Source organism: Calothrix sp. UHCC 0171, assembly GCF_034931845.1.
GTDB lineage: Bacteria > Cyanobacteriota > Cyanobacteriia > Cyanobacteriales > Nostocaceae > Brunnivagina.
Window position 1 is genome coordinate 16,748 of the sequence record NZ_JAYGHN010000008.1, and the last position, 57,671, is coordinate 74,418.

Here is a 57,671-nt window from a genome sequence, read left to right on the forward strand (position 1 = left end):
AGGGAGATTTGACAAATAATTTAGTAAAAAGCCGTGAAATTATATTTCACGGCTTTCAGTGTGATGTGAGGAGCTTAACTATATATCATCATAGAGGCAATTCCGAGGACAGCAGACCTTGTAACAATTTTGGTAACAAGTTTTTTTTTGCTGTAACCAAGGAAGAAAGGCGAAAAATAAAAACCGTGGCTTTTAGGAGGGGCCCACGGTTTTCGGGGTAATGTGAGAAGCATAACTGTAGATGATTCTAAACGCATTCAGTGGAGAGCGATCGCCCGTAACAATTTTGGTAACGAGCAGGTGAAAAAGTCATATAGATGTATGTCACCAAAAGTTGAATGTATCAAATTTGGACTATTGTGCAGCAATTTATACTAAAGCTCCGCCACAGCTAGAACCGCTACCAGCCGTACAACCGTAACAATAGGGGGCTGTCTGTATTTTTTCAATGATATCTAAACTACCTAACGCTAGTAAATTTGTTACTGTCAAAATTTCGCCACTAGAGGTTTTTGCGGGTAAGTTCATCATCTGGTTGAAGTCGCAGTCATACACATTACCCAAATAATCAATAGAAAGTTCATTACGACACATTAAACTATCCATAGTCACAGGATTGAAATGGGATTCAAGAAATTGTAGATAGGGAAGATAAAGTTTTGTCCGTTCTAAGTGAAATTTAGTTCTACCTACTGGTAGGTTGGTAATTGTGAATAAATTATTGAAAACAATATCAAAGTTAGTTTTCAAGAGCTTTTTATAATCGCTTTCTAATTTTGACTGGTTAGGAGTTAAGGAAAAGTTCTCATTTACGGGTAGTTGAGGATTATATACCAAATCTAAAATTAAATTTGGGTTGCTACCGTAGCCCAGTTTATTTAGCCATTGTAAGGCTTGAATTGATTTGTTGAATACACCTTTGCCACGCATTTGATCAACGTTATCTGCCAAATAGCAGGGCAAGGAAGCCACAATTTGAACTTGATGCTTGGTAAAATATTCGGGTAAATCAGTAAATCCAGCTTCAAAGTAAATAGTCAAATTTGATCTGACTATTACTTGTTTATGATTTTTGATTGCCGCTTCTACTAGTGGTTTAAAGCCATAGTTCATTTCCGGCGCGCCACCAGTTAAATCAAGTATTTTGATTTGGGGAAACTTATTAATTAATTCAATTATTTGTTCACATATTTCTGGAGATAATTCTTCAGTTCGTTGGGGACTAGCTTCGACATGGCAATGAGAACATGCAAGATTACAACGTTTACCTAAGTTCACCTGCAAAACTGTGATTTGCTGTTTGGTTAATTGAGAATTTGCTTTTTGAGCAAAGGGTGTGACTACTATTTGTTGCTGCATTATTCAAACGAATATTTTGATTAATAAACACATTAAAAAATACTATGATTCAGTCTGAAATAGACAATATACAATACGACTAAATCATTGCCACAGAAGATAAAATCTGAACCTAGAAGTAGTTGTAAGTAAGTAGGCGTATTTATCATTGGGATTAGGCAGGAGGCAGAGGGCAGAAGGGAAGAGGGTTTTAGCCTTGTTTATCTTTCTTAACATAGTTGTGTTTTTTCCCACCGACCTACTTAATTAACATAACCTAACTGAATAATGACTAACAACAACCTCCACCATCATAATGCCAAGTAGAATCAGTAATAATCATTTTTTCTGACATATTTTTAGCGAATTTTGCGGCTGTTTTATCGCAAACAGATAAGGGAATCCCTGGTTGGAGAATATGTCCATCACCATCATCAAAGTAATTATCTGCACCTGCATAAATTGCTGTTTTTCCAGTGAAAATACAAGCTCCATCACTGGGTATAGGGACTTTAAATGAGACGGAATCCAGACTTTCTAAAAGTAAATGTTCGGATAAATTATAAGTTTGAGCATTCAGCAATCTATAAGGACGACGGGCACGAATTTCTACTTGACCAAATCCAACATTTATGATTTTTTGAATATATTGCTCGTAGGTAAGTGCGCCAGATAAACACATCGCCCGTAAACGTTCATCTTGTTGTAAATGTGCAGGTATCGGACGAGTAGAAATTGGATCACTCATTTGCAAACGTCCACCTGGTTTTAAAACTCGATATGCTTCTGTTAATGCACGGGTTAAATCTGCGGGTTCAAAAATATTGAACAGGCAATTTTGAGCGACTATGTCAACTGAAGCATCAGCAACAGGTAAATTAAAAGCATCACCTGCACGAATTTCCACAAAACTTGTGTCGAACCAAGGATTTTCTGGGACAGCAATTTCCAGATTATTTTTAGCAGCTTCGCGCATTTCTGCAACTGGATCGATCGCAATAATAGCACTAGGACGACGGGAAAAGTAGGCAAATTGTAAGGCTTCTAAACCTCCTCCGACTCCGATGTATAATACGGTTGGTTGGTTACTCAGTTCTGTTGGATGGACTGTTGTACCGCAACCATAATTCATTTCCTGCATTTTCTGAGGAATTTTTAATCCTGGTAACTGAAGGGGTGTACTTTGAACACAACACAGTCCAATTTGAGGAGTTTGGGCGACTTCGCTATAAAAGTTGGCGGCGGTTTCGAGATAAGTCATGGATATTTTCGGTTTTAGGTTTGATAAACTAGGCTGCATTTCTAGATTTATATATTTTTACCAGAAAATATATAAAAAAACTGGTAATAAGTGTGAACACCTATCCCAGTATAGATTCTGCAATATAAAAATAACTAACTATTCAAGGATACTGATTTAATTTAAATCCCATTTACTTTTGGTTTTATGAGTTTTTGCTGAGAAATTCCGATGAACTGGTTAAGAAAATCAAAGGTAGATGCAACAAAATATTTTGTTTATTCGCGGAGAACGTAACCAACTCCTCGCACTGTTTGAATCAGACGCTTTTCATGGTTGGCTTCTAACTTTAAACGCAAATAGCGAATATAAACTTCGATAATATTGGAATCCCCCATAAAATCATATCCCCATACGGATTCCAAAATGCGATCGCGTGTGATTACTTGTCGCGAATGTACTAGTAAATATTCCAACAAGTCAAATTCTTTGGCTGTCAACTCAATCTTCTTCTCGCCGCGTTTCACAATTCTGGTGCGCTTGTGCAAACTCAAGTCTTCAAATTGTAGCAAATCTGGATCAGCTAATTCAGTACGGCGTAAATGCGCTCTCACTCGCCCTAATAATTCTTCCACACTAAAGGGTTTGACAACGTAGTCATCGACTCCCGCATCTAATCCGGCAACGCGATCGCTTACTGCGTCTTTTGCTGTTAATAATATTACAGGTACTTGGTCACCAGTTGTTCGCAATTTTCGGCAAATTTCCAAACCCGATAAACTCGGTAACATCCAATCTACAATCAGTAAATCTGGTTGTGACTCTTTGGCGGCAGCCAAGCCAGCTAATCCATCATGTACTATCGTCACTTTATACCCTTCATAGCCAAGTTCTAGCTCCACAAAACGAGCAAGTTTGACTTCATCTTCTACTAATAGTATGTGCGGTGACATCAATTTTAAATTAGTTAATTATTTCAACAATAATACGCAAAATTCACAATGACAAAGAAAGTTTTCTCTAGTCTTGTTCTCACTTGTATATGTATCTGATTGACTTTATACAGGCGATTTTTACAGAATCCGATTACCAAAGCTTAAAATAATCTAAAATTTACATTTATATTTAGTACCGTAGTAACGCACCAAAACCTTAATGTTCGACTCTGTGAGAAGGCTGCGCCTAGGTAATGACGTAAAATCTTAGTTAATACGTAAGTCCTGTATTGTCTCTCAATCAATTCTGTGTTTGATTTAGCACGATAGTGAATCAATTGCAACTGACTATTTTGTCAAAATTAAATCAGTTTTTGATGTTCATAAATCTTCGAGAATAATTGTCAAAGCTTAATATCTGAGAATTCTCAATTTAGTCTACTGTGGTGGAAGATACTAGGCTCAGTTTCAAGTTACCAAATTACCAAATAAATGAAAAATTAATATCGCTAGCGAAATTCTGATTAGCAATAAGCTGTAACATCTTCACCGCAAACATCTGCCAGATAGCAGAGAGCTTTGAATCGCAAACCAACCACTTGTTCGTAGAAAGGATTTAACTTGCACATTGGTGGAATGTGAAATAATTTCTTACCAAATACAACGATATCGCGTTCAAATGGACATTGGGAAGGAATTAACTGGCATAAGGAATGAGCTAATTTAGAATTTTTAATTTCAATCGATTCTAACCAGTTGCGAATAGGAGAAAGAATGTCTTTTTGTTGTTGGAATTGAGTAAAGCTTGTCATGGCATTCACCTCATGGTTTTAAATAGTAATTAAAGTTTGTGGGATTAGGGTTTGAACCCTTTCAATATATATATACGTCTGGCTTCTCTGAGTTATGCATTTTTCTTGTTCCTATATTTGCAATCACCCTTCATTTGGAGATTTTGTTCTCGGAATACCCATAACTACAAATACTGACAACAGCGTTCCGGAATAATTTTTACCAGTGCGGGAAAAGCTTATACCATTTCACTAAAATCGTGAAACATATCCAAATTCTGAAACCCTTGTAAAATCAGGATTTCTTAATTGCGAATTGCGAATTGTGAATTGGTATTAGAGGCTATGTACAAAGTAAACCTTAAGACCAAAAAAAACCGGTTTTTTGGATTTAAGTATCGAGCATCATCTGACTTTTTGATGAGAAACTGGGTTTCTCCCTGCACTGTGTGACACCCTAGGATGCGGAATATCGGTTCTAATGCTGTGATTTTTTCTTTGATTTGGGGAATTATAAGAAAACTAGAAAACCTGAAGAAATTGGAATAAATCCTGTGCGATCGCTAGTATCATCCCTCTACCTCTTTTCTTGGCTAATTCCCTTTTGGTTGGGTGCTTGCTCTGCTTCTCCTCCCAAATCTACCCAGAAATCTCCCCCGTCTTCCCAGGAAACTGTGCTGCGGATCAGTGTACAACCAACTCAAGATCGATTTGAGCAAGAACGAATGATTGCACCGTTGGATGCTCATTTGGAACAGGTGTTGGGACAACAGGTGGATTTTATTATTGCCAAGAACTATCAAGAGAGTGTGGATATGGTGGTGGATGGACGAGCAAATGGTGTTTATGGGGGGGTTGTCTCCTATTTTGAAGCGTTGGAACGGGGAGCGAAAGTAAAACCCTTGGTAGCTCCCATCGATGCGGATACTGTGCGTCCTTGGTATCGTTCCTGCTTGGTGGTAGCTGCAAATAGTTCGATTAAAACCTTGCAAGACTTAAAAGGTAAACGGGTAGCTTTTGTTGACCGTTCTTCCACATCCGGCTATCTTGTCCCCCTAGCTGCGCTGAAACAGGAAGGAATTGACCCAGATCGTCATTTTTCCCAGGTGGTGTTTGGGGGAACCCACGGGGAAATTGAGGAACTATTAGCAACAAATCAGGTGGATGCGATCGCCACGAATTTGGCTACCTACAATCAACGACAGCAACAGGGTGAGGGAGAAAAACCGCTCATTATTTGGGAATCGGACCCCATACCCCATGCTCCCATACTGGTTTCTAGCGACCTACCACCGGAATTGATTAAGAAACTCAAAAAAGCTTTTTTGACCACACCTGCGGGAATTCAGGACTTGATGGGTGCAAAAAGTGCTGGATATACCTTGGTGGAAGATGAGGATTATGAGTCGATTGGGGAATTACGTCGTCAACTGAATTTGGCAAGGGGGAGCAACCGATGAAAATATCAACGAAGTTTATCGGACTTTCGGTGGGATTGGTGGGAGCGATCGCTGTGATTTCTGGTGGTAGCACTTTGTGGCGTAATCAAATCCAATACAGCAGTCATCAAAAGTATACCCAGGCTTTGCGGCGGATGCAAGCAACTACCCTGGTACAAAATCGTCTCTATGCGGAAATTCTTGAACTCAAAGACCATGTGTTGTTCCGGGATGTTAATGAGAAAGAGGAGGATGAGTTCGATGTGGGGATTGAAGAAGCGTTGGATTTATTAGAATCCTTGGTATCCACATCGGAGATTAAACATATCCGCGATCGCCAGGAACTTTGGGAGGAATTAGAAGAAAATGTGATTGAGGGGATTAACCGGGGATTAATCAAAACAGAAGCGGATATCAAAGCTGATTTTCGAGCCATCAACGGATTTAAGCGAGATATTGACTTTTTTTTGGCAGATTTAACCGAGGAAGCTCAACAACAAGCGGAGGAAGCGGAGAAAGAATTACAACAAGCCAATGCGATCGCGACTAGTGTTTCCTATGCCACCATTGTTCTGTTGATGTTGATGGTATTAGGATTATTTTGGCTGGTTTTGCGTCCGACAATCCAATCCCTCAAACAACTCCAAGCTGGGGCAAATGAGATTGGTACGGGGAATTTGTCCTACCGAATGGCAATCCATACCCAGGATGAAATTGAGGAGCTATCCCAGGCATTTAACCGGATGGCGGCAAGTTTGGGGATTACTCAGGCTAGTTTACAACAAAAGTTAGGGGAATTAGAAGTTGCTCGCGCTGCTGCGGAAACTGCTAACCAGGCTAAAAGTCAATTTCTTGCCAACATGAACCACGAATTGCGGACTCCCCTGAATGGTATCCTCGGTTACGTGCAAATCCTTCAACGGGAACCTACCACCACTGAGAAACAGATTAAGGGTTTCCGGGTAATTCACCAGTGTGCTTCCCATCTCCTCACCTTGATTAACGATATTTTGGATTTATCCAAGTTGGAAGCCCAAAAAATGGAACTCTATCCCCAGGATTTCCACTTTGCCAATTTCCTCGCTTCCACTGCCGATATTTGTCGGATTAAGGCAGAACAAAAGGGTGTGGACTTCAAGTTTCAACCGGGAGCTAATTTACCGACAGCAGTTCATGCTGATGATAAACGATTACGGCAAGTGTTGTTAAATTTACTCAGCAATGCCGTTAAATTTACTGATGTTGGCAAAGTCTCCTTCCGGATTGAAGTTGTAGATGATGCATCCTCAGATTCCGAACGGATGCGTCGTATTCGTTTCCAAGTTAAGGATAGCGGAATTGGTATTGCCCAGGAAAAATTAGCTGGGATTTTCCTACCCTTTGAGCAAGCTGGGAAACGGGAACGGAATATGGAAGGGACAGGATTAGGACTAGCTATCAGTCAGCAAATTATTGAAAAAATGGGCGGTAGTATCCAAGTTGACAGTGTTTTCGGTCAAGGTAGTTGCTTTTGGTTTGAACTCGACCTACCCCTTGCTTCCGAATGGATGACCACAGAAGCGATCGCTGATCAAATTGTAGTTGGTTATGGAGGGGAACGACGGAAAATTCTGGTGGTGGATGACCGAGAAGAAAATCGCTCAGTTGCGGTGAATATGTTGGAACCCTTGGGTTTTGAACTCGCTGAAGCTGAAAACGGACAGCAAGCTCTGGATATTGCTCTAGAAATGCGCCCCGACCTAATTATTACCGATGTTCACATGGCGGTCATGGATGGTCTGGAAATGACCCGTCAGTTGCGACAAATGACTGATTTTGCTCAGATTCCTATTATAGCTTCCCCCGCAACCCTATCTCAAGTAGATATGCAGGATAGTGTGGATGCTGGATGTAGCAGTTTTTTCCCCAAGCCTCTGGATTTAAACGGATTACTGGCGGAAATCAAGCGGTTGTTAAACTTGGAGTGGATTTTGGCACAAAACCCCAATATGCAGGTTGCTGAGGATGATGCTTCCAGTCAAACAGCAGAATTAGTATTTCCACCCCCAGTAGAACTAGCAGCCCTTTATACAGCCGCCCAAGGTGGCTTTATGAGCGAGGTACAACAGGAAGCAAACCGTCTCAAACAATTAGCACCTAAATATATTCCCCTTGCGAATAAAATCCTGGAACTTAGTCAGGAATTTGATGATGAAGGGATTTTGCGGCTGTTAGAACCTTGGGTGTAATGAGTCCAATACACATGCCAGAAGTCTTTTCACCCCACAAGATAATTTATCTATAATTTTCATCCAATTCACGTTTTTATTGTTGTATTTTATACAATAAAATAATAATAACTAAAAATACTTATAGACACTGAATAACTAAAACCCCTTTAAAAAACACCAGGAGTAAAAAAATGTCCATTGATCTGCCCGCTCAGGAAAATACAATTTTGGTCGTAGATGATACACCCACCAACTTACAGGTATTATTCGACCTACTGAGCGAGCATGGTTATCGGGTGGCGATCGCCAAAAATGGGGAAACAGCCCTGCAACGCCTGCAAACGTCGCAACCCAGCCTAATTTTACTGGATGTGATGATGCCGGGAATAGATGGGTTTGAAACCTGTCAACGCATCAAAGCCAATCCTAGTACCTGGGATATTCCGGTGTTTTTTATGACAGCCCTCTCCGACTCCGTAGACAAGGTGAAGGGATTTAGTTTGGGTGCTGTCGATTACATTACCAAACCGATTCAAAACGAGGAAGTGCTGGCAAGAATTCAGGTACATCTGCAACTGCGAAACACTACCCGCATCATGGAACAACGCACCCAGGAATTACAACAGACACTGAAAAACCTGCAACAAGCCCAGTTGCAATTAGTACAGGGTGAAAAAATGTCCGCCCTAGGTCAGTTAGTCGCCGGAATTGCCCATGAAATCAATAATCCCGTCAATTTTATCCATGCGAATCTTTCCCATGTGAGGGAATATGTTCAAGATTTACTAGAGTTTATTTGTCTCTATCAACACCACTATCCTCAACCTGTTCCGGAAATCCAGAAACGAGCGGCAGAACTAGACGTAGAGTTTTTACAGCAAAACCTACGGAAAATACTGAATTCAATGGAAATAGGGAGCGATCGCATTCGAGATTTGGTGCTGTCTCTACGTAATTTCTCCCGTCTTGATGAAGCAGAATGTAAACAGGTGGATATCCACGAAGGCATCGAGAATACCTTACTAATCTTACAACATCGCCTGAAAGCCAAACTCAAATTCCCGGCAATTCAAATCATTAGAGACTATGCTCAACTACCAAAAATTGAATGCTATCCCAGCCAAATCAACCAAGTATTCATGAATATTTTCAGCAATGCCATTGATGCTTTAGAGGAAGCAAGAATTGATTCTCCCACCATCACCATCCGCACATCAATGATAGCTGGGTGGGTGACAGTTTCCATTGCCGATAATGGAGTCGGTATTCCTGAAGAGATTCGCAGCAAACTGTTTAATCCGTTTTTTACCACTAAACCCGTTGGTAAAGGAACTGGTTTGGGGTTATCCATCAGTTACCAAATTATTACAGAAAAACATGGTGGCAAAATTGACTGTTACTCTACCCTCGGACAGGAAACTGAGTTTCTGGTACAGATTCCGATTTTGCAAAGGACTTCTTAGTGGAAGAATACAGTTATCAGGAGATAGGAGCCGTGTAAAAATAAGTTGAACAATTTAATATTTGTAGTGCGGGCATCTTGCCCGCGCGAGCAAGATGCTCGCACTACTTATTTTTACTTGATGCCTTAGGAGGAGAATAGTGTGTTGATTTAGATTAGAATTTTCCTATTTTCATCCTCAGCACTTTCAATAAATACTGCGTCAGCGTATAAGCATCCACACCTAACTCCGTTCGTTCCTGCGCTGCCAAAATCCCCGCTTGGGCGTGCCACCAAGCTGCTGTGGCGACGATTTGTTCTATCCCGACATCTTTATTTATCCCCTGTGCAATCAAGCCACCAAGTAACCCAGTCAATACATCCCCACTACCACCACGGGCAAGAGCCGGAGTGCTTTCAGGCACAATCCAGACATTACCATCGGCATTGGCGATCGCAGTTCGTGCGCCTTTTAATAAAATGACTACCCCACTTTGTTTTGCGGCTTCACGTAAGCTTTCTATCCTGTGATTAGCTACGTCGGGAATCTGGGGAAATAGGCGTTTAAATTCTCCTGTATGTGGTGTAATCACTGTTTTGAATTGTCTTTTTTGCAACACTCGTGTCGCTCCCCCCTGAGCAACTTCCATCGCCGCCAGAATATTCAACCCATCAGCATCAATAATTAAGGGATCATGACTTTCCAAGACTTGCTCAATTACGGTAGCTGCATCAGTCGTTAAACCAGGTCCACAGGCGATCGCGCTAAATGCATCCAAACGGGTATTTCCTGGCAATTCTAATCGAGAAATTGCTCCCGTTTCTGTCTCCGGACAACCAATAATCAAGGCTTCTGGTAACTGTGCCACCAGCAAAGATTTGAGAGATTCCGGTACGGCAACAGAAAGCATTCCCACACCACTTGCCCTAGCACCCAAAGCAGTTAAAATTGCCCCTCCTGCATATCTTCGTGAACCGCAGATTAAGAGTAAATGTCCTTCTTTATACTTATGTGTCACTGCTGGGCGGGGCAAAGGTAAACTAGAAAGAGCAGTCTGCCTAGTGATACGATGAATTTTGTTGATGCTGTTACTTGTGTTATCTAAAACATTTTCTACATCTGCCCAAGGAATATCAAAGTTGATTAATTCAGCTTTGCCAATATATTCTAAAGCTCGATCTTGCAATAAACCGAGTTTCCACAAACCCAAACACAGGGTATGTGTCGCCCGAATGGCTGTCCCCAGCACTTCACCTGTATCTGTATGCAAACCTGACGGTATATCAATGCTAATAACAGGCTTTGCCCATGCATTAACGGTATCAATATCAACCGCGATAGTATCCGTTAACTTGCGTTCTAAACCAAAACCAAATAAACCATCAATTAAGAAATCACAATTTTGCAAAGCATCAATAGATTGGTGACAGACAATACCTAAACTTTGGGCATATTGCCAATGCTGCGAAGTCAATTCTTTTAACTTTGTAAATGGGCAATATAACCTGACTTGATACCCGCGCAAATGTAACTCACGAGCAACCACCAAAGCATCACCACCATTATGACCTGGACCGACGAGAATGCCGATATCAGAGGAGAAGAGAGGGCGAGGGAAGATACCTCCATCCCCTTGTTCCCCAATTTTGACTATCCATTGGGTAATCAAGCCGGCGACTTTTTCCATCAGCGCGGCGACAGGCATCCCGGCGGCAAAGATACGTCCTTCGATATCACGCATCTGTGGCGCTGTAACTACAACTTGGGAAATCAGTTCTTGCTTGTCCATATAATTTGAGAATAATTTTAGAAACGTTACGTTACATTTAGATTGACTTTAGTCACCTCAGTTACGCCGATTTATGCTAATTATTTGCTAGTTTAGAAGAATGTTAATAAATGCCGAACTACTGTTGCAATATCAGCGCTGCAAACGCCGACCGTTTTTAGATACCCATAGCGATCGCACATTGCGGGATAAACCGACTGATTTGTTAATTAAACTTCAACAAGATAAAATTATCCATCAAAAAAGTATTCTCAAGAGCAAAAGCCACATTCGACCAAACTATCATGCGGGTAATTGGCGTGCGGGTGCAAATGCAACTTGGGAATTGATGCAGCAAGGTGTTGATTGTATTTATCAGGGTGTTCTTGTCGCGAATTTCTCGGATATTGAATGGTATAGTTTACCGATTCCTCCGGATTTGGCATCTTTAAATTCTACTGACTCGGAAATTAATTCTCTAGAAAAGTTACAAGTTTCAATTAATGAAAATCTTGTCAATTCAGCGACTAAGATTTTTCAAAATTATCATAATTCTGACAATCTGAATTCTCAAACACAAAGTAATTTCTCATCTTCTCTAGAAAAAACCGTAGAAATAATATCAAATAATCCATTTATTTCTAATTTAAATAATAATCAAACTACTACTCAAGCAAATACTCCAATTGGGCAAGAATATACATTAATTAGTTGCCCTGATTTATTAATTAAACAACCTGGAAAATCAAAATTTGGAGATTGGACTTATATTCCTGCATCAATTGAACTTGGCAAGCGCCCTAAACAAGAATATCAAGTTGCTGTTGCATATCATGCTCAAGTATTGGGAATAGTCCAAGAAGTTCAACCGACAACAGCTTGGTTAATTTTGCGAGGAAAAGATTCGGGTTATCCTGTTGATTTGCGACGATGGATGTTCCAAATGCAGCAGATTCTTCGAGAATATGTGCAAACATTAACAAATGAAAATGCACCTGAAGTATTTATTTCTCGGCAAAAATGTAGTTTGTGTCATTGGTATAGCACTTGTCATGAAGTCGCTAAAAAACAACAACATTTATCACTGTTACCAGGAGTGACACCAGTTCGTTATACTCAACTTCAAACTTTAGATATTACCTCACCAGAATCTCTTGCCAATACAAATCCAATTGATTTAGAGAATTTGCCAGGATTTGATGCCTTAGTTGCACCAAAAATTGTCATGCAGGCTAAATCTATTGTTGAAAATCGTCCGTTTCTCCTGCCAAACTTGATCCAAAAGCCAGAAATTGATGAAACTGATTTGGATGTGGGTTATGTCAGTTTATCCTCGTTGCGCCCAAATCAAATTGCCGCGAGAGATATTCATCTTCCCTCCCAAATTGAATTGTATTTTGATATCGAAGCACAACCAGATTTAAACCTGAATTATTTATTGGGGGTTTTAGTAGTTGATAAACAAGCAAAAACAGAACAATTTTATTCTTTTTTAGCTGAAAACATTGATGAAGAGGAATTTGTTTGGCAGCAGTTTTTGCATTTAGTCAATCAGTATCCCGACGCACCAATTTACCATTTCTGCATTTACGAATTTGATACAGTCAAACGTTTAGCAAAGTTATATCGAACCCCTTATTCTGTGGTTTTGCCAGTGCTAAGTCGTTTTGTGGATGTGTATGAAGAACTAATTACCAGCGTCACCTTACCCATCGAAAGCTACGCACTCAAAGCAATTGCTAAGTGGTTGGGGTTTGAATGGCGTGATAGTGAAGCCAGTGGAGCTAAGTGTATTTACTGGTACGACCAATGGTTACAAACAGGCGATCGCACTTTACTAGAAATCATTCAGCGCTATAATGAAGACGATTGTCGTGCTACCCGCAGTGTCAAAGAGTGGTTAGTTGAGTTTATTAAGAATAATAAATAAACGAGGGTGAGGAGTGCGAGGAATTGCAGCCCTAGTTGCCTTCATGTACTAGCCAATCGCAGCTTTCAGAAATCTGTTCACCAAGTTATTAAAGGTTTTTTTCATCATGTGTCTGCGATTCCACTTTTGAAAGGCGATTTCGTAATCTTCACCCTTTTGACTAAAAGTATTCCAAGCATCTAGTCCAATTAAAAGTATAAAAAACGACAGAGGGTAGAGTGACCAAGAAATAGTCAAACTGCCAATTAAATTAACTAATATCAGAAATCCATTGAAAATTGCATAATTGCCCAGACGCTTTTGAAAGCGTTTTTGACGGAATGCATCGAAAGTCAAACGCTGCTGAGTCTCGCTTTGTCTGCTTAACCAATCACCTTCAGCAAGTTTCAGTGACTCTGGTGCAATTTCCAACTCGTTCGCGATTTCCAATAATTGTTCATAGGAAAATTCCTTATCATCATTATCCACCTGACGGGCGATCGCCAGATGAAGAATCTGTTGCACATCTTCTTGGCTATAAAAGCGAGTTGGCTTGTGGGAATCAGTCATAATTTCACATCCTGGGTGCGGGGAAGGGTTACAAAAATATCTCTCACCAATATTTTTAAGCAAATCATCTAGTGGTTGTTCAAAGTAACTTTGCAGGGACAAAAATCTTCGCGTCCCCGTGTCTCAGTATCTCCGAGTTAATCTCAACCCGTCAATTCTGGGTTGGCGAACCACTATCAGTGCTGCTTCCATTATCCTTAGGCTAGCAAATCTAACACCAGAATGAATTAATGGATTTCCCCACAACTTAACTCCAAATTCCCGTACCTAGCAATCTGGTGAGGCATACAAAATTAATAAAAGATTAATAAAAGATTAAAAATTGTCAGTCCTTCTTCCCCCTCCCCAAATACCTCGCAGAAGTAATCCATAGCCGAAAAAGGAAATTAGCACTCACGAGAACAATAATCCGCACAATTCGTTGCCGCTTCTGTGAGTACAGTGGAAGGGTTAACTGCACATCTGAGGTGATGATTGTGGGAAAAATACTGACACTGAGAACAGGGTAAATTAATATCTGTCGCTTGAGTGGTAGAAGTTTTACGATTTTGTAACGATACCCTCATTTTAGACACAATTGCCAGAAAACCAACCCAAAACAAGATAAATGCGATTAGATTCCCCGCTAACGCAATAGTCGTATTTTGCAGTTTAATTTGATGAGAATTAGCATCCTTGGTTTGGATAGTTTGAGTATTTTGAGCATTCTGATAAGAACTATTAATACTCACTTCAGGTACCGGAGACTGTTGTATATTATTTTTCATCTGCATTGTGAATTTTCACTTAACTATTGCGATCGCAACTTGCTCATTACTAGATTATTAACTATTTGAGAAAGATTTCGTATTTTTGAATGCATAGATTGGGAAAACTTTATTAATTTTGAATATTCAACGTTGGTATCAATTAAATAACTACGATAGAGCAAATATAAATAAGTTGACATGTATCATTAGTCATAGTTTTTCATATTTTTTGTACATCCAAATAAATAAAATAGAAGTCCGCATAAGTTAATATTTCTCAATATTACATTTTTTTACTTTTTGAAGTATCTTTTAAACCATCGCTGATAAATCAGCCTGTAAAAATAATTCTTATCTACTAAGTAGTCTCATCAATTTTTTTTGCTTATTATTGCTGTATGTAAAGAAAATTTTCTGATTATTTTATTGACTGTCATATTTTTTCACTGTTGAAATATATTTAGCATTCCTTTCTATTTTATATATCTACTTACGGGTAGAAATCAATTCTATCTAAAGATAGCAACAAATATATAACCAGAGAATGTCTATTTAAAAGCAAATATTTAGTTTGATTGAATTAGGAAAGTAATTTCTAATATTGCCATAGAAGATTAGGCACAATTCCTGATCTCAAATTTGAGACTGTTTATATTTGTAACCAAGGAATGAATTATGAAATCTAAATTTTTGCAAAATATAGTAATCTTATTCAGTTTAGCAACTGGTATTTTTAGCTTGACAAGTTTCAGCGCCACCGCCGAAACAATCAGTAACAAAGCCGCAGATTTACAAATTCCCACAAACTCTTCACTAAAAAATACTACGACTTCTTCACCTCAACCTACAGTTGTTGCTCAACAAACAACCCCAGCAATTTCACCAGGTACGGCAACTCGTGGAGGTCCAAGTTATATAGGTGTTGGTGGTAATATTGGACTGGGTGGTGATACTGCACTTAGTGAAGGTGGATTTTCAGTCATTAGCAAAATTGGTTTAACTCGTAATTTCTCCTTACGCCCCTCTGCTGTCATTGGTGACAACACCGTTTTTCTGGTTCCAGTGACAGTCGATTTTCCAGTGGAGTCAGTCACCGACACAGGAACTCAACGAATTAGTGTTGCACCTTATCTTGGTGCTGGTGTCGCAATTGCCACAGGTGATGACACAGATGTTGGCTTTCTGCTAACTGGTGGTGTTGACGTACCTGTATCGCCTCAATTTACCGCCAATGCGGCTATTAATGTTGGTTTCATCGATGATACAGAAGTTGGTTTGTCATTAGGAATTGGTTACAACTTCTAAATTTTATATCCCGGCTTCCTTAAGGAAGTTAGGGATAGTGGTTTCACGTTGTATACTAACTTAACATATAGTTACAGTACCTCCATAAAAATAAACCACAAGCAAATGTATCTAACTTGGCTCGATAGTAACTCTTGGCTAATTGAAATGGGAGAAACGCGGATTCTGCTTGATCCTTGGTTAGTTGATTCGTTAGTATTTGGTAATGCTCCTTGGTTTTTTAAAGCAGAGCGGAATCTACAACGTCAAATACCAGAGAATATCGACTTGATATTATTATCTCAGGGTTTGGAAGACCACGCTCATCCACCTACATTAGCAAAACTCGATCGCAATATTCCTGTTGTTGCTTCTCCCAATGCTGCTAAAGTTGTCCAAAAACTAGGCTATACAAAAGTGACTACCTTGGCACATGGTGAGACGTTTAGTTTCTCTCATCAATTGGGAGCAAATCAACTGGAAATTCGGGCTTTTCCTGGTTCACCAATTGGTCCGATGCTTGTGGAAAATGGCTATTTATTAAAAGATTTAACTACTAATAAAACACTATACTACGAGCCGCATGGATATCATTCACCAACACTAAAACAATTTGCACCTGTTGATGTAGTTATCACTCCAATTGTGAATTTAGATATTGTTTTCGTGGGTTCTTTTATTAAGGGAATGAATAATGCTTTGGAAGTAATTGAGTGGTTAAAACCCCGGATAATTATGAATACTGCGGCGGGGGGTGATATTTCCTTTTCTGGACTTTTAGTGTCTGCATTACGAGGTTCGGGTAGTGTGGAGGATTTCCGTAATTTGATAGCAGAGAAAAAGCTCCCGACAAAAGTTGTAGAACCACAACCTTGGGAAAGATTTGAGGTTGATTTAGCTCTTGTTTAGCTAATGTTTAGCTAAATTGTATAAATATTTTGCCGTCTATAATTTGACATCAACTTCATCGCTTGATGAATTTCATAGGTGTCTGAATACGGTTCGGTTAGGGAGGAAAAGAATAAGAATAAGACTGGAAGCATCTATACGCTATTGATTCTAAAAGCCAATAGCCATTTTTGTTTAATTGAACCGTATTGACAGATGTCTGTGTTTTTTGTGTAGATGTAGTTGAAGCTGAACATTTAAATAATATTTATCTGCTGACTATTGACTTCAATAATACACTCATTCCCATATTTTAAGCCACTAATGAAGGGTGTAATAATTTCCAAAATATCCGGGGATTGAAAGTGTTCTGGCTTCGTTTCCGGATGTGGATAGTAAATGAAACCGCTCAATAATTTACCTGTATTTAATGATATTTGGCAATCCAAAAATGAAAAGTCTTCGGCTGGATCATGTGGCGACCATTTCACATTTCTAAATGTATATTTAGCCTGTTTAATTTCGTATTTATATGGATAGATGGAAACATTAATCGTCCCCGAAAAATATGCATCTAAATCAAGCCCTTGCTCACGGAAAAAAGGCTTTTGCATTTCAATAGTACCTTGGGGAAAACGAGGATTTCCAGATTTTCCTGATGCCACTCCATACCCTTGTTTGATAATACCTTTGATTTGTATCCAATCTTCCATCACTTCAAACTACCCTCACCTATATAGCTATCAGTCCATAACGACTTATCAACACTAGGAGGAACTAAAACTCGTAATCCCCCAACAACAACTTCAAAATTCATCGGAGTAATACCCAAATAATCCCCATCAATTTGGACAGGGAAAGTTTTTTTCCCTTTAATTTGTACTTTCTGCGCTCGATAATACTCTACTTTGGGATCAAGGTTATAGCGTCGTCTAAAAACAGACAGCAAGCGTAAAGGAGCAACCAACATACTGCGTCCTTTAATGATGCAGACATCCAGTAAACCATCATTAACTACTGCATGTGCCGTCAACTTCACCACACCACCATAAAGCTGACTATTACCAATCACCACCATTAAGATTTTTCCCTTTATCCGCTTACCATCAATACGGATATGGCTTTTTATCCCTTGGAAGCACAAAGACAATTGTAAAGCCTGTTTGACATATGCGATCGCTCCTAACATTTTCTTCTCCCTCGGATTGATAGTCGCTGTCACAGCTGCATCAAAACCAATTCCCGCCATTAATAGGAAGTAACGTGTTCCCGCTTTCCCAACATCGATTTGTTCAATTTGTGCTTGCAAAAAAGCTGCTGCTACACGTCGTAAATCCATCGATAACCCCAATTCCCGCGCCCAAATATTCACAGTGCCAATCGGCAGTACAGCCAAAGCCGTACTAGTCCCCACTAAACCATTCATCACCTCATTTACCGTACCATCACCCCCAGCAGCTACAACCACATCAAAGCCCTTACTGGCAGCATCCCGTGCTTGTACAGTTGCATCACCAGGAGCTTGAGTCGGACGCAATTCAACATCCCAGCCATTTTTTCGCCAAATATCAGCAGCACTTTCTAGAGTTTGCTTCAGGTGATATGCTTGACCTGCAAACGGATTAAATAATATCAAAACAAGGGGTTGTGGTGGTAATAGAGTTCCCATTAACAAGATTCCGAGGGTGAGAGGATGGTTGAGGTTGGTTGAGAATAGTAGAGTTTGGCGTTAATTCTGAGTATTTTGAAAAGCTGAGGTAAGCGTATTCAGCCTACTTGACAACCGGGCTTACGCCAACGTCTTTCCACAGGATAGTTACACAGATTCTTTGTCCAAAATATCGCTATAAATTCATGCAATTTTGTCCTCAGCACCAGGTGAGATAACAAGTTACTTTAATATATACCCATTTAATTTACTGTATTTACTACATTTTCTTCTTTACCTTTTCTTTATCAACACCCTCTAAAATACAAAAACTATGGCTGACAAAACTCAGTCTACTATTGACAATTTTTCACGTATAAAACTTAGCTACATGAAACCCAACTCTTCATCTCATCTTTCCCGTCGCCAATTTTTGCTCACATCTGCTACCGTTGGCGGTGCAATTATTACCAATAACCTGTTCTCCAAATCTACTTTTGCTCAAGCGCCAGGAATAGTAACATCCGAAAAAATTCGCCCTCAAATACCTTACGGTGTTGCCAGTGGTGATATCAACGGCGATAGTGCCGTAATTTGGAGTCGTAGCAATAAACTATCGCGAATGATTGTTGAATATTCGATGGATGAGTCTTTCCGCAATTTGCGTCGAAGAATTGGAGCATTGACTACTGCAAAAAATGACTTTACTGCTAGAGTAAATCTTTCCGGACTTCTGCAAGGAGAGCAAATTTTTTACCGCGTTTTTTTCCAAGATTTAGCAAATACTAATATTTATAGTGCGCCAGTTTCAGGTACTTTTCGTACTCCTGCCCTCAGTAAGACAGGTGCTAAAAAAGACATTTTTTTTGCATGGTCAGGAGATACTGCGGGACAAGGTTGGGGTATTAATTCCGAATGGGGTGGAATGAAAATATATGAGTCGATTAGACAATTAAAGCCGGATTTTTTCATCCATTCTGGTGATTATATTTATGCTGATGTGCCCATTGAAGCGGAAGTAAAACTTGATAATGGCAAAATTTGGAAAAATCTGACAACGCCTGAAAAATCAAAGGTTGCTGAAACCCTAAAGGAATTTCGTGGTAACTATATCTATAATTTGCTAGACGAGAATGTCCGTCGTTTTAATGCAGAGATACCTCAACTAGTACAATGGGATGACCATGAAGTCGTCAATAATTGGTATCCGGGAGAAATTCTTGATGACAACCGCTACCAAGTTAAGGATGTGTCGCTATTAGCCAAGCGAGCCAAAAAGGCATTTTTAGAATATACACCAATAGCATTTAATGCTGATGATCCAGAGCGGATTTATCGTGCTTTTAATTATGGTTCATTATTAGAAATATTCATGCTGGACAAACGCAGTTATCGGGGAGCTAATTCCCCCAATCGTCAACCAGTAATGGGTAAAGATACAGAATTTTTAGGTAATTCTCAAGTCCAGTGGTTAAAAAATAAATTACTCAATTCAAAAGCAACTTGGAAAGTAATTGCTAGTGATATGCCACTGGGGTTGATTATACCCGATGGTAAATTTGATTTTGAAAATATTAGTAATGGTGATGGACAAGCTTTAGGCAGAGAATTAGAAATAGCTGATTTATTGCGATTTATTAAACAAAAAAATATTCGTAATATTGTCTGGTTAACTGCTGATGTTCACTATGCAGCAGCCCATTATTATGACCCCAATAAAGCCCAGTTTCAAGACTTTAAACCCTTTTGGGAATTTGTTGCTGGTCCGATGAATTCCGGTACTTTTGGTCCCAACAAACTAGATAATACCTTTGCTCCCCAAGTAAAATTTCAAAGCGTTACGTCAGAGATGAAACCAAATCGATCGCCTGCTGATGAGTTACAATTTTTTGGGACGGTGAAAATTAATGCTGATAGTCAAGTCATGACTGTGGCATTGCATAATCTCAACGGAAAAGTTATTTATAGCCAAGATTTGCAGCCAGAAACTTGATATCACAAAAAATCCCTTGAAGATTCAGCATCCTCAAACAAGCGATCGCCTCGCCTCTGGGGCTACGCTCCGTGCGATCGCGTAGCGACTCAAGACGAGCATCGCGTTTAACGTAAGCTGTGGCGCATTTAATTTGTATATTAGACGCGGGCAAGATGCCCGCACTACAGTAATTTGACGTTTTCGCCTTATACAATTTAGCCGCACATCAGCTTACCTTCGCATAAATAGATGCGTCCCTTGGAATTGGTGAGATATTGGGGCGAATTGTATGAAAACGTAAAATTCCCTCATTCATTAAACCAATTTTCTCTAAAACCCTTGCTGATGCGAGATTTTCTGTATCACAAGTTGCCCAAACTCGGTAAATTTCTGGAACGCTCATTAACCAGTTGACCACAGTATGTCCTGCTTCTGTTGCGTATCCGTTTCCCCAATGCTTGCGATTGAGTAAATAGCCAAAATCTGCCATGTGTCCTTCTACACAACAAGCGATTGTGCCAATTGCCCGGTCATGAGGTTTAACGGTAATAATCCAAGTAAATTCTTTTCCTTCGTTCCAAAGTAAGGGATGATTTGTAATAGATTTAATTACATCGTTGATATCAGTACGAGGGCGATAATCCATGTAGTGTATGACTTGAGGGTCGCTTGCATACTCGAAAATAGCCTCTGCATCCTCAAGGCGAGAACGACGTAAAATTAGCCTTGGTGTTGTGAATATTTCAGGTACTGGAATCATTTTGAGCTTGCTTATTCCATTTCATTGGTGTCCCCCATATCCCTTTATAAAGGAAGCTATTACCACTTTCTATAAACCCAATTTTTTGATAAAAAGCTACAGCCATTTCCGCAGCATTAACTGTAACTTCGTCAAAGTCGTTTGCACATCGGGTAAACAATTCCCTACCAATTCCCCGACCGGAAAATTCCCTACGGACGAATAACAGCGATAAATGATTTCCCCTTTTAAATGCGATAAAACCCACAACAATCCCATTCCATGTTGCAACTAATATTTTTTGACCGCTAAGAATCCTTTCTTTTAATTCTTCTGGATGACAAATTTGTAACCATTCAGCAACACTTTCTGCTGTTCCGTCTGTGAGTTCCCACAAAACGGCAGCAGACCACATACAACCACTGATTTGGTGTTCGTCTCCTAGTTGGGGTGGTCTGTAGATAATTGTGTTTATGATTCTGATTATACTGTTTGTGAAAACAAGTACAAATCGGTTTTTGGAGACGCAGGATTAGTTAAAGATGCGATCGCCTGGAATTTAACATCAAAGCGATCGCTACTTTCCAGAAAGGCTAACAATCATTGCCGGGGCAATACGATCTGGCGAGTTTGTCCAGTAAATCGTTGAACAAACTGACTTCTAGGTCCATCGTTAACCGAGTTGTAGATGTTTCTACCAGCTAAGGATGCGGAAACCTTTTGTAAATCCCAATTATCATACCCATCAGCAGGATGACCACGACGAGGGGAACCATCGTGACGAATAGTAATACTTCGGATTTGAGCTAAGGAAACAGTTCTCCTAAAAGTAACTCTTTTGCGAACACGACTGTTTTGACCAAAACCACCACCAAGACTAACTTCAGGAGTGCTTGTTCCGTCTACTAAGTTGAGACTAATGAATGCATTATTGCCACCTCGTAAATCGTCAGACCCTGTAGTCATCTGAACCACAATATTTGTCTCTGCCAATGCAGAGGTACTGGATAATAAACCAACCGTAAAAATACTTAAAGCAACTGCACTCAAACGCGATACTGTATAGATTGGACGAATCATAATGATTATTTCTCTCTAATGTTTGATTGATTTTGTGAGCAACTAGTATTTGCTCTCACTTTTAAGAACAAACGAGAAAAACACATTATTCCGAAATTTTCTGAAAAATTTTGGTAGTTAAGACGAATCAGTTATAAAAGCCTTTCTATCCAGGATTTTGAGGCATAAGTTCCATAAGTGCATTAAGCCTAACCCCAAACATATATATATTAAGTTCGTCAAACTACTTATATTTACATAAGTAAAAATACTTACCGAACCAGGAACATACCACACCCTAGATTAGTCCTCCGAACTAATCTGCAATCGTCTCCACCTCCAACATTAATTCATGCGAGGAAATATGCTTATGCAGTCGAAATCAATAGCAGAACAGATTACCGATCTACAAATCGACTCGACACACCAGGGAGTCATTGTCAAGATTGCCCGTAAGTATTGTTATGCAAATTGGGAAGATGCAGCCCAAACGGCGATGATGAAAGTCTATGAAGCTGTAAAAGCCGGAAAATTCCACCAGGGAGGGATGATAGAATTTCAACGTTGGGCTACCGTGGTTGCTAGGTATGAGATTCTCAACTTTGTGAAAAAAGAATCTTTGCGATCGCATCAAAGTCTAGATGCAACTATTGCTGGTACTGATGTATCTTTAGTTGATACGATTGCGGACGAGTTTAACCTGCTAGAAGCAGTAGCGCGTGCAGATTTAATTATCAAGGCAAAACAAGCAATTATCAACCTCGATTCCCTTTACCCAAAACGCGGTTATCTGAAATTATGGCAACTTCTGGTTGCAGGTAAAACCCAAACCGAACAAGCATCTGCGTTGGGAGTCAGTCAAGGGGAAGTTTCTAAGCGTTGGAAAGAATTAGTCGGACGTGTGGCGATCGCATTAGGATTGCTGGAACCTGAAGCCATTAAACGTGAACAACAAAATAGTAAACTCAAAGATACTCGCAGGCGTTCACAAGCCCAATGGTAATTTATTAAATAAGCCGACGATTTTGTCAAGTCTTTAAAAAGTTTATTATTTATCGGCATAGGATAATCGATTCGTTTGTTAAGACTATTAGCCATCCTTTAAAATTGGGAAATACTAACCTATGCGTACAAGCTGTGAGAAATCTAAATCTGGGAATATGCGAAAACCTTTACTATCACCACAACCAGGAGAAATTTGGCAGTTAAACCGTCATCTCAGATTTTCTGAAGAATTTTCTCTCAATCAAGATAATCAACTTTTCTCAATTGAGGCTAAAAGTTTTTTAGAAGGTGACGCTCCACCTCGTTATGTGATGATTGTAACGGAGCCAGAGGTTGATATTATTTCTGTAATGGTATTATCTGCGGAAACAGATTTTATTTCCGATATTGATTTAGTTATTCCTAGCCATATTACAGGTTTAGCGCAGGATTTACTAGCTGAAACTTGGCACGTACAACCAATGCTTATTTTTAATTTATTACATTCAGTTGGAAAGAGGTTATCACGAGATATTTATGACAGATTGCTAAATGTCGGAGACTATTATCATGGTTTAGTAAATCAACAGTCAGAAATTAATGATATTGAAGAATTGGGGTTAAACGTAGGAAAGAGAAATACTTTAGATGTGGCAGAAATTGCCCTATTTCATCAAAGAGAAACAGCTTGGAGCGATGTTTTAATAATACCAGTTGCGGTTCATAATACATACATTAAAAGTGTGAGCTTAACAGATAAAATTATTAGCCATAGTTTGCAAATAGAGCAGGAATTAATAGAGTTTCAATTTAATCAAAATATAGTTATCAACTCATTATCTAATTCTTTTAATCAAACACAAATTATTCTCAGTCGCTGGTGGAAAAATATTTTTGAACCAGAATGGCAGGCTTTCTCCACATCCCCAAATTTAGTTATAGCAACCCGCAGCCATAATAACTCACAAAATATTGAACAAGATGTCCCGCTACTTATTCAACAATTATCACCTGAAAATGATGAAAGTCAACGGCAAAGAGCAGCTAAACAGTTAGGAGAAATTGCTGTTGGGAATAGTGATGTAGTTCAAGCTTTAGTTAATTTATTAAGAAGTACATCTGATGATGAAACCCTGTGGGTAGCTGTAGAAAGTTTACGGAAAATTGACCCAGAAAATCCTGCGGCTGGTATCCAAAGAGTCAGACTTATCGATTTAGGTATGGAAATCGCAGGGAAAACCGTTGCTTTAGCTGTAGGGTTATTACAAAAATTTGAAGGGGATGTAAGTGTACTTTTGCAAGTTTATCCTACAGCTAATGATGATTATTTACCAGCAGATTTAAAATTAAGATTGCAAGATGATTCCGGGAATATATTACGGGAAATTACAGCTAGGAGGGCAGATGTTTATATGCAACTTAAATTTAGTTGTGAAGTGGGGGAGAGATTTAGTGTACAAGTTAGTTTAAATAATGCTCATTTTAGTGAATATTTTGTGATTTAAAAATTGACAATACCTAATTTATGGAATGCGTAAATGACTGCACCAAGACGAGTTTGAACGCCAAATTTATGATAAATATTTTCCAAATGTTTCTTAACTGTACGCTGACTGATTGCCAACTGTGTTGCAATTTCATTTGTTGTGCAATCCCTCGCTATCCAAAATAGCACTTCTGCTTCTCTCCTCGTTAACCCCAACATTTCTAAAGATGGGAGTGAAAAACTATGAGGCTTAATCTCCGCCAACATTAGGTAAACTCGTTCGAGTGCTGCACGATAATTCAGTGTCACTGTCAATCGACTACCATTATGTTCTAGATGAAGAGGATGCAAAGGAGAAAAAATTTCTTTTGATTGCATTAGCACAGATAGTTGATGATTTACCCATCGTTGTAGGGTATCAGGTAGTACATTTGATAGCTTTGATAGTGGGCAATATTTATCTAGTAATTTTGCTGCCTTTTGGGTGATCAATTCTATTTTACCGTCAATAGATAAAGCAATTAACCCTACTTGCTCGATAGCCTGATTGATATCGATAAGTTGCTCCTGTACTTGAGCCAAAGTAGCAATGTTCTGGTATGCTTGTTCTAAGTGTGGACGAATTAAATTTAGAATCAAGCGATCGCGCTCATTGAAGTTTCGGCGATCGCGGCTGATTGATAACATTAAGTGATCTTGTCCTTGATGAAACTGATCAGCATTCGCTATATAGGGAATTTCAAAGTGAATCGCCATTTGATCTTCCAACCCAAACGACTGAAAAAAAGCATAAAAAGCTTCTCTGCGTTGAAATTCTGACTCACTCAAAAAATCGGAAATTGCCAGTGCTTGTCTATCCAGTGTTTGAAAATAATATTGTGAAACTGGATGAGTCAAAAAATTTTGACGTTGAGATGTGAATGATTCCGCCGCCATACCGACTTCAGGATGGGGGAAGGTATAGAGCCGGGGTAAGAATGGTGTACCCCGGGTGGTGAAACTAGTTATTGCAAATGTTTCTGCACCTACTAACTTTGGTAAAGCCGTGAGTATTTGTATAGGCAATTTATCAAGACTGCAAGAAACATAAACCGAGCGCAAAAACAAGAGAATTTGCTGCCAATCATTTTGTGACAAAACTTCCACGGTTTTTATAAGTAAAACTTGACTGTTTACACTTTACTACGGCGATTAGCGTATTGTTTTCGTAAAAATATTTTGTCATTCTACTATTCAGTATTCTTCTTAAACATGATCCTATTTACAAATGTTTCCCAACTTTTCTGGCAAAAATCTTCAAGGTTGTGACTTTAGAGGTCAAAATCTTACAGGTGCAGACTTCAGAAACTCTGATATTCGTGGTGCAAATTTTACTAATGCTATTCTCAAAAATGCGAATTTCCAAAATGCCAAAGCTGGATTACCGATAAAACAACTTTTAGGGTTAGTGATAGTAATATTTATAACAACTATAATCATAGGATTAATTTCAGGTTTTGCACCAGTATTTACTGGATATTTACTTTTTCCTTATTCAATTAGTCCAAGTGATTATTTTGCTGCTATTCTAGTTTTGAGTATTTTTCTGGTTTTTGTAATTACTACTATTCATAAAACTTTATTAACTGCGTTCTTTGCCGTTTTTTGTACTGCAATAATCTGTGGTTTTGTTCTGGGAATGATGACTGGTGAAATGGTGGGTATTCCATCTGGAATAGTCAGTGTTACTGTCACTACATTAATTATTTATCTCATGTTAGTAATTATGGTATTTTTAGTGACAGTGGCTCAACAAATCGCAGGTATAAGCATAGCGATTATGGCTCTATTTTTTATGTTTATAAATAGTATTATTGGAAGTATAACTGGAACAATAATTGGTGTTGAAGTTGCTAAAGTGTTATCAGGAAATAACAGACTACCACACTTAAAAGTGCAGGCAGTTGAAGAAGCAGTGATCGCAGCGACAGTGGGTAGCGTTGCAGTAATACTATTCGTAAGTTATATCAGTTGGCGAGTATATATTGAGGATGAAAAGCTTGCCTGGATAGGAAATTTAGCTATTGTAGTTTCTAGCATTTGTGGAACTAATTTTCAAAAAGCAGAGTTAACCGATGCTAATTTCACTGATGCCACAATTAAAAATACTAAGTTTTGTAATGCTAGACTTATCCGTACTAATTTTCATTTAGCGAAATATATTTCCTTAGCTAGATTTGATAATACTATTTTTATTAATCGAGAAATTAGAAAATTAGCTGTTACGAAAAGAGGTAATAATAAATCTTATTTTTATTGTAATCTCAAAGGTATAAATCTAGATAATGCAGACCTGAGTTATATTAATTTAAGTGAAGCAGATATTAGTGAAGCAACTTTAGAAGGTGCAATTTTAGAAGGTGCAAACCTCACAAAAACTCAAGCCTTAAATACCAATTTTCAGCAAGCAAATTTAACCGCCGCTTGTTTGGAAGCCTGGAATATTGACAGTACAACCCAACTTGATGGAATTATTTGTGACTATGTTTATCTTTTAAATAATCAACAAGAACGTCGTCCTAGTAGTGGAAATTTTGCATCAGGAGATTTTACGAAACTATTTCAAGTCGCTATCAATACTATTGATTTAATTTTCCGTAATGGCTTGGATTTACAGGCTTTATCTACGGCATTAGCAAATGTAAAATTTGAAAATGAAGGTATTCCCTTAAGCATTAAAAGTATTGAGAACAAAGGTGATGGTCTGGTTTTGGTACGGGTGGATGTACCAGAATCAACAAACAAAGAAAAAATTCATGCTGATTTTTGCGAATACTATCAATTTGCTCTCCAACAAATAGAAGCAAGACATCAAGCAGAATTAAGAAGTAAAGACGAACAAATTACCTTATATCGCCAACATCAAGCTGATTTAAAAGAATTAATGCAATTGATAGCTCCGATTGTTGAAAAAACAAAAAAACAATCAGCATTGGGTAAGTTAGTAGTTTTAAAATTAGGTTCAGGTAATTTAAATACGGGATACCCCGTGACACTACAAATTAGTTTAGAAGGAGAACATCCCTATTTTGAATCCAACGGACAATTACCACCTGCCCCCGAATTAGCTTTAGCATATACTCAATGGCAAATATCCTATCATCAAAGTTTACAGGGAAAATTACGCATCAAATTTCCAGAAACACAAGTTACTAATATTAGTAAAAGAGATTTATTCAAAGAATGCGATCGCCTATCTTTTCAATTATACAAACAAGTTAATTTCTGGTTAAATTCTCCACAATTTCGCCCACTCAAGGAACAACTATTAGAAAAATTAAACCCTGACGAATCGATTCGGATACTTTTACAAACAGCAGATAATCAACTGCGACGAATACCCTTACATTTGTGGGATTTCTTTGAACGCTATCCTCAAGCAGAAATTGCACTTTCCTCAACGACTTATGAAAGAAAATCAACGTTTCAATCTCCAAAATCCCATGTGAAGATATTAGCTATATTGGGAGATAGCACTGGCATAAATATTCACAAAGATAGAGCTTTACTCGAACAATTACCCAACGCAGAGGTCAATTTTTTAGTCGAACCACAACGTCAAGTTCTTAACGACAAACTATGGCTCCAAGAATGGGATATTCTCTTTTTTGCAGGTCACAGTTTTACCGAATCTGAAGCAGGAATTGGCTATTTCCGCATTAATAAAACTGATAGTTTAACGATTACTGAGTTAAAAAACGCACTCACAAAAGCGATCGCACAAGGATTACAGCTAGCTATTTTCAACTCCTGCGACGGTTTGGGATTAGCAACGAACTTAGCAGATTTACATATACCCCAACTGATTGTAATGCGCGAACCTGTACCCGACACAGTTGCACAGGAATTTTTAAAGAATTTCTTGACGGAATTTTCTACGGGTCAGTCGTTGTATCAATCGGTACGCGAAGCCAGGATGAAATTGCAAGGTTTAGAAAATGATTTTCCTTGCGCGAGTTGGTTACCAGTGATTTGTCAAAACCCAGCCGAAATTCCTCTGGCATTAAGTTTTTGAGCTTCAGAAGTAGCGAGATTTCAAGGCTTGTAGTTGGGCTACTCTGGGAGAACAAAACTGTAGGCGTTGTGATCGAAATCGTCGTTCCGATTTTCTTCTAAGGGCTTACCAAGGTGGGTATTTCATAGGTATTGAGGTAACAAAATAAGGAACAGGATTTTAATAACTTACAATTCTGAACAAATATGAAATAGTGCGTTATGCTGCGCTAACAGCACCCCACTTTTGCACTTGATTTAATTTACATTCCTAAGTTCAAACTATCCGTAGTATAGTGTAGTATACAGAAGATTGACTTTGACAACAGAGCTACAAATAATTAACATAATGGTTCACTGATAGCGATGGATATTGGTTTGGATGCGATTCGTGGGCAATGTCAAGAATAGACTTTATGAGAACAACCCAGAGATATAGCTATCACTTGAAGATTCAGCATCCTCAAACAAGCGATCGCCTCGATGCAATTTGTAAGCCATTTGATAGGTTTGTCCGTGCGATCGCATTGTTGGTGCGTGAGCGGCTAAATATCGGGATGCAGCCACTAAAACGTTAACTCCCGCCGGAGTATTACCCAATAAGGAATACTTATGTCTGAACAAAACCAAATAGAAAATTTACAACCAGAAAAAAGCAGCACCCAGGAAATAATTCAAACTGCTTTAACAACGGAAAATGAAGATTTTTATTGGGATTTAGTGCATATTTTACGAATCCGTGGTGGGGATGAGGAATTTACATCAGCGTCGTATTTGTGCGAGAGTAAAAATCCCCAAGAAAGAACTTTAGGAGTTAATATCCTTGCCCAATTAGGGACTAAACCGGCTCAATTTCGTACTCGCGAACGGGGAGATATATTATTAAAACTACTGTCCCACGAAGAAGATAAAAATGTTTTGGCAGGGATTGGTTATGCTTTCGGACATTTACAAGATGTAAGGGGAATTTTACCGTTAATTAAATTAAAAAACCATGTTGATTGTGATGTCAGAATGGGTGTTGTTTTTGGTTTGATTTGTCAGGAAGATGAGTCAGCAATTCACGCATTGATCGAATTATCTGGTGACGTAGACAACGAGGTGAGAAATTGGGCAACTTTTGGCTTGGGTTCGCAAATTGCCATCGATACCCCAGCAATTCGAGATGCTTTATATCAACGCATCATTTCCGAAGTTGAAGACGATAAAAATGACACAATTGCTGAAATCCGTGGGGAAGCATTATTGGGTTTAGCCATCAGAAAAGATCAACGGGTAATTGAACCACTAATTGCGGAATTGGAAAGCGGTTGTGTGGGAAGATTATCTGTAGAAGCTGCATTGGCAATAGGAGATAATCGGTTATATCCTAGCTTAATTAAGTTGCAAGATTGGTGGGATGTGGATGTTGAGTTATTGCAAGCAGCAATAGCTAAATGTCAAACTTCAAATTAGCGATGCACACAATTGCTCCGATAATAATCAAAAACAAATAATTAAGTGCTAGCTATAGGAATCCTACTTGAACCTTATTAAGTATACTGAGAAAGAAACCTTTGTATAGCAAGCTTCTAGCCAAATTATTTTTTCAAAAATCAAATAGGAGTCCTATAGGATAACAACACTTCCAGCAATTACTGTCCAATCGTCATGAAACTGTTTCCAAACTCATTACAGGAATGCCTTGAGCGAACGGGAATGATTGTTTTGGATAGTTTGGGAGGCTTAAGGCTAATGACTTCCCAAGCTGAGAAATGGCTGCAATCCTACTTTCCCGCCAACAGTGGTTTCAGCCAACTTCCGGAAAAATTAGACTCATGGGTTAAACACCAACTCAATCGCCTCAAATTAATGGAAGATATTTCTTCTCCTTGTCTTCCCCTACACCTACAACAAAAAAACCGGCAGCTAACAATTCGTTTAGTAGTCGATCAACCGGGAGAAAAATATCTATTATTGCTCACAGAAGAGCAAATGCTCTCTTGGTTGACAGCCCTCGAATTATTGGGGCTAAGTCAGCGTGAAGCAGAAGTTTTATCTTTGATTATTCAAGGTAAAGATAATAAGGCGATCGCTGCACAAATGAATATCAACATCAGTACGGTACGAAAACATCTAGAAAATATTTATCGCAAACTCGGTGTTAATAATCGAACAGAAGCGATTAGTTTGGCTCTGGAAAAGTTGGGATGTGTGAATTCGTCGCCACTGATTTAACAATTTTACCTGTTATAACTTTGATTTGAATCATGTCAAATATCAATTCATTTCTATTTAATTTTTATTAACATTATTTGTATTTTTTCTATATATCTGAACTACTTTAGCGAATGACAATGATTCTTTCACAAATTCCATACCCAGCTTTTTTAAAACCCTGATAGAGGCTGTATTTTCTGGCTCAACAATTGCCCAGACAGATTTTAATTTTAGTGTATTAAATGCATAATCCAAGCAAGCATTAGCTGCTTCTGTGGCTAAACCTTGTCCCCAAAAACCTGGGTCAAATCGATATCCTAATTGGTTTTCTTTTTTCCCTTCTATCTCTTCAAATGTAATTCCACAATAACCAATTAATTGCCCTGTCTCACGATAAATTACAGCCCATTTGCCATATCCATATTTGACATAGGAATCAAGAAAAGACTGCATTGTGATAATTGTTTCTTCCGGTGACATTACACCAGTTGGAGAAAAACGCATGACCTCTGGTTTTGCTAAAATTTCTACTAATCCTGCCACATGCGATCGCCTGAATTCACATAGTATTAACCGTGGAGTTTCAATAATTGCATTACGTTGGCAAATATCCTGACTATTATGGCTATAATTTGGCATTTTCAGATATTTTAACAACCATTGACTTTTGGTGATATACCATAAACTTAAAAGTAATAATATATGGAACCCAAGAGTAATTTGAGCATATGGCTGAATAGAAAAATTATATATTGTGAGCCAATCTCCTCTGAAAGCTGTAAATGAAAATATAGGATAAAAAATTAATGAATAAACTAATTCGACAATTGCAAAAGTATAGAATAATTCTTGAATAATAGCTTTTGTCAAGAAAAATATCGCGATTAATCCGAAAATACCAAGGGCGATTGAAATTAAATTGCCGCTAAAGGCAATCCACCAAATTTCCTCAGGAGTAAAATTCCCACGAGGAACTACATAACCCCAAAAAACACGCCATTGAAATTCAACAACTTGTCCCCCAAATAGCCAAGTCGTTATGGCATGTCCTAATTCATGAAAAAATACACCAATAGGAATGAAAATAAAAGTTGCAGTTCGCTGAATCAATAATCGGTCTTTAGATGTAATTGAGTTATCCCAAACTGAATTCCAGTTATTAGCTAAACGGAAAATGGTGTCAATACTTATAACTGTAGAAAATGCCGAAAACAAGTCGAATGATACATTATTAAACATATTTATCCTGTTTTAGATTTATCCACCTTTATCTTTAAAAATAAAAACACTATTTGTTATATGGTAGTTTTATTTCCAGCGTACTTTAGTAGTTAACCAAAGCAAATTTGCAGGACTAACAATTTCCCCGTCAATCTCAACTCTTCAATTTTAGCTTCGCAAACTACTAGCTTTAGCTTCCCACACTAGGGGTAGATGACAAATTACTTTAATGTTCATTGCCTTCATAAATCCACATTGCCTGGGTATTCATCACTTTGACAAAGCCACACTTTTCATAAAATGAAATCGCTTCGTTATCCGCAACTAAAATTTGCATATGGAATCCTTCATACTTCTTGATGAGCATTTCTACCAGTCTTGTACCAATACCTTGTCCTTGGTAATCTGGATCAACGAGAAGATGGGGGTAGTAAACTACTAAATGTCCATCCGAAATAGCATTGCCTATCCCTACTAAGCGTTTTCCATCCCATGCAGAGACTAAATAGTGGGAATTAATTAATGCTTGGTAGAGTAATTGTGGTTTTCTTACTGAAGACCAACGGTTTACTTTATACAGTACGACAATTTGAGCCGCTTCGATGTCTCGTGTTTCCGAGTATGAGATTGTCATGGGATTTTATCTAGCCGTCATTTGGATAGCGCCTAGGAAAAGGCACAAAAAGTAAGTCGGGTTATATTAAACCCAAAAAAATCATTTCTGGCAACATTTACGCTCATTGGATTTAACACTGAGTGTAAATTATACTTGTGACCAAGAAATTTCTAGTATTATTCCAGTTTGCTGTCACCCCTAACATAGTAGCGACAACTCGATAGGAGTCTCTACAATAAACAGGGTTCTCAAGTTATATTGCATCTATAAGCAATATTAGGAAAAACAACCAGTGTTTCCGCTATACGACGAAAATCCCACACGAATCACTCCATACCTGACTTATGGTTTGATTGGTATGAATGTTTTGATTTTTTTTCACGAACTGAGCTTAGGTAGACAAATTGAGCCATTTTTTCAGACATACGCTGTAATTCCGGCTGAACTGAAAAATAATTTTGCTGGTGAGTGGACTACTCTTTTCACCTCACAGTTTTTACATGGTGGTTGGTGGCACTTACTATCGAATATGTTGTATTTATGGGTGTTCGGTAATAATATCGAAGACCGGATGGGACATTTTAAATATTTAATTTTTTATCTTAGTTGTGGTGCCTTGGCTGCGCTTTGCCAATGTTTAATTGATTTTAATTCGACTGTTCCTTCCTTGGGGGCTAGTGGGGCGATATCAGGCATTTTAGGCGCATATCTCATCCGTTTCCCCCAAGCACAGGTAATGACGTTAGCCTTCTTATTTTTCTTTGTTACTACTTTCCGAGTCCCGGCAATGGTGCTAATCGGACTTTTTGTTGTGCAAAATGTCGTATCAGGATTAGCGAGTTTACAAGCTGCTGCCAATATGAGTGTTGAGAGTGGGGGTGTTGCTTATTGGGCACATATAGGTGGCTTTGTCTTTGGTATTATTCTTGGTCCGATATTTGGATTGTTCCGTCGGGATGATTAAGTGCTATAATTTTTTGTATAATATCGCACACTATTAGGTTTGCCTAGGTTTTTTGTAGATGGGATAAGCAGTCCCGATGAAAAAATTTCATCGCCAAGCATGAAAAGCGGACACGGAGACGCGGGGACGCGGGGAATGACAAATGGCGAATGACTAAATGACTCTTTCAAGTCAGAAGCAGAAGAAAACATTTGTTTGCTTCTGCCCTCCGTGATGACGTGATATCATGTTGGGCTAATCACTTACAATTAAAATTTCTCCCCGCCCCCGCCTCTGTTAGTCTCCATGTCAATCTTAATAATAAGTATTCAATCGGACAAGACGTGAGTTCGACGCGATCGCACTACACCTGTGAGTAATCTTATATACGTCAGTTGCAAAGATAGACAACGCAATCATGGGGATTGCAGACATCTTTGACGATTTACTAGTATTGTATAGTGCTTGTGTATTTGTCCGGCATAAAAATCTTTTGGTTTTTACTCAAGGGATTATGCGGAAAACCTCTGCATTACAGTGTTTCCTAATTTGTCATGCAAACAGTAACAGAGGTTACATAAATTATGATTCATCACATTTCCATTGCTGCTCACCACCCCCAGCATGTTGCTCAAGTATTAGCCGAAGTTTTAAAAGCCAATGTTGCGCCCTTTCCTCCTCATCCCGGTAGCTATTTTGTGATTCCTTTTGATGAACAGGGAACAGCAATTGAAGTTTATCCTTTAGGCTCAGAACTATTACCTGGTGACGCTGATGAACAATGTCACTTCAGAATAAACGATCGCGCTTCTGAATTTACAGCTACTCATGCAGCAATTTCCGTACCAGTTAGCCGCGAGGAAATTGAGGAGATTGGGAAACGGGAAGGCTGGCGCGTGGTATATTGCGATCGCGAGTCTTTCTTTGACGTAATTGAGTTCTGGGTAGAGAACAGATTAATGATTGAATTCTTGACTCCGCAAATGGCATCTAAATACTTAAAATTTGCCACCAACCGAGAAAATCTTCAGCTTTTTATGGCTGCGCCGGAGTTGTCCGTCAGTAATTAAGTTAAGTTAGCTCACATCTTGCACCAAGAAATTTGATGGATTTTAAACACTCAGTATAAATGCTTAAATCCTTGATAAAGAGTCGTACCCAAATAAATTGAACAAGTAGTGTGGGCAGCGTATCTCCTTCGGAGACGCTCCGCGAACGACTGAGCTTCGCCGAACGTCCGAAGTCTTGCCCACCTTCGGGAAATAGCAAGCGAGACGCTTGCACTACTTATTCTTATGATGATGTAGCTTACTACTAATGCAATAAGCCCACCGCATGTAATAATCCATGCCCAGTTAACAACTCAAAAACTAAAGCAATAAACCCCAGCATGGCGATTCTTCCATTCCATACTTCGGCGCTGGTGGTAATACCCCATTCCCAACTTTCAGGAGGGTACATTTTCACCTTTTTTTTCATCTGGGTGACTTGCGATAACTCCAATGGCGGAGATTTGATGGCATCCAGTGCTAAATCCGCTAAGGCACGAATAAATACTGGGTGGGTATTTAAGGCTGGAACCCGACGGAAATTATGTATACCTGCTTCTTCTGCTAATTCGCGGTATTCAATATCGATTTCTTCTAATGTCTCAATGTGTTCGGACACAAAACTAATGGGAACAACAACTAAATCTTGTATACCTTGTTCCCCTAATTCAACGATCGCATCTTCAGTATAGGGTCGTAACCATTCCACTGGACCAACACGGCTTTGGTAAGCTAACGTATAGGCGTTGGGACGGTTGAGGGTACGCATGATTAATTCCGTACATTCCTCAATTTCCTGCTGGTAGGGGTCGCCAGCTTCCTCTACGTAACTTTTCGGCACACCATGAGCGCTAAAAAATACATGTCCTTGTTCGGGATTTTCTAGTTGATCGAGTTCCTGAGCAATCAACTCTGCCATTGCTTGCAGATATCCAGGCTGTTTGTACCAGGAGGAAATAACGGTATATTTTTGTGCTTGTAGTTTGGGGTCAGTTTTCCATATTTGTTCCAGCAAGCGGAAGCTAGAACCACTGGTGCTGATGGAAAATTGGGGGTACAGAGGGAGAATTACTAATTCATCCACTTGATCTTGAGTCAAACGGGCGATCGCTTCTTCTGTATAGGGATGCCAATAGCGCATCCCAATATATATCTCCGCATCTTCGCCCATAGCTTGCAATTGTTCCTTCAATGCTTGCCCTTGAGCTTCTGTGATTCTTCGTAACGGAGAACCACCACCAATTTTCTTATAATTTTCTTGCGATCGCTTAGTTCGCCGCGTCGCAATAAACCATGCTAAGGGCTTTTGCAACCAAGGAAATGGTAGGCGAATAATCTCTGGATCAGAAAATAAGTTGTAAAGAAATGGCCCGACATCTTCTAATTTATCGGGACCACCGAGATTGAGTAATAATACGCCTACACGACCCATAGCAATTCTTTTCCCCCAATCTTTTTTCAGGTTTTTCACTAATGTTAACAATATATCTTGATTAAATATATAAGTTATAAGTTCTTCATCAGGAACCCAGCTGTGGCTACAATTTTGCGAGACTTAAGCTATCGTTATCAATGGTTGTATGATGCGATCGCTCGTTTATCTGCTCTCACCGTCGGCGGTGAAGCTCGTTTTCGCCAACTTGCTTTACAAAACTTAACAATTTACTCAGATACAAAAATCTTAGATTTATGCTGCGGCAGTGGTCAAGCGACTAGATTTATTGTCAACCTTTCTCAACAAGTAACTGGATTAGATGCATCTCCCCTATCTTTACAAAGGGCACGTAATAATGTACCGCAAGCAAATTATGTTGAAGCCTTCGCCGAGAAAATACCTTTGAGGGACAACGAATTTGATATAGTTCATACTAGTGCAGCCCTGCACGAAATGCAACCTTCCCAGTTGCAAGAGATTCTCAAAGAAGTATACCGTGTATTGAAACCTGGTGGAGTTTTTGCAATCGTCGATTTCCATCAACCGACAAATCCCATATTTATACCTGGTTTAGCTGTGTTTTTTTGGCTCTTTGAAACTGAAACGGCTTGGCAACTAATTAAAACCGATTTACCCAAATTACTTGAGGAAGTGGGGTTTGAAGTATCAGAAGTTGTTTTACATGCAGGTGGAAGTTTGCAAGTAATCCAGGCAAGGAAGTAGAGATTTACAGCATATTCAGTCAGGTTTGAAAAACAGGTTATCAAGTCAGTCTTATTCCTCCCTTTCCTTGTGAGAGAGGGAGGTTAGGAGGGAAAGATTTGTCGAACTCAGGTTAATTTGGTGTTATTAACGGCAGAAATTTTAATCCATTGCAAACTTCACAGACACAACCGCAGTAATATCCTTTTCAATTGATGAGGTATCGTAAATACCGGAATTACTGACTTCCGTGGAATTGCGCGATGTAATTTGAAACACACCTGTTTGGGCACTTTGAACGGAGCCAACTCGATTACCTGTACTTTTGGCAATGGCTTCAGCCCTAGCTTTTGCGTCTTTTGTCGCTTCTGCAACCATTTCGACTCGTAACTTTGCTAGCTGTGTATATAAATACTCTGGCTGTTCGGAGATTAAAGGGATCCCTTCGTTAATTAATTCTGTTGATTGTTGAGATAGCTTGGCAATACGTTCTATATCATTCGAGCGAATTTCAAAGCGCTGATTTAGTCTGTATGCAAGAGTTTTACCTGTTTCTCGCCCATTAATAACTTCGGGAATTGTTGAGGTATCAATTGAGCTTAAGGTAATTGTATTGTCTGGAACTTGTTGTTCTTTGAGGTATTGTTGTACTCGTTCGGTACGAGTTTTTAGTTCTTGATATGCTGTTTGTGGTGTGGGTTGTTGGCTGGAAATAGACATTCTCCAAATCACATAATCCGCACGAATCGGGCGTTTTGCCGAACCTGTGACACTAAGAGCATCATCTGGTCTCCGGATATTACGAATTGCGCGAGAATTCATGTAGGAACTCACTACTAATGCAATTGATAAAGCTGCTAAACCTGCAAATAATTGAGGAAAGCTACGGGATGAAGAGGAATCGTGCATAAATTGTATTTTATACTTTGTAGAGTTTTGTAAAGATATGAAATTTACCCAAAACAAGTTAGTTTGGGATTTGTGGGTAGTGATGCAACCCTAATAGATGTAATTCCATGAGATGAAATTGTAACTACCTTTCCCTGTTAACTAATTCCCGATTTGTGGAATTTAATTTATGCGAAGTTAATCAACTCTTTATCTTTGTAAACTCTATATTGGTTGAATTGTTATTCAATTAAAATCATGACAGAATTTATTCTCTATATAGCAACTAGTATTGATGGATTTATTGCTCGGACTGACGGTAGCATTGATTGGTTGCCATTGCCGGAAGTAGATGGAGAAGATTATGGTTATGCTAAATTTTATAACTCAATTGATGCTGTGGTAATGGGTTCCCGAACTTATGAACAGGTTTTGGGATTTGGAGACTGGGCGTATCCAGGGAAGCTTACCTATGTTTTCACAAATCGGCATTTATCAACAACACGGACTGATATATTATTTATCAGAGGTAGCATTGAAAAAGTTATTTTAGATGTGAAACAGAGGGGCTTTAAACGGGTATGGTTGGTGGGTGGTGGTAATGTTATATCCTCTTTCATGAATCGGGGATTAGTTGATGAGTACATCATTACAATTATTCCCATTATTCTCGGTTCGGGTATTTCCTTATTTCAGTCAGTCTCAGAATTAAAGCTTGATTTTGTTGACAGTAAATCCTATCTTTCTGGGGCTGTAGAACTTCGCTATAAAGCTATAAAAAATGAAACCTAAATTTGAAGACAAATTAGAGACTTTTCACGCTGCAAGTCGTCAAGAATGGCGAGAATGGTTGGAGAAAAATCATGACAAATATACTGGTATCTGCCTTATCTACTACAAAGTCAAAACTGGTAAACTGATACTAGTCATCATCCCATGTTTCATTACCTAGCAAATCAATTATTTTGTCACGGAGTAGAAAATCATTTTCTTCTAATTCAAGCTCCACACAAACCCAATCACGACCAGGAATAAACTTACACAAAGCATAAATCGGCTCGTTGCGCTGAATCTTCCCTTTTTTGACGAGTTCACGTGCTTCTTCTTTCAAAACTTCTAGATCATATTTAACAGTAGTTTTCATACAAAATACACCCCTTATTTAGATACTTTCCATGCAGTTTGTAAACCCATTTTTCCAACTTTGGTAAATATCCAACAACCACGTTGAAATATATCTTTCCCTGATTCACATTTGGGTTTAACTCCAATTAACTGCTCAATTTCTTCGCTAGATAACAACCAGTTAGAGGCTTGAGCGCGTTCTAATATATCCATATACCATAATGGGTTTGGGGGTTGAAAGTGCGAAGTCAATATTTTTTCTAGCTTGTCCAAAGATTGAGTAATAGTATGTAATTGTTCACTCAATCTAGATTCCCAAGATATTTCTGAAGTCGGAGTTTCTTGTAAACAATTTGGTGGCGATGTTGGTGGAACTTCTAAAGATTCGCTAACTACTTTATTGTTTATAATCTCTGGTTGTGGTGAAGGGGCGACTACAGGATTAGATGGAATAGTTTGATGGGCAGTAGGTGCAGATATTCCAGTTTGGGCTTGATTATTTTTCAAATTAGAGATTACTTCACTCAATTCTGGGAATCTGTTTATATAATCTTCGTTGAAAGCATGATTTATTTTTGAATCTTGTTCTAATTTTGGTTTGACAATATTTGCCTCTTTTGCTAGAGATTGAGTAATTTCTGATGCCAAGTTACTTAAATATATAGCAGCTTCTGTTTCTCCTCGCACAGACATTTGTTGGGCAATTTGTCTCATCAAATTGACAAAGCGTGAATTGACTAAATCTTTATTTGCTGCTAATATATCTCTCTCCTTACCTTCAGGACAGTCTAATAATTCTTGAATCAATTGCAGATATATTTGAATTTCATTATCACTGTGGGGAGATTTTTTTGCGGTGACTAAAACGTGGTTTAATTGTTCTGCCCAATATTGTAAAAACTTCGCAGCTTCCAACTTTCCGTTCGTAGCCAGTTGCTCCGCAACTTGTCCCATGAATTCCAAAAATTCAGGAGTTAAAAGTTCTTCATGCTGATGTAATACATTCCACTCCTCTCCATCAGGGCAGGTGAGAAGTGCTTGAATTAAATTAAGATAAAGAGAGAGATATTTTTGGTTCATTGTCATAATACCTCCAAAATATAGTTAAGAAACAGTTGCAAATAAGTATTTTAAGAAACTGAACGATGAGCAGGTAAGAGGTTTTTAGCCGCTAAATATTCATGTATTTCTAATGGTTTGAGTTTACACAAATCTTTTGCTAATACTTGAATATTTAAAGTATTGGGTAGTAAATGAATTACAGATTCACGTAAAACCCCCAGAGTTTGTGACTCAGCCACAAGCACTAATTTCCGAATTGAGTGACGTTGAGTTAATTCAATAATTTCATCTGCGATCGCTCGTGCAAAACGTCGTCCATATTCATTTAGATGGCTTTCACGACCATCATCATATGCATGGGCTTGACTTCCTGCTCCTTGATTTCTTCCTGTTTTCGTAGTTGTCCAAAGTTCTTTGCCCTGTAATTCCTTTGTCGAATTCAAAAGTCCTTTATGTTCGACAAGATGACATTCAGATTCATCGAGCCGATTATCTATCGGTTCCAGTGTTAAAAATCTCGCTCTAGCACCATCAATAACAGAAACCAAATATTTACTCATTGGTTCGCTCCTTAAGATTACTTTTGAGGATTACATAACATCCCTGGCAACTAATTCCTTTATATTTTGAACGTAGCAAATAAATATGAGGAACTTGTGAGGTTTTGTATTCCCGCTATTTTCACCGACTTTTTCACCAGTAAGTTTACAATTTGTAACCTATCTGTCGAAGAAACTGTTTCCGTACAGTGACATCATCAGCACTTTCCACACCTTGGGGAGAAAATCCATCTACAACCCCTAAAATACCTCTTCCTTGTTCGGTTTCAGCAATAATTACTTGTACAGGGTTGGCTGTCGCGCAGTAGATATGACAAACTTCGGGACATTGTTTAATTGCATTTAAAAAGTTAATGGGGAAGGCTTCTTTGAGCAAAAGAATAAAGCTGTGTCCGGCTCCTAATGATTGAGCATTTTTAGTAGCTATTTGTTCTAGATTTGGCTCATTTCCTGCTGTCCGAATTAAACAGTCACCGGATGCTTCACAGAAAGCAATCCCGAATTTAACTTGAGAGGAAATACCTACCATTATTTCATATAAATCTTCAACGGTTTTGATGAAATGGCTTTGCCCGATAATAATATTACAGTTTTCAGGAATTTCCATTGGGATGATTTTTGTTTCCATATATTCACCTACCTTTTTGATATATTAACTAAGTTGATTGCGAAATTTATTACTACTAATTGCCAATAATATTATGGCGAAAAATGCTAAAGCGATCGCATGGGGATATAAAACTTCTAATCCCACACCTTTGAGGAGGATTCCTCTGATAATTGCGACGTAGTGACGTAGGGGATTTAACCATGATAAATATTGAAAAAATACAGGCATACTTTCAATTGGTGTGACTGTACCGGAGAGAGTATTCAGGGGCATATTAATAAAAAATGCCGTGAGTTGAGTGCGAATTTGAGTTGGGGAAATAGTTGCTAAAAATAGCCCAATACTAATACCTACAAATATTGCCAGACTCGAAAGGAGGAGGAATAGGGGAAAATTCCCGCGAAATGGTAGATGGAAAATTAGGCGAGATATACCCAATGCCAGAAAGACATCGAGAATTAATAATAAAAATAAGGGAGCAACTTTAGCTAATAAAATTTCCCAGTCAGAGGCAGGAGTCATTAATAATTGTTCCAGGGTTCCCGATTCTTTTTCACGAACGAGGGCTGCTGCTGCAACTAAGGAACTCATGAGGGTTAAAACTAATCCTAATACTCCTGGAACTAGGAACCAGCTACTTATTAATCCTGGGTTATAAAGGATATTGATTTGTGGTTCTATCAGGGAGAATGTGAGATTGCTAATACTATTTTTTTTATTTAATATTTGATTATATTTACTCACTATTTGGGAAGCATAACCACTGGCAATACCTGCTGTATTCGCATCAACTGCATCAATTAAAATTTGAATATCTGTAGATTTACCTTGTCGAATATTGCGATTCAATTCAGGAGGAATTACTAATCCGGCGGTGATATTGCCTTCTCTGACTTGTTTGGCAAGTTGTGTTTGATTGTCATTGTGATATTTAGTCTTAAAGACATGATTTTTTGTAAAAGCAGCTATTAATTCTCGACTGGCTGGTGTTTGCGAATAATCAACTATTCCGAGTTTGAGATTGTTGACATCGGGGCTGAGGGCAAAACCAAAGACTAATAATTGAATGGTGGCTGGAAAAATCAATAAAAATATTAATTGCCTATTACCTAAAGTTTGTTTAATTTCTTTGATAATTAGTGACCATAACCGACCAGAAAATACATGATTTAAAGTTTGATTTTTTGTAAAAATACTAGTGTCTCGATAATTTATTTGTCTGATATTATCAGAGAATTGCATTCGCCAGAGAATGCGATCGCAACCTATAAATAACAGCAGACAAAATCCGATTAATATCAAAGGAACATGCCATATTCCTCCCCATCCTGTCCCCCGCACAAAGGCATCACGGGTAATTAAAATATAATAGCGAGCAGGAACAATATAGGAAACTAAAGATAGGGGAAAGGGGATATTATCAACTGGATAAATAAAGCCAGAAAGTAAATAAGCTGTGAGAAAACCTGTTGTGGCAACACCTTGAACCGCAGCACTTTGAGTATTTGTACGACAACCCATGAATAAGCCAAAAAGGACACTAGCACTTAAATAAATTGGTGTAGTTACTAATAATGGAATTGGGTTACCAGCAAACCAAAGTTGAAAGATAATAATTCCTGGTATAATTAGAAAGATAGCTTGTATTAAACCAATAATTAGGTAGGCTAGACCTTTTCCTAATAGTAATTCTCTGGCACTAAGACTGGTAGAATAAATTTGTAAAATCGTTCCTTGCTCTTTTTCCCGCACCATGGCGATCGCACTTAATAACGAGAGGAAAATCCATAAGTTGACGGCAAATACTCCCGGTACAATATATAGAGATTCCTTGCGCCCAGGGTTAAACCACAAACGAATGCGAGGAATAATTAGATTATTTAGAGATAACAATCCTTGGTTTTGTAAGAAGAATCTGGTTGTCGCCCGAATACTATTTTTGATAACTCTGGCATTATTACCATCTGTACCATCTACTAATACTTGGATTGGACTTTGTTGACTGCGATGGATGCGATCGCTAAATTCTGGAGGAATAATTACAACTGCTTTTGCTAAACCACTATCAATAATTTTATTCGGGTTAGCTAAACTATCTCTATTGCTCAATTTTACAGGTTGAAATTGATTAGTGGCAAATAATCTTTCAATATAAGCACGACTGCTAGAACTGCCCTCAAAGTCTTGAATTGCTAGAGGAATATTTTTTGTTTCTAATCTAATCGCAAAACCAAATAAAAGTAATGTTATTAATGGTAAAGCGAAAGCCAATGCAACAGTTAATTTATCTCGTCTAAACTGCTTTAATTCTTTAATACATTGGTTGAGGATACGTTGCATAACTATTTTTGAGCGCGTTGGACAATACCAATAAATGCATCTTCGAGGGAGAAGGGAATACTACGAAAAGAAATAATTTCTAAATCTGATTCTTTTAATAAAGAATGTACTTTAATTATTTCTGCTTCGGGATTTTCTAAGACAATGTGGAGAGTAGAACCAAATAAAGAAACTTGCCAAAACTGAAAATTTAATTTCAAAATTTCATAGGCAATTTGTGCTTTATTAGTGACTAATTCGATTAATTTTCCTGGTTGTGCTGCTTTAATTTGTGTTGGTGAACCTTGGGCTACCATTTCTCCGGCAACCATAAAACCCAGACGATGACAATGTTCTGCTTCTTCGAGATAGTGAGTTGTTACTAATACTGCGGTTCCGTGATGTGCTAAATCTTCAATTAAACGCCAAAATTGTCTCCTTGCTAAAGGATCAACTCCAGATGTTGGTTCGTCGAGAAATAAAATCTCCGGTTCGTGCATAATAGAAGCACCAAATGCTACTCTTTGTTTCCAACCTCCAGGTAGTCTTTTGGTGAGCATATTTTCTTGCCCCACTAAACCGCATGTTTCTAAAACCCAATCAATTTTTTCGCGTCTTTTTTGCGGAGCAACGCCATAAACACCGCAGTAAAATTCCAGGTTTTCTACTACACTTAAATCATCATAAAGAGTAAATTTTTGACTCATATAGCCAATAAGTTTACGAATATCTGGGCTGCGTAAATTACCAACTTTACCTGCTACGGAAACTTCGCCTTTTGTTTGTTGAAGAAGCCCACATAGCATTTTCATCGTTGTAGTTTTTCCAGCACCATTTGCACCTAAAAGCCCATAAATTTCTCCATAGCTTACTTCTAAGTTCAAATTTTTAGTTGCGTGAAAATTACCGTAGGTTTTCCAGAGATTTTTTGCACAAATTGCTATATTATTTTTATTTTTTTTCGTTTGCAGATATTTTTGACTGCGGGGAAATGGGATAAATTTTGGGTCTGAGCCTTGTTGCCTGAGACGATTAACAAAGACATTTTCTAGAGTTGCTGTTGTAGTTTCAATACTTGCTGAAATATTGTGATGTTTGAGAATTTTTTTGATATATGCTGTGTCTGCATTGACATTTTTCACAAGTACATCAAGCCTATCACCAAAAGTTTGTATGTCACTTATACCTGTTGAATCTGCGTTTATAGCTGGCGACAAAAGCTGCTCTGTAACTTGTAAATTATTCGTTCGCAATTCTAGACGATGTAAACCTAAACTAGAACGTAATTCTAATAACGTCCCAATTTGATGTATTTGCCCATCATACATTAACGCAATGCGATCGCACCTTTCTGCTTCGTCTAAATAGGGTGTGGCTACAACTATTGTCACCCTTTCTTTGGATAATTCTGTGAGTACATCCCAAAACTCTCGACGAGATATGGGATCAACTCCTGTGGTAGGTTCATCTAATAGTAATACTTCTGGTTGGGAAATTAATGCACAGCATAATGCTAGTTTTTGTTTCATTCCCCCTGACAATTTTCCTACCAAGCGGTGACTAAATTTTTCTAAATTCATTAGTCTTAAATATTTAATCCGGCGTTCTTGAAATTGCTTTTTAGTAACTTGTCGCAATCCCGCAGAATAACGCAAGTTTTCCTCAATACTTAAGTCTAAATAAAGTGAAAATTGCTGTGTTAAATAACCTGTTTGTAAACGTGCTTCACGGGGAGAATTATTTAGGATTTTCACATCTCCAGCAGTTGCTGCCATCACACCACCAAGAATGTGAAAAGTTGTGCTTTTACCTGCACCATCGGGACCAATTAAACCAAAAATTTCTCCTTGTTTAACTTCAAAGTTGATGTCGCGAACTGCCGTAAAATTACCGTATTTTTTATAGAGGTTTTGAACGGAAATAATTAAATCTTGAGATTCTATTGTTAATTCTGTATTTATTCTATTTGCATCAATGTTTTGATTTAAACTCATGGTTTCATATTCACCTCAATGCATCAATTCTTTACTTTGATTTGTGATTGAATAAAATCTCAAATATTAATGAACAACCAACTTTGATTCATGTTTGCAAATTTTTGTAAAAATCAGCGATATCAACAATTTAATCAACTTCCAAATTAATATCTGCATCTGCTGGCATTCCTGGTTTAGCAAATCCATCTGGTTTATCAATACTCAATTTCACTCCAAAAACCTGCCTGACTCTATCTTGCTTAAAATAAATATTCTCTGGTGTAAAAGAAGCTTGAGTATCAATCGCGCTAACGTGGGCAGAGAAAGGTTTTTTCGGATGAGAATCCAGCCAAACTTTTGCCGTTGTTCCTACTTTAACTTTGCCAATTTCACCTTCAGGAATATAACCCCGCATATACACAGTATTCGGATTAATTACTGTTAATAAAGTTTTGCCACTACCAACAATTGTACCTGGCTCAACGCTTCTTGCCGTCACAACCCCATCAATCGGACTAATTACATTTAAATAGGCAATTTGTGCCAAGATTTGTTTTTCTGCGGCTTGGGCACTTTTAACATCTTCCTGAACTGCATTTAGTTGCGCCTTAGCGATACTTAATTGTTGACGAAGTTGTTGAATTTTATTAATGCGAATATCTGGATTGAAACTTGTAGTTTGAGCTTGAGTTAATGCACCTTTTGCCACATTTACTTGTTTAATGGCTGCGTTGACTCCAGACTGACGGGCTTTAACTGTCGATACTGCCGTTTCTAAACTTGTTTGCGCTTGGTCATATTGTTGTTTATTATATGCACCTTCTTGGTAAAGTTTTGCATATCTATCTCGCGTCATTTTTGCTAATTTTACCGTAGAAATAGCTGCATCTAATTGGGCTTTGGCTTCGCTTAATTGTGCTTCTGCTGCTGCTACTGTAGATTGCGCTTGGTCAATTTTTCCTCTAGTATCACCTTGTGATTGTTGGAGATTTAATTGTGCTTCTTCTATCTGGGTTTCGATAATACTAATTTGTAAATTTGCTTGTTGAACTTGTTGTTTTGTCGCACTAAGTTTTGCCCTTGCACCACTTAATTGTGCCTGAATTTCTGCATCATCTAACTTTGCAATTACTTGCCCCCTTGTCACTTTCTCTCCTTCTCGCACTGCAACAAAATTCACTCTTCCCGGAATTTTGGCACCAATATCGGTTTCATAACCCTCAATACGTCCACTCAGTTGCAATCCAGTAGCTACGGGACGGTATAAATAATACCAAGTTGCAACGCAGATACCTGCAACTATTGCTAAACCACCCAAAAGGAGAATTACAGGCTTTTTACCTGCTTTGGTTGTTTCCACTGGCGGTATTGCAGGTATGTCAGCTTGAGACTCATCCTGCGGTTGGGGGACTAGTTGAGTAGTCATAGTGCGAACTCTCGGTAGATGTTACAGAGTTTTTCTACTTTAAAGATTAGATTTTAAATTTGAAGAACTTGTGAGGGCAGTAAATTAGGTAGCGAACAGTTGCCTTAATCTTTGATTACAAAAATTTACAAAAAAATAAAATATATTGATCTATCCTCACAATTTCCTCAAATTATTTTCCTAACTTGATAGTAGAGCCGAAACAAGGCTCGACATCAAAAACTAGAAGCTTACTTGAGGGATATATAGATATGTCTTTAATACCTTGGGAACCACTAAAAGAACTCAATACCCTCCGTCAACAAATGAACCGCTTGTTTGATGAAATTATTCATCCAGAACAAACCCATGGCATATTCCCCAAACTGGAAAAATTAAGTTGGCATCCTGCTATTGAACTCAAAGAAGCAGACAAAGATATTATCGTTAAAGTCCAAGTACCGGGAATAGATGCAAAAGATTTGGATATCCAAGTCAGTGAAAATGCTGTTGCTGTGACTGGTGAATATCAAGAGGAAAAAACCAGTGATAGTAAAGGGTTTTATCGCTCTGAATTTAGTTATGGTAAATTTCAACGCATCATTCCGCTACCAGTAAATGTCAAACATGAAGAAGTCAAAGCAGAAGTCAAAGATGGTGTGGTGACTTTGACTTTGCCAAAAGCTGAAATATCTCAACGTCATGCAGTCAAAGTTAATTTGACAGTGCAGGAAAAAGCACGGGGAGCAATGACTGAAGAAAGATTGCATGGAGAACATTTACAAGAAACAATGCAAGAAAGAGCAACTGAGGAATTGGATAGAAGCACTACTAGCTACGTTGCAGAAGAGGCAAGAAATGCGATGACAGAAAAACGGCAACACGAAGAACATTTAGAAGATACTATGCATACTCGTGCTGCCAGTGAATTTGGTGTAGATGCAACGAAAGGATAATCTTCGAGATGCCTATTAGGGTAAAAGTCGCTATCAAAAAATCCTTTCATATTTCTCGCAGGAGGCTGTTATGAAAACTAAAGACGATTCATCAATCCAGCGAGATATATTAATCGTTTATGCTGTCACATTCCTGACAATTATAGCTGGAATAGCAGCCTGGATTGTGATTCAGCCAGCGACTAACCCTAATAGTCAACAACCATCTTCTTCAAAAGTCCTAAATTCACAAACTTGAACAAATCAAAATACGTTATCTCCGTTTTGACAGAAGCAGTTACTCGACAACAACTTGTAGATAATTTTGCAATTTTATAATTAAATTATGTCATTAATCAGAGGAATATGAATTATCACAATGTTCCAGTAGAAGTTAAAATCAAATTTCCCCTTTGGCAATACTTGAATCAACCATTAAAACATCCAAAAACAGTCATTAATCCATTCTGTTTTTGGCATAATTATAAAATTCAGCGACTCGAATATTGCTGGAATTTAGATAGAATTCAATTTCTCGAAAAATGCTGGGAGTTTGAATTGCGTTAATCTTGAATCATCCTTGCTGTAAATTCTGAAAAAATTCTGAAAACTAAAGGACAAATATATGACTAATAATACAAACACCAAAACCTTGTTCCAATCGATTAAAGAAGCTCCACAAAAAATCATTAATTTTATTTTCGGAGGATTCACACGTATTTTTACACCTAGAGACGATAACTATCCCGAAACAGGAACTCAACCATTTGAAGGTGAACCAACAGATAAAAAACATTACTAATGACAAGATTCCCGATTTCTTCCGAAGTCGGGAATTTTATCAATGCTTATTTAAGTTATTCAAAGCTACGGACGGTTGCGTCCCCCAAGCCCCCTCCAAAAAAGTCGATCTGTTTTATTCTTAACTGAACTGTATTGATTCATGCCCACGTTTGGGAAATAGCAAGCGAGACGCTTGCACTACTTATTTTTGCATGATTCCTAACTTTCTTTATTCCCTATATAAATACCCATAGCACGGGCAGTTTCCACCAAATAATGGTTTTTAGCGACATGCAAAGGACTTTCAGCTAATACGGCATCCAAAGAAACAGCCTCAACTTGCCCATTACGCCAAGCTACCATTTTGCCACTCTCTCCAGCAGCAATTAAATCCACGGCAGCTTTGCCAAAAGCGGTTGCTACCAAACGATCTAAAGCTGTAGGTATCCCCCCACGTTGAATATGTCCCAACACAGAAACGCGAATATCGAGTTCATTGTGACTGCAATTACGTATTTCATCGGCTATATATTGTCCCATACCGCAACTGGGATTTTGACATGATGCATACAAAGATGAATCATCTGCTATCTTCACCCCTTCGGCAACAACAATAATTGCAAATCTGCGTCCCCTGTCACGTAACTCTGCTAAATGTTCACATATACCCTGTATAGAATAGGGGATTTCGGGAATCAAAATTGCATCCGCACCACCAGCGATTCCCGCATGTAATGCTAAATGCCCCGCACTACGTCCCATGACTTCCACAATCATAATGCGATCGTGACTTGCGGCGGTGAATGTGAGACGATTCAATGAATCTACAATTGTATTCACAGCAGTGTCAAAGCCGATGACTCTATCTGTGAGTGCCACGTCATTATCAATGGTTTTGGGAATCGCAATAAACTGCCAATTGCCCATAGCTTGTAATTTATTCAGTATTGCTAAACTACCATCGCCACCAATCCCAATTAAAGCATCTAATTCTAAGTCATTATAACTAGCAATAATTTCATCAATTTGATTAAGTGTATCCCCTTTATTAATACTCCCAAGAATTGTTCCACCCATATTTAATAATGGATCAATCCCACGCAAATCTAACCCATGCAGCGATAAGGGAATTGCTTTTCTTTCCAATAAACCTTTGGTTGCATAGGGAATGCCCAAGACTTCCCAGTCATAGGTCAAAATTGCATGGTTGACAACTGCTCGAATTACTGCATTTAATCCTGGACAGTCTCCTCCACTTGTAAGAATCCCCAGTCTTTTTTTTAATTTCATTACATCTACCTCACACAATTTATTTTAACTAGCTTAAATTACTATAAGCAATGATGTTTTTGTTTGGTGTTTAACTTTGCCAAATCAGCATATGTTTAAATTTTGAGGAATTTGTGAGGAAATTAATCCAAATTGATTGCAATATTTCGTAATAAATTGTTTGTAATTCCTGTTAGTAGCAAAATGGGAGTATTAGAGGTTATGTATAAAGTAAACCTTAAGACCAAAGAAACCCGGTTTCTTGGATTTAAATATCAAGCATCATCTGACTTTGTTGATGAGAAACCGGGTTTCTCCCTGCACGATTATCCTTAATATTTACTTTATAAATGGTCTCTTACCAAACCAACTAACTCCCATATCTGGAGTCAGACGATCGCACAACATAATCACAACATAATCAAAATACAATCACAATACCTAATCACAAAAACAGATGAACCAACCTATTGCCATTCCCTGTCCTCAAGTTCCTTCTGAGGCAATAATAACGTTGCTTCAATTTCCTGCCTGATAGCAGCCGTTACTTCACAATTACTACGCAGGCAATCGAGTAGTAGCTGATTGGCATCATAGTAGTGTTGCAGCACCTGCTGTTGCTGTTGGCTAAACTGCCAGTGGTGGTTAATATTACGATAATTAACAATTGTCGTTTTCAATTGTTCAACCCAAGCTGAAGAATGTGCTTCCCACCATCTTTGCCATTTTTCTTGGTTTTGATTTGGATTTGGCAATTGTTCCCTCAGTTGTTCCAAGGCTTTATGGAGTCCAGCATCCAAAACAATGCCGAGAATGTTGCCCAGAGCATCTCCGCAGGCATGAGCATAGGCAAAATCTTGACCGTGGTCGATCGCAGATTCCAGCAGCAGGTTATCTAATACGGTATCCAGAAGCATTCCTTGATCGAGGGTACAAGCGAGGGCAAAGTGAGGAGCTATATGAGGACTTTGGGCAAGAGCCAGGTAAAATGCTCGACTCGTCGCCACTTTTGGTTGGGAGGGGGTAGTCAGAGATTTTTGGCTCGCCCAGGTCAAAAACTCTTGCAGGTAAGGGTCTTCGGCAACAAGTGCATCAATATGTTGCTTCATCAACTGCATGAGTCCGTCTGCACTCCGGAGCATCGCAGCTGTTAGTAAGAAGATTTCCCGCCAGTGCGGGTCAGTGATATGTTTGACTAATCCTGCCAGAGCTTGCTCTAATGCTTGGAGGTTATGGTTAGCAACAATTTTTCTGGCGGTGAAATATTCTTGAAATGCCAGATAGGAGAAGGAGAAAATTCCCCGCGCCCGTTCTGTCAGTAGCCCATGTTGCGCTTCGATCGCCTTCAGCACCGCTTCACTTTTTAGTTGCACTTCCTCTGGCTCGGTTGGCATCTCCGGTAAATTACGAATATAGTCACCAATATATTGTTCAATTACACGTTGCTCAAAGAAGTATTGACCATCTTCAAATGTTGCTGCCGCGATTTGACTCAATAACTTCAGCTTTTGTGGTAATAAAAATCCCCGATAAACATCATCCCGTTCCACACCTCTAGCTTCGTCCCATTTGCCCAAGAGCAGGTCTAGCCCTTGTTTATAAAAATCAGTCCGCTTAGTCGGAAATTTTTCTTGACCGTGGAATACCCAGCAGGCAAGATGCAAAAATAGGGGTGTGATCACGAGTTGGCGAAATTGCCAGTTTTCAGGTAAGTCTAACTTCTGAATAAACTGCACAGACTGTGCTTGCCCTGCTTGGGTGTTTGTTTTTGTGAAGGCAACAAACCATTTACGCGCAAAGGCTCGGATTTGTTCTTGGGTAAATGGGGCAATCTCAACATCGGTAAAGCCTCGGAGGGTAAGCTTTTGAGCCGCCGTTCGACAGGTTGCCACAAACCGATTTTTGTGATATTTGTCCGAAAATCTGCGAATTTCTCTTAAGACGGCATTGCTCTCTTGGTTGAGAACTTCATCCATCCCATCAAGCAATAGCAATACTCTGCCCGCAGCCAGTAAGGTTTCAATGATTGACGGGTCGGAAATTCTGGATGTAATCAACTCCTGGCGGATGTAGTTTAAGAGGCTGAATTCACCACTTACCCTCGACTCTTCAGCAAAATTCCTCAAGACAATGAAAATCGGAACCTGGTTAGCAGCAAATTTACCTTGGTTACATTGAATAGCGAGATGTTGCAAAAAGGTGGTTTTACCAACTCCCGGCTTACCTAGTACCCTGAGCTTGGAATAGGTTTCGACTGCCTGCATACCCGGTATTTGTTTCTGATCCACTTCACCTAAGCCAAAGCGGTCAAATTCCTCGGCGTTCAGGTTTTGCAGATCAGATATCTCTAACCACTGAAGGCTGGCAATTTCCTCCAAAATATTGACATCCACATATATGTCATCGATCGCCACGGGATGACTGATATCTAATAATTGTAAAATACCGCATTGGTCTTGAATTTTTTCTTGGCGTTGCGATCGCACTTGTTGCACCAAGACATCAATATCGAGGGCAGCAGCCTGGGCAACTTCTTCATGATCGGAAAATTCGGCTGGGGGATCAGCAGCTATTTCTCGCCAATTTAATTCCAAGATGGCACAAATTTCCATAAATATATGACGCTCAACTGGACGACCACTGAAAAATCGCCAAATCGGTTGTCTAGTCTTTAAATTGACTTCAAAAGCCAAATTTTCTTGAGTCCACCCTTTGCGGGCAAAAGCTCTTTTAGCCTCTTGAATCCCGGTAAGTGATGCCTGGAGCGATCGCTTGACCATAACATACAAAACTCATAATTCAAGTTGGTAATTTAAATTTTTATTAACACTATATATTTTCTCGCTTTTCTTATGTTACACAAATCCGCATCAATTTAAATCATACAAAAGTCTAATCTTAACTTTAAGTTTTGTAAATAAATCAAACACTAGACACTGATTTTATACTTCTTATACTTATTTAACCTTTACCAAAACTTTATTTCAATCATGTATCTGTCATTCTAGAAGAGTCAAGATTCAGGACTTTTCTATATATAAATAATTGCTAGCTGTTTAGAGCAATGATAGTAGATAAAAATTGATTTCTGAAGCTAATTTTATCGCTAGTCCTTTGCAGATTGGTACGGAGGTTTTTATCCCTGCAAAGTTTTTGCCGTAGACTATTAGGAATAGTTAGGGATTCAGAAATTCTAATATCAAAATATTTGAAAAATAATAAGTACTATTTTCAGGAATTATTACAATGAACCTAATAGATCGGCAAAATACGGGTTTTCTAAAATTTATCGGACAACTACCAGCCCAAGAAAATTACATCCCTGTTCAATCTTGGAATCGAGGAGCATGGTACTGGGTTGATAAAAACACTCCTTACCTACAAATTATCTCACCTGTATCACACCCATGGGATCAGGAATGGGTAATTTCACCTGTAGTAGATCGAGGGACTAAAGACCTCGTGCAATCGGCTCCATTAAGTGTTAGCTTAAAACTTGTTCCCCTTCCCTCATTAGACAAAGCTACCCCTGTGGAAATAACTCGGCAGATTGAATACGGTAAGTTTGTCCACACGCAAGAAAAACTATACTACTTTGTGACATTTATTTGTCAGGGTGACGACTCTTTGGCGGCAGATGCAAACCCACTGAGTGAGTGGGTGACATATTCGTTTTATCCGCAGGAGTAACAGTTAAATTGACAAACGACTGATTGTCTGCAACTTTCCATTAAATCTAGTTCTAAAAGTTTCCTATTGTTTCAGTGAGCGCTCATTCAAATAATTCCAATCAACACTTTTTCTTACTTTTTGTATCGTAATTTCACCAAATAAAACTAATCAGCCTAGAAATGAAGATAACAGCTTGTGATGCTGTAGAGGAATACTAATAGAGCTTAGTTGAATCTTCAATGATTGATTGCCGCTTACTAAAATTTCAACCGAGCCAGTAAAGTCAAAAGCCATACACTGTTTAAGTTGCCATCCATTAATCGCCTATATCCTCCCGCCAAGGGTCTTTAGCACTAGTTCTGAAATCCCAACTGGAGTTTCAATGTATACAAATAATGAATTTTCAACTAATATTTCATCCCTCCAAGGTCTAAGAGTGCTTCTTGTAGATGATAATGTCGATTTCTGCGATGTGATGATGCTGCTGCTGCAAATCTATGGCGTTGAGGCGCAAAAAGCTGCTTCAGCCCAGGAAGCTCTAGAAATATTCCGCCAATGGCAACCTGATGTCCTCGTGAGTGATATTGCTTTACCAAACGAAGATGGTTATGACCTGATTCAACAAATCAGAACCAAAGTAGGAGAGCGGGGGAAATCAGTGCTAGCAATAGCAGTGACAGGCTATGCCGATGAAAAGATGCTTCAACGCGCTCTGTCTGATGGGTTTGACATGTGGTTCACCAAACCCCTGAATTTTGATGAGTTTTTTGCTGTGCTTGGCAGTTTAGCGCTTTGCCAACAATCTGCATATGCGATCGCTCAACGGATTTTGGGTCACGTCCCTAGATATGATGATCTAAGTTTGGAAAAGCAGTTAGCTCCGATATTTCCAAATTATAGTAATGAGTCTTTTGAAATTCTGAACTGATAAGTCTCTGAGTATTGAAGGTATTGAATCATTGAATTTTTCTAGCTAAATTCTCCGGAGAGCCTGAGATTCCGAATCTTTAAACCCACCAGGGCTTTTCTCCAGTGCGGGGATCGGTTTCTGTCCAGGGGGAAATCAAAATGCTGTTATCAATTACGGCAACCTGGACAATCTTAAGTGGCAGAGGAGCCGGACCACGCACCACTGTTCCATCAGGAGCATAGCGAGAACCATGACAGGGACATTGAAACTGCTGATCCAGAGGATTCCAGGGGAAGGTACAACCAAGGTGAGTGCAGTTATCGACAAGTCCGATATGATCCAAGGTGTTATCTTCTTTAACAATCAGGTAGGTCGGCTCTCCTGCCAGACCTGCAACCAGGGCGCGGGTTCCCGGTGGTTCTGCTAGAATTTGTGCGGCTGGAATTAGCTTCCCCAGAATATCTTTAGCAAGAATAGCTCCCCCTGCTCCTGTTTTTTCTGCTGGAGCAATGAAAAACTTTCCGACTGGATAAAGGGCGGAACCTGCGACCGCAGCAACTGCGGCTCCGGTGATGAAGTTGAGAAGTCGTCGTCGCGATAAGGATATACTTTCGAGTGGAAGACTAGTATCCATGAGGAACCTCCCAGATTCAGATGGTGTATTTAGTTTGCAGAGTAGCTAGTTTCGCTTAAGTCGGCGATTAATTATCCGTTTTATTTTCTGGTTGTCATCGATCGCAATTTTGTGGGTTTGAAGGCTAATCTTGACTAGTACGTGAAGGCAGAAGTAAGAAGGCAGAAGGCAGAAGGAATAAAGCTTATTTCAGAAGCTTTTTGTCATTTTAGAATGGTTGCTTCATTTCTGCCGTACTGTACTAGTTATCTAGTTATAATCTGGCGATCGCTTCTCCTGCTGCTTTCCAGCCTGCAAAACTAGGTGGAAACCCCTGAACATTTTCGTAGTCCAACAAGTGTAATGTCATCACCCCCATTGCCGAGCGGTAGCCGGAGGAACAGTACAACACTACAGGGCGATCGCGTACTATTTTATCTAAATTATGAGTCAAGGTTCGCAGAGGAATATTGATTGCTTTAGGTATATGTCCCAAGCGATACTCAGAGGATTCTCGCACATCTATCAATAGAGTTTGAGGGTTCTCTAGCAGACTTTTCAACCCTTCGACACTGGCGATTGTGTAATAGCCGGCTGGAATTGACGTGAGAAAGCGATCGACTCCCAATTCTAGATTGAGGGTTTCTTCAGGCAGAGTTTGCATCCTTCCTTGAGATATTGCTCCAGTCTCCGCAAGAGTTGCTGCCATAATCGGGTTCTGCCCAACACCAATCAAGAGGCAAAACCATATAGCAAATCCCAATAATATGATTTGAATTCGCTTCTTGAATATCATGGATTACTCCTGAAAGTTTTCATCAATATTGAAGGTTTTCTCTTCTTTATCGATGTTGTGCATAAATGTATGCCCTCAGATAAATTTCATACTCTTATTATAAGTTATTTAAACAAATGATTACTAATTAAAAATCTATCCAATAATTAGAAATTCTAACTTTGATTACCTTCTTGAGAAGCAGTTAAAGTCTGTTTATCATTCCAAAGATACATATTTTAAAATATGCAATTTCATTTTTTGTTTTTTTGTAAATATTTAAGTCTTTCCAGTACAAACTATACAAAATATATACCAATCAAACACTGAATCGAACATGATTTCTAACAGCAGGATGTCATGCTAAACGTTGTGAATAAATAGTAAAAAGCTATTTAGATTACATAGTTGAGATTGTTGATATTACCGTGAAAGCTGCTTCCGACAACCAAGACTAGCAAATTACTAGATACTCTCAAAGGTACTTATCCATTTATCCACTTAATAGTTTTTAAGCTGAGAAGTATTTATATCCGGCATTTCTAAGTTAGCATCACTATTTTTGAAACACTATCAACAAATTAATGTCATTTCGTTCTGGAGATTTTGAAAAATGTCGTTTACTATCGAGTCTGCACGTTCCATTTTCCCGGAAACTCAAGTTGCTGATGCAGTTCCAGCGATCGTTGAATCATTCAATCAACTCAGTGCTGAAGAACAGTTAGCTTTACTTTGGTTTGCCTACACTGAGATGGGAGTTACAATCACTCCCGCAGCTATGTCATTAGCGAATATGGCATTTGCAGAAAAAACCCTGACTCAAATCAAGCAGATGCCAGCTTTGCAGCAAACGCAAGTCATGTGCGATTTGGTTAATCACACTAACACTCCCATCTGTCAGACTTACTCATCTTTTGGTACAAATGTCAAATTAGGTTTCTGGTATCAGTTAAGTGAGTGGATGAAACTCTCAATCGTGGCTCCGATTCCAGAAGGCTATAAACTGTCCGCAAAGGCATCGGATTTATTACAAACCATCAGTCAACTGGAAGGAGGACAACAACTCACCGTATTCCAGGATGTTGTCGTCAATATGGGATATACCCCAACAGGTGGTACTGCAAAAGTCAAAGAGCCTGTGCTTCCTCCTAAAGATATTGCACCTCGAACTAAGGTCAGTATTAAAGGCATCGATCACTTGACAGTCTTCAGCTACATGGAGAATATGAATGTCTTTGACTTTCAGGCAGCTGTGGCTTTATTTACCGAGGATGGTGCCCTAAAACCGCCTTTCCGAGAACCGATTGTCGGTCATGAGTCGATCCTCGCATATATGCGTGAAGAATGTTATGGACTCAAGCTAATGCCAGAACAAGGAGTATCGGAACCAGCAGAGGGAGAGTTTACCCAGATTAAAGTGACAGGTAAAGTCCAAACTCCCTGGTTTGGTGAGAGTTTGGGCATAAATCTCGCATGGCGATTCTTGCTCAACCCGCAAGGCAAGATTTTCTTTGTGGGAATTGATGTGCTGGCATCTCCCCAGGAACTAATGAACTTGGGTTTTGTGCGCTAGAAGAGTTTCCTGAGATTAACTCACAAATCTGAAACATTGCCCACACTCATCTGAAAGGGAGTGTGGGGAGTACATCACAGCATTGCATTAATTACATCCTCCCTTTGCTTTAGCATTGGGAAGTTTTTTTTGTGTTTAAGATGTCACTTGCTGTATCTTTGGAATGTTTTAGGAGAATCTATACAAATTATACGTTTTCAAACGCTTGCTAAAACATGATTTCTAACAGCGAGGTGCCATTCTAGCTCTTGTCCGCAGATTACACGCTTACTAGGTAAAATTAAATGGCTGATATTGTTGATACCGCCGTTAAGGCTGGTTCTTTCAGTACACTAGTTGCTGCTGTTAAAGCTGCTGGTTTAGTAGATACTCTTAAAGGAAAAGGTCCATTCACCCTTTTTGCACCTAATGATCAGGCGTTTGCCAAGCTTCCCCAAGGTACAGTAGACGCACTCTTGAAGGACATTCCCAAACTCAAAAAAATCCTCACTTATCATGTTGTTTCCGGCAAAGTGATGGCGGCTGATGTGGTGAAACTGAAGTCA

At 38.8% G+C, this 57,671-nt stretch carries 54 protein-coding genes (1 of these 54 cut by a window edge); 24 read left to right on the forward strand and 30 right to left on the reverse strand.

Annotation, left to right across the window (positions count from 1 at the left end; genetic code table 11):
- Positions 1–369: 369 nt before the first annotated feature.
- From arsS to VB733_RS08430, 4 genes are all read right to left on the reverse strand, one after another.
- A complete protein-coding gene (gene arsS / locus VB733_RS08415; RefSeq protein WP_323339631.1) occupies positions 370–1,359 on the reverse strand; it encodes an arsenosugar biosynthesis radical SAM (seleno)protein ArsS in 990 nt (329 codons plus the stop codon).
- 271 nt (positions 1,360–1,630) lie between these two features.
- Entirely contained in the window at positions 1,631–2,599 is a 969-nt protein-coding gene (gene arsM, locus VB733_RS08420; RefSeq protein ID WP_323339632.1) for an arsenosugar biosynthesis arsenite methyltransferase ArsM, read from the reverse strand.
- Positions 2,600–2,856: 257 nt separating this feature from the next.
- Positions 2,857–3,531, reverse strand: a complete 675-nt coding sequence (locus VB733_RS08425; RefSeq protein WP_323339633.1) for a response regulator transcription factor — start codon at positions 3,529–3,531, stop codon at positions 2,857–2,859.
- A gap of 506 nt (positions 3,532–4,037) precedes the next feature.
- Positions 4,038–4,325 (reverse strand): Mo-dependent nitrogenase C-terminal domain-containing protein, encoded by a 288-nt coding sequence (locus tag VB733_RS08430; RefSeq protein WP_323339634.1) that lies wholly within the window; start codon positions 4,323–4,325, stop codon positions 4,038–4,040.
- 533 nt (positions 4,326–4,858) lie between these two features.
- Between VB733_RS08430 and VB733_RS08435 the strand changes: the two genes are divergently transcribed.
- The 3 genes from VB733_RS08435 (at position 4,859) to VB733_RS08445 (ending at position 9,416) form a co-directional block, all read left to right on the forward strand.
- Positions 4,859–5,764, forward strand: a complete 906-nt coding sequence (locus VB733_RS08435; RefSeq protein ID WP_323339635.1) for a phosphate/phosphite/phosphonate ABC transporter substrate-binding protein — start codon at positions 4,859–4,861, stop codon at positions 5,762–5,764.
- On the forward strand, positions 5,761–7,971 hold the full coding sequence (locus tag VB733_RS08440; RefSeq protein ID WP_323339636.1) for an ATP-binding protein: 2,211 nt from the start codon (positions 5,761–5,763) through the stop codon (positions 7,969–7,971). The genes VB733_RS08435 and VB733_RS08440 overlap by 4 nt, the downstream gene beginning before the upstream one ends.
- Positions 7,972–8,144: 173 nt before the next feature.
- On the forward strand, positions 8,145–9,416 hold the full coding sequence (locus VB733_RS08445) for a sensor histidine kinase (RefSeq protein ID WP_323339637.1): 1,272 nt from the start codon (positions 8,145–8,147) through the stop codon (positions 9,414–9,416).
- A 154-nt stretch (positions 9,417–9,570) separates the two neighbouring features.
- On the opposite strand, the gene VB733_RS08450 is transcribed toward VB733_RS08445, so the two are convergent.
- Complete coding sequence (locus VB733_RS08450; protein WP_323339638.1) at positions 9,571–11,184, reverse strand: NAD(P)H-hydrate dehydratase; 1,614 nt, start codon at positions 11,182–11,184, stop codon at positions 9,571–9,573.
- Positions 11,185–11,284: 100 nt separating this feature from the next.
- On the opposite strand from VB733_RS08450, the gene VB733_RS08455 reads away from it, so the two are divergent.
- Positions 11,285–13,093 (forward strand): TM0106 family RecB-like putative nuclease, encoded by a 1,809-nt coding sequence (locus VB733_RS08455; RefSeq protein ID WP_323339639.1) that lies wholly within the window; start codon positions 11,285–11,287, stop codon positions 13,091–13,093.
- Positions 13,094–13,141: 48 nt separating this feature from the next.
- Here VB733_RS08455 and VB733_RS08460 read toward each other — a convergent pair whose 3' ends face one another.
- Both VB733_RS08460 and VB733_RS08465 read right to left on the reverse strand, forming a co-directional pair.
- Positions 13,142–13,642 carry a 2TM domain-containing protein gene (locus tag VB733_RS08460; protein ID WP_323339640.1) on the reverse strand — a complete coding sequence of 167 codons (501 nt, stop codon included), beginning with the start codon at positions 13,640–13,642 and terminating at the stop codon, positions 13,142–13,144.
- 386 nt (positions 13,643–14,028) lie between these two features.
- A complete protein-coding gene (locus VB733_RS08465) occupies positions 14,029–14,409 on the reverse strand; it encodes a hypothetical protein (protein ID WP_323339642.1) in 381 nt (126 codons plus the stop codon).
- A gap of 657 nt (positions 14,410–15,066) precedes the next feature.
- Between VB733_RS08465 and VB733_RS08470 the strand changes: the two genes are divergently transcribed.
- Complete coding sequence (locus VB733_RS08470; RefSeq protein WP_323339643.1) at positions 15,067–15,696, forward strand: hypothetical protein; 630 nt, start codon at positions 15,067–15,069, stop codon at positions 15,694–15,696.
- Between the two features lie 105 nt (positions 15,697–15,801).
- Positions 15,802–16,584 (forward strand): MBL fold metallo-hydrolase, encoded by a 783-nt coding sequence (locus VB733_RS08475; protein ID WP_323339644.1) that lies wholly within the window; start codon positions 15,802–15,804, stop codon positions 16,582–16,584.
- A 236-nt stretch (positions 16,585–16,820) separates the two neighbouring features.
- Here the strand turns inward: VB733_RS08475 and VB733_RS08480 are convergent, their stop codons facing one another.
- Together VB733_RS08480 and VB733_RS08485 are read right to left on the reverse strand one after the other, a co-directional pair.
- On the reverse strand, positions 16,821–17,276 hold the full coding sequence (locus tag VB733_RS08480) for a hypothetical protein (RefSeq protein WP_323339645.1): 456 nt from the start codon (positions 17,274–17,276) through the stop codon (positions 16,821–16,823).
- A complete protein-coding gene (locus tag VB733_RS08485) occupies positions 17,276–18,232 on the reverse strand; it encodes a diacylglycerol kinase family protein (protein ID WP_323339646.1) in 957 nt (318 codons plus the stop codon). Before VB733_RS08485 ends, VB733_RS08480 begins: the two co-directional genes overlap by 1 nt.
- 370 nt (positions 18,233–18,602) lie before the next feature.
- Between VB733_RS08485 and VB733_RS08490 the strand changes: the two genes are divergently transcribed.
- Positions 18,603–20,204: an alkaline phosphatase D family protein gene (locus VB733_RS08490; protein ID WP_323339766.1), complete on the forward strand. Its 1,602-nt coding sequence runs from the start codon at positions 18,603–18,605 to the stop codon at positions 20,202–20,204.
- On the opposite strand, the gene VB733_RS08495 is transcribed toward VB733_RS08490, so the two are convergent.
- From VB733_RS08495 to VB733_RS08510, 4 genes are all read right to left on the reverse strand, one after another.
- Entirely contained in the window at positions 20,170–20,358 is a 189-nt protein-coding gene (locus tag VB733_RS08495) for a hypothetical protein (RefSeq protein ID WP_323339647.1), read from the reverse strand. The two genes, VB733_RS08490 and VB733_RS08495, sit on opposite strands and share 35 nt — an antisense overlap.
- 54 nt (positions 20,359–20,412) lie before the next feature.
- Positions 20,413–20,946, reverse strand: a complete 534-nt coding sequence (locus tag VB733_RS08500) for a GNAT family N-acetyltransferase (protein WP_323339648.1) — start codon at positions 20,944–20,946, stop codon at positions 20,413–20,415.
- Complete coding sequence (locus VB733_RS08505) at positions 20,930–21,340, reverse strand: GNAT family N-acetyltransferase (protein ID WP_323339649.1); 411 nt, start codon at positions 21,338–21,340, stop codon at positions 20,930–20,932. Before VB733_RS08505 ends, VB733_RS08500 begins: the two co-directional genes overlap by 17 nt.
- Before the next feature lie 185 nt (positions 21,341–21,525).
- Entirely contained in the window at positions 21,526–22,005 is a 480-nt protein-coding gene (locus VB733_RS08510) for a hypothetical protein (protein WP_323339650.1), read from the reverse strand.
- A 349-nt stretch (positions 22,006–22,354) separates the two neighbouring features.
- Between VB733_RS08510 and VB733_RS08515 the strand changes: the two genes are divergently transcribed.
- Together VB733_RS08515 and VB733_RS08520 are read left to right on the forward strand one after the other, a co-directional pair.
- A complete protein-coding gene (locus tag VB733_RS08515) occupies positions 22,355–22,987 on the forward strand; it encodes a sigma-70 family RNA polymerase sigma factor (RefSeq protein WP_323339651.1) in 633 nt (210 codons plus the stop codon).
- A gap of 121 nt (positions 22,988–23,108) precedes the next feature.
- Positions 23,109–24,473 (forward strand): DUF1822 family protein, encoded by a 1,365-nt coding sequence (locus VB733_RS08520; protein ID WP_323339652.1) that lies wholly within the window; start codon positions 23,109–23,111, stop codon positions 24,471–24,473.
- On the opposite strand, the gene VB733_RS08525 is transcribed toward VB733_RS08520, so the two are convergent.
- Positions 24,470–25,600: a helix-turn-helix transcriptional regulator gene (locus VB733_RS08525; protein WP_323339653.1), complete on the reverse strand. Its 1,131-nt coding sequence runs from the start codon at positions 25,598–25,600 to the stop codon at positions 24,470–24,472. The two genes, VB733_RS08520 and VB733_RS08525, sit on opposite strands and share 4 nt — an antisense overlap.
- A 121-nt stretch (positions 25,601–25,721) precedes the next feature.
- Between VB733_RS08525 and VB733_RS08530 the strand changes: the two genes are divergently transcribed.
- The 4 genes from VB733_RS08530 to VB733_RS08545 all read left to right on the forward strand — a co-directional run bounded on the left by VB733_RS08530 (position 25,722) and on the right by VB733_RS08545 (position 30,703).
- Positions 25,722–28,508, forward strand: coding sequence for a pentapeptide repeat-containing protein (locus tag VB733_RS08530; RefSeq protein WP_323339654.1), 2,787 nt, complete (start codon positions 25,722–25,724; stop codon positions 28,506–28,508).
- Between the two features lie 394 nt (positions 28,509–28,902).
- Entirely contained in the window at positions 28,903–29,064 is a 162-nt protein-coding gene (locus tag VB733_RS08535; protein ID WP_323339655.1) for a hypothetical protein, read from the forward strand.
- A 34-nt stretch (positions 29,065–29,098) separates the two neighbouring features.
- Complete coding sequence (locus tag VB733_RS08540) at positions 29,099–29,941, forward strand: hypothetical protein (RefSeq protein ID WP_323339656.1); 843 nt, start codon at positions 29,099–29,101, stop codon at positions 29,939–29,941.
- Positions 29,942–30,136: 195 nt separating this feature from the next.
- Positions 30,137–30,703 (forward strand): response regulator transcription factor, encoded by a 567-nt coding sequence (locus VB733_RS08545; RefSeq protein WP_323339657.1) that lies wholly within the window; start codon positions 30,137–30,139, stop codon positions 30,701–30,703.
- A 57-nt stretch (positions 30,704–30,760) separates the two neighbouring features.
- Here VB733_RS08545 and VB733_RS08550 read toward each other — a convergent pair whose 3' ends face one another.
- Both VB733_RS08550 and VB733_RS08555 read right to left on the reverse strand, forming a co-directional pair.
- Positions 30,761–31,924 (reverse strand): M50 family metallopeptidase, encoded by a 1,164-nt coding sequence (locus VB733_RS08550; protein WP_323339658.1) that lies wholly within the window; start codon positions 31,922–31,924, stop codon positions 30,761–30,763.
- Between the two features lie 208 nt (positions 31,925–32,132).
- The gene (locus VB733_RS08555; protein ID WP_323339659.1) at positions 32,133–32,540 is read right to left on the reverse strand and encodes a GNAT family N-acetyltransferase; all 408 of its coding nucleotides are present in this window, start codon (positions 32,538–32,540) and stop codon (positions 32,133–32,135) included.
- Positions 32,541–32,814: 274 nt separating this feature from the next.
- Between VB733_RS08555 and VB733_RS08560 the strand changes: the two genes are divergently transcribed.
- Both VB733_RS08560 and VB733_RS08565 read left to right on the forward strand, forming a co-directional pair.
- The gene (locus VB733_RS08560; RefSeq protein WP_323339660.1) at positions 32,815–33,486 is read left to right on the forward strand and encodes a rhomboid family intramembrane serine protease; all 672 of its coding nucleotides are present in this window, start codon (positions 32,815–32,817) and stop codon (positions 33,484–33,486) included.
- A gap of 563 nt (positions 33,487–34,049) precedes the next feature.
- Positions 34,050–34,535 (forward strand): hypothetical protein, encoded by a 486-nt coding sequence (locus VB733_RS08565; protein WP_323339661.1) that lies wholly within the window; start codon positions 34,050–34,052, stop codon positions 34,533–34,535.
- 1 nt (position 34,536) lies between these two features.
- Here VB733_RS08565 and VB733_RS08570 read toward each other — a convergent pair whose 3' ends face one another.
- Both VB733_RS08570 and hemH read right to left on the reverse strand, forming a co-directional pair.
- The gene (locus VB733_RS08570; protein ID WP_323339662.1) at positions 34,537–34,749 is read right to left on the reverse strand and encodes a hypothetical protein; all 213 of its coding nucleotides are present in this window, start codon (positions 34,747–34,749) and stop codon (positions 34,537–34,539) included.
- A gap of 30 nt (positions 34,750–34,779) precedes the next feature.
- Positions 34,780–35,946 (reverse strand): ferrochelatase, encoded by a 1,167-nt coding sequence (gene hemH / locus VB733_RS08575; protein ID WP_323339663.1) that lies wholly within the window; start codon positions 35,944–35,946, stop codon positions 34,780–34,782.
- Positions 35,947–36,048: 102 nt separating this feature from the next.
- Here hemH and VB733_RS08580 point away from each other — a divergent pair, with 102 nt between their 5' ends.
- Positions 36,049–36,672, forward strand: coding sequence for a class I SAM-dependent methyltransferase (locus tag VB733_RS08580; RefSeq protein ID WP_323339664.1), 624 nt, complete (start codon positions 36,049–36,051; stop codon positions 36,670–36,672).
- A 141-nt stretch (positions 36,673–36,813) separates the two neighbouring features.
- On the opposite strand, the gene VB733_RS08585 is transcribed toward VB733_RS08580, so the two are convergent.
- A complete protein-coding gene (locus VB733_RS08585) occupies positions 36,814–37,560 on the reverse strand; it encodes an SIMPL domain-containing protein (protein WP_323339665.1) in 747 nt (248 codons plus the stop codon).
- Positions 37,561–37,797: 237 nt separating this feature from the next.
- Here VB733_RS08585 and VB733_RS08590 point away from each other — a divergent pair, with 237 nt between their 5' ends.
- Positions 37,798–38,331, forward strand: a complete 534-nt coding sequence (locus VB733_RS08590; protein WP_323339666.1) for a dihydrofolate reductase family protein — start codon at positions 37,798–37,800, stop codon at positions 38,329–38,331.
- A 130-nt stretch (positions 38,332–38,461) separates the two neighbouring features.
- Here the strand turns inward: VB733_RS08590 and VB733_RS08595 are convergent, their stop codons facing one another.
- The 7 genes from VB733_RS08595 to VB733_RS08625 all read right to left on the reverse strand — a co-directional run bounded on the left by VB733_RS08595 (position 38,462) and on the right by VB733_RS08625 (position 46,617).
- Complete coding sequence (locus VB733_RS08595) at positions 38,462–38,683, reverse strand: DUF4327 family protein (RefSeq protein ID WP_323339667.1); 222 nt, start codon at positions 38,681–38,683, stop codon at positions 38,462–38,464.
- Positions 38,684–38,697: 14 nt separating this feature from the next.
- Positions 38,698–39,744, reverse strand: a complete 1,047-nt coding sequence (locus VB733_RS08600) for a hypothetical protein (protein WP_323339668.1) — start codon at positions 39,742–39,744, stop codon at positions 38,698–38,700.
- Positions 39,745–39,794: 50 nt separating this feature from the next.
- Entirely contained in the window at positions 39,795–40,286 is a 492-nt protein-coding gene (locus tag VB733_RS08605; RefSeq protein ID WP_323339669.1) for a host attachment protein, read from the reverse strand.
- A 145-nt stretch (positions 40,287–40,431) separates the two neighbouring features.
- Positions 40,432–40,914: an adenosine-specific kinase gene (locus VB733_RS08610; RefSeq protein ID WP_323339670.1), complete on the reverse strand. Its 483-nt coding sequence runs from the start codon at positions 40,912–40,914 to the stop codon at positions 40,432–40,434.
- 24 nt (positions 40,915–40,938) lie between these two features.
- On the reverse strand, positions 40,939–43,236 hold the full coding sequence (locus VB733_RS08615; protein WP_323339671.1) for an ABC transporter permease: 2,298 nt from the start codon (positions 43,234–43,236) through the stop codon (positions 40,939–40,941).
- A 2-nt stretch (positions 43,237–43,238) separates the two neighbouring features.
- Positions 43,239–45,209 carry an ATP-binding cassette domain-containing protein gene (locus VB733_RS08620; protein ID WP_323339672.1) on the reverse strand — a complete coding sequence of 657 codons (1,971 nt, stop codon included), beginning with the start codon at positions 45,207–45,209 and terminating at the stop codon, positions 43,239–43,241.
- A gap of 130 nt (positions 45,210–45,339) precedes the next feature.
- Complete coding sequence (locus VB733_RS08625) at positions 45,340–46,617, reverse strand: HlyD family secretion protein (protein ID WP_323339673.1); 1,278 nt, start codon at positions 46,615–46,617, stop codon at positions 45,340–45,342.
- Positions 46,618–46,868: 251 nt separating this feature from the next.
- On the opposite strand from VB733_RS08625, the gene VB733_RS08630 reads away from it, so the two are divergent.
- The 3 genes from VB733_RS08630 to VB733_RS08640 all read left to right on the forward strand — a co-directional run bounded on the left by VB733_RS08630 (position 46,869) and on the right by VB733_RS08640 (position 48,333).
- Positions 46,869–47,552 carry an Hsp20/alpha crystallin family protein gene (locus VB733_RS08630; protein WP_323339674.1) on the forward strand — a complete coding sequence of 228 codons (684 nt, stop codon included), beginning with the start codon at positions 46,869–46,871 and terminating at the stop codon, positions 47,550–47,552.
- A gap of 70 nt (positions 47,553–47,622) precedes the next feature.
- Positions 47,623–47,790: a hypothetical protein gene (locus VB733_RS08635; RefSeq protein WP_323339675.1), complete on the forward strand. Its 168-nt coding sequence runs from the start codon at positions 47,623–47,625 to the stop codon at positions 47,788–47,790.
- A gap of 366 nt (positions 47,791–48,156) precedes the next feature.
- Entirely contained in the window at positions 48,157–48,333 is a 177-nt protein-coding gene (locus tag VB733_RS08640) for a hypothetical protein (RefSeq protein ID WP_323339676.1), read from the forward strand.
- A 200-nt stretch (positions 48,334–48,533) separates the two neighbouring features.
- On the opposite strand, the gene VB733_RS08645 is transcribed toward VB733_RS08640, so the two are convergent.
- Complete coding sequence (locus VB733_RS08645) at positions 48,534–49,604, reverse strand: ATP-dependent 6-phosphofructokinase (protein WP_323339677.1); 1,071 nt, start codon at positions 49,602–49,604, stop codon at positions 48,534–48,536.
- 446 nt (positions 49,605–50,050) lie between these two features.
- Positions 50,051–52,363, reverse strand: coding sequence for an NACHT domain-containing NTPase (locus VB733_RS08650; protein WP_323339767.1), 2,313 nt, complete (start codon positions 52,361–52,363; stop codon positions 50,051–50,053).
- A gap of 466 nt (positions 52,364–52,829) precedes the next feature.
- Here VB733_RS08650 and VB733_RS08655 point away from each other — a divergent pair, with 466 nt between their 5' ends.
- A complete protein-coding gene (locus tag VB733_RS08655) occupies positions 52,830–53,273 on the forward strand; it encodes a hypothetical protein (protein ID WP_323339678.1) in 444 nt (147 codons plus the stop codon).
- A gap of 364 nt (positions 53,274–53,637) precedes the next feature.
- On the forward strand, positions 53,638–54,183 hold the full coding sequence (locus tag VB733_RS08660) for a response regulator (RefSeq protein WP_323339679.1): 546 nt from the start codon (positions 53,638–53,640) through the stop codon (positions 54,181–54,183).
- A 79-nt stretch (positions 54,184–54,262) separates the two neighbouring features.
- On the opposite strand, the gene petC is transcribed toward VB733_RS08660, so the two are convergent.
- A complete protein-coding gene (gene petC, locus VB733_RS08665) occupies positions 54,263–54,799 on the reverse strand; it encodes a cytochrome b6-f complex iron-sulfur subunit (protein ID WP_323339680.1) in 537 nt (178 codons plus the stop codon).
- 253 nt (positions 54,800–55,052) lie between these two features.
- Entirely contained in the window at positions 55,053–55,487 is a 435-nt protein-coding gene (locus VB733_RS08670) for a rhodanese-like domain-containing protein (RefSeq protein ID WP_323339681.1), read from the reverse strand.
- A gap of 679 nt (positions 55,488–56,166) precedes the next feature.
- Here VB733_RS08670 and VB733_RS08675 point away from each other — a divergent pair.
- Both VB733_RS08675 and VB733_RS08680 read left to right on the forward strand, forming a co-directional pair.
- Entirely contained in the window at positions 56,167–57,126 is a 960-nt protein-coding gene (locus tag VB733_RS08675; protein ID WP_323339682.1) for an orange carotenoid protein N-terminal domain-containing protein, read from the forward strand.
- Between the two features lie 284 nt (positions 57,127–57,410).
- Positions 57,411–57,671, forward strand: partial view of a fasciclin domain-containing protein gene (locus tag VB733_RS08680; protein WP_096612527.1) — the 5' portion only. It continues 141 nt past the right edge of the window; 261 of the gene's 402 nt are visible here — the first part of the coding sequence; the start codon lies at positions 57,411–57,413; its stop codon lies beyond the right edge, outside the window.

Bases quoted from the DNA above. Each gene is read 5' to 3' on its own strand.
- arsS (WP_323339631.1), bottom strand. From the start codon at position 1,359: ATGCAGCAACAAATAGTAGTCACACCCTTTGCTCAAAAAGCAAATTCT.
- arsM (WP_323339632.1), bottom strand. From the start codon at position 2,599: ATGACTTATCTCGAAACCGCCGCCAACTTTTATAGCGAAGTCGCCCAA.
- VB733_RS08425 (WP_323339633.1), bottom strand. From the start codon at position 3,531: ATGTCACCGCACATACTATTAGTAGAAGATGAAGTCAAACTTGCTCGT.
- VB733_RS08430 (WP_323339634.1), bottom strand. From the start codon at position 4,325: ATGACAAGCTTTACTCAATTCCAACAACAAAAAGACATTCTTTCTCCT.
- VB733_RS08440 (WP_323339636.1), top strand. From the start codon at position 5,761: ATGAAAATATCAACGAAGTTTATCGGACTTTCGGTGGGATTGGTGGGA.
- VB733_RS08445 (WP_323339637.1), top strand. From the start codon at position 8,145: ATGTCCATTGATCTGCCCGCTCAGGAAAATACAATTTTGGTCGTAGAT.
- VB733_RS08450 (WP_323339638.1), bottom strand. From the start codon at position 11,184: ATGGACAAGCAAGAACTGATTTCCCAAGTTGTAGTTACAGCGCCACAG.
- VB733_RS08455 (WP_323339639.1), top strand. From the start codon at position 11,285: ATGTTAATAAATGCCGAACTACTGTTGCAATATCAGCGCTGCAAACGC.
- VB733_RS08460 (WP_323339640.1), bottom strand. From the start codon at position 13,642: ATGACTGATTCCCACAAGCCAACTCGCTTTTATAGCCAAGAAGATGTG.
- VB733_RS08465 (WP_323339642.1), bottom strand. From the start codon at position 14,409: ATGAAAAATAATATACAACAGTCTCCGGTACCTGAAGTGAGTATTAAT.
- VB733_RS08470 (WP_323339643.1), top strand. From the start codon at position 15,067: ATGAAATCTAAATTTTTGCAAAATATAGTAATCTTATTCAGTTTAGCA.
- VB733_RS08475 (WP_323339644.1), top strand. From the start codon at position 15,802: ATGTATCTAACTTGGCTCGATAGTAACTCTTGGCTAATTGAAATGGGA.
- VB733_RS08480 (WP_323339645.1), bottom strand. From the start codon at position 17,276: ATGGAAGATTGGATACAAATCAAAGGTATTATCAAACAAGGGTATGGA.
- VB733_RS08485 (WP_323339646.1), bottom strand. From the start codon at position 18,232: ATGGGAACTCTATTACCACCACAACCCCTTGTTTTGATATTATTTAAT.
- VB733_RS08490 (WP_323339766.1), top strand. From the start codon at position 18,603: ATGAAACCCAACTCTTCATCTCATCTTTCCCGTCGCCAATTTTTGCTC.
- VB733_RS08500 (WP_323339648.1), bottom strand. From the start codon at position 20,946: ATGATTCCAGTACCTGAAATATTCACAACACCAAGGCTAATTTTACGT.
- VB733_RS08505 (WP_323339649.1), bottom strand. From the start codon at position 21,340: ATGTGGTCTGCTGCCGTTTTGTGGGAACTCACAGACGGAACAGCAGAA.
- VB733_RS08510 (WP_323339650.1), bottom strand. From the start codon at position 22,005: ATGATTCGTCCAATCTATACAGTATCGCGTTTGAGTGCAGTTGCTTTA.
- VB733_RS08515 (WP_323339651.1), top strand. From the start codon at position 22,355: ATGCAGTCGAAATCAATAGCAGAACAGATTACCGATCTACAAATCGAC.
- VB733_RS08520 (WP_323339652.1), top strand. From the start codon at position 23,109: ATGCGTACAAGCTGTGAGAAATCTAAATCTGGGAATATGCGAAAACCT.
- VB733_RS08530 (WP_323339654.1), top strand. From the start codon at position 25,722: ATGTTTCCCAACTTTTCTGGCAAAAATCTTCAAGGTTGTGACTTTAGA.
- VB733_RS08535 (WP_323339655.1), top strand. From the start codon at position 28,903: ATGAGAACAACCCAGAGATATAGCTATCACTTGAAGATTCAGCATCCT.
- VB733_RS08540 (WP_323339656.1), top strand. From the start codon at position 29,099: ATGTCTGAACAAAACCAAATAGAAAATTTACAACCAGAAAAAAGCAGC.
- VB733_RS08545 (WP_323339657.1), top strand. From the start codon at position 30,137: ATGAAACTGTTTCCAAACTCATTACAGGAATGCCTTGAGCGAACGGGA.
- VB733_RS08550 (WP_323339658.1), bottom strand. From the start codon at position 31,924: ATGTTTAATAATGTATCATTCGACTTGTTTTCGGCATTTTCTACAGTT.
- VB733_RS08555 (WP_323339659.1), bottom strand. From the start codon at position 32,540: ATGACAATCTCATACTCGGAAACACGAGACATCGAAGCGGCTCAAATT.
- VB733_RS08565 (WP_323339661.1), top strand. From the start codon at position 34,050: ATGATTCATCACATTTCCATTGCTGCTCACCACCCCCAGCATGTTGCT.
- hemH (WP_323339663.1), bottom strand. From the start codon at position 35,946: ATGGGTCGTGTAGGCGTATTATTACTCAATCTCGGTGGTCCCGATAAA.
- VB733_RS08585 (WP_323339665.1), bottom strand. From the start codon at position 37,560: ATGCACGATTCCTCTTCATCCCGTAGCTTTCCTCAATTATTTGCAGGT.
- VB733_RS08590 (WP_323339666.1), top strand. From the start codon at position 37,798: ATGACAGAATTTATTCTCTATATAGCAACTAGTATTGATGGATTTATT.
- VB733_RS08595 (WP_323339667.1), bottom strand. From the start codon at position 38,683: ATGAAAACTACTGTTAAATATGATCTAGAAGTTTTGAAAGAAGAAGCA.
- VB733_RS08600 (WP_323339668.1), bottom strand. From the start codon at position 39,744: ATGAACCAAAAATATCTCTCTCTTTATCTTAATTTAATTCAAGCACTT.
- VB733_RS08605 (WP_323339669.1), bottom strand. From the start codon at position 40,286: ATGAGTAAATATTTGGTTTCTGTTATTGATGGTGCTAGAGCGAGATTT.
- VB733_RS08610 (WP_323339670.1), bottom strand. From the start codon at position 40,914: ATGGAAACAAAAATCATCCCAATGGAAATTCCTGAAAACTGTAATATT.
- VB733_RS08615 (WP_323339671.1), bottom strand. From the start codon at position 43,236: ATGCAACGTATCCTCAACCAATGTATTAAAGAATTAAAGCAGTTTAGA.
- VB733_RS08620 (WP_323339672.1), bottom strand. From the start codon at position 45,209: ATGAGTTTAAATCAAAACATTGATGCAAATAGAATAAATACAGAATTA.
- VB733_RS08625 (WP_323339673.1), bottom strand. From the start codon at position 46,617: ATGACTACTCAACTAGTCCCCCAACCGCAGGATGAGTCTCAAGCTGAC.
- VB733_RS08630 (WP_323339674.1), top strand. From the start codon at position 46,869: ATGTCTTTAATACCTTGGGAACCACTAAAAGAACTCAATACCCTCCGT.
- VB733_RS08635 (WP_323339675.1), top strand. From the start codon at position 47,623: ATGAAAACTAAAGACGATTCATCAATCCAGCGAGATATATTAATCGTT.
- VB733_RS08640 (WP_323339676.1), top strand. From the start codon at position 48,157: ATGACTAATAATACAAACACCAAAACCTTGTTCCAATCGATTAAAGAA.
- VB733_RS08645 (WP_323339677.1), bottom strand. From the start codon at position 49,604: ATGAAATTAAAAAAAAGACTGGGGATTCTTACAAGTGGAGGAGACTGT.
- VB733_RS08650 (WP_323339767.1), bottom strand. From the start codon at position 52,363: ATGGTCAAGCGATCGCTCCAGGCATCACTTACCGGGATTCAAGAGGCT.
- VB733_RS08655 (WP_323339678.1), top strand. From the start codon at position 52,830: ATGAACCTAATAGATCGGCAAAATACGGGTTTTCTAAAATTTATCGGA.
- VB733_RS08660 (WP_323339679.1), top strand. From the start codon at position 53,638: ATGTATACAAATAATGAATTTTCAACTAATATTTCATCCCTCCAAGGT.
- petC (WP_323339680.1), bottom strand. From the start codon at position 54,799: ATGGATACTAGTCTTCCACTCGAAAGTATATCCTTATCGCGACGACGA.
- VB733_RS08670 (WP_323339681.1), bottom strand. From the start codon at position 55,487: ATGGCAGCAACTCTTGCGGAGACTGGAGCAATATCTCAAGGAAGGATG.
- VB733_RS08675 (WP_323339682.1), top strand. From the start codon at position 56,167: ATGTCGTTTACTATCGAGTCTGCACGTTCCATTTTCCCGGAAACTCAA.